The 57671-nt window shown below is 39.2% G+C and carries 52 protein-coding genes, 3 tRNA genes and 1 pseudogene (1 of these 56 running past the window's edge); 26 read left to right on the forward strand and 30 right to left on the reverse strand.

Annotated features, from left to right (window positions below):
- From AC1PJP_RS03925 to AC1PJP_RS03945, 5 genes are all read right to left on the reverse strand, one after another.
- Positions 1-74 (reverse strand) — tRNA-Asp (locus AC1PJP_RS03925).
- 47 nt (positions 75-121) lie between these two features.
- Positions 122-198 (reverse strand) — tRNA-Asp (locus tag AC1PJP_RS03930).
- 24 nt (positions 199-222) lie between these two features.
- Positions 223-298 (reverse strand) — tRNA-Val (locus AC1PJP_RS03935).
- A gap of 206 nt (positions 299-504) precedes the next feature.
- On the reverse strand, positions 505-1008 hold the full coding sequence (gene elsL, locus AC1PJP_RS03940) for a cell wall-recycling L,D-carboxypeptidase ElsL (RefSeq protein WP_111856204.1): 504 nt from the start codon (positions 1006-1008) through the stop codon (positions 505-507).
- Between the two features lie 210 nt (positions 1009-1218).
- Positions 1219-1587, reverse strand: a complete 369-nt coding sequence (locus tag AC1PJP_RS03945) for a YbaN family protein (RefSeq protein WP_192455295.1) — start codon at positions 1585-1587, stop codon at positions 1219-1221.
- Positions 1588-1690: 103 nt separating this feature from the next.
- Here AC1PJP_RS03945 and AC1PJP_RS03950 point away from each other — a divergent pair, with 103 nt between their 5' ends.
- The 3 genes from AC1PJP_RS03950 to dapE all read left to right on the forward strand — a co-directional run bounded on the left by AC1PJP_RS03950 (position 1691) and on the right by dapE (position 4100).
- Entirely contained in the window at positions 1691-2572 is an 882-nt protein-coding gene (locus AC1PJP_RS03950; RefSeq protein ID WP_479766554.1) for a DUF1853 family protein, read from the forward strand.
- 122 nt (positions 2573-2694) lie between these two features.
- Entirely contained in the window at positions 2695-2838 is a 144-nt protein-coding gene (locus AC1PJP_RS03955; RefSeq protein ID WP_003655297.1) for an entericidin A/B family lipoprotein, read from the forward strand.
- Between the two features lie 125 nt (positions 2839-2963).
- The gene (gene dapE / locus AC1PJP_RS03960; protein ID WP_005309814.1) at positions 2964-4100 is read left to right on the forward strand and encodes a succinyl-diaminopimelate desuccinylase; all 1137 of its coding nucleotides are present in this window, start codon (positions 2964-2966) and stop codon (positions 4098-4100) included.
- 34 nt (positions 4101-4134) lie between these two features.
- Here dapE and AC1PJP_RS03965 read toward each other — a convergent pair whose 3' ends face one another.
- The 6 genes from AC1PJP_RS03965 to pilG form a co-directional block, all read right to left on the reverse strand.
- Positions 4135-4602: a hypothetical protein gene (locus AC1PJP_RS03965; protein WP_479766555.1), complete on the reverse strand. Its 468-nt coding sequence runs from the start codon at positions 4600-4602 to the stop codon at positions 4135-4137.
- Complete coding sequence (locus tag AC1PJP_RS03970) at positions 4602-9104, reverse strand: Hpt domain-containing protein (RefSeq protein WP_479766556.1); 4503 nt, start codon at positions 9102-9104, stop codon at positions 4602-4604. Before AC1PJP_RS03970 ends, AC1PJP_RS03965 begins: the two co-directional genes overlap by 1 nt.
- Positions 9105-9252: 148 nt before the next feature.
- Positions 9253-11334, reverse strand: a complete 2082-nt coding sequence (locus AC1PJP_RS03975) for a methyl-accepting chemotaxis protein (RefSeq protein WP_479766557.1) — start codon at positions 11332-11334, stop codon at positions 9253-9255.
- Positions 11335-11377: 43 nt separating this feature from the next.
- Positions 11378-11914, reverse strand: a complete 537-nt coding sequence (locus tag AC1PJP_RS03980) for a chemotaxis protein CheW (RefSeq protein WP_003655289.1) — start codon at positions 11912-11914, stop codon at positions 11378-11380.
- Between the two features lie 59 nt (positions 11915-11973).
- Positions 11974-12336 carry a response regulator gene (locus AC1PJP_RS03985; RefSeq protein ID WP_004789266.1) on the reverse strand — a complete coding sequence of 121 codons (363 nt, stop codon included), beginning with the start codon at positions 12334-12336 and terminating at the stop codon, positions 11974-11976.
- Between the two features lie 23 nt (positions 12337-12359).
- Positions 12360-12743, reverse strand: coding sequence for a twitching motility response regulator PilG (gene pilG / locus AC1PJP_RS03990; RefSeq protein WP_000389061.1), 384 nt, complete (start codon positions 12741-12743; stop codon positions 12360-12362).
- 285 nt (positions 12744-13028) lie between these two features.
- Between pilG and AC1PJP_RS03995 the strand changes: the two genes are divergently transcribed.
- The 4 genes from AC1PJP_RS03995 to AC1PJP_RS04010 all read left to right on the forward strand — a co-directional run bounded on the left by AC1PJP_RS03995 (position 13029) and on the right by AC1PJP_RS04010 (position 19731).
- Positions 13029-13664 (forward strand): hypothetical protein, encoded by a 636-nt coding sequence (locus AC1PJP_RS03995; protein ID WP_479766558.1) that lies wholly within the window; start codon positions 13029-13031, stop codon positions 13662-13664.
- Positions 13665-13732: 68 nt separating this feature from the next.
- Positions 13733-14839 (forward strand): efflux RND transporter periplasmic adaptor subunit, encoded by a 1107-nt coding sequence (locus AC1PJP_RS04000; RefSeq protein WP_479766584.1) that lies wholly within the window; start codon positions 13733-13735, stop codon positions 14837-14839.
- A gap of 19 nt (positions 14840-14858) precedes the next feature.
- Positions 14859-17957: an efflux RND transporter permease subunit gene (locus tag AC1PJP_RS04005; RefSeq protein ID WP_479766559.1), complete on the forward strand. Its 3099-nt coding sequence runs from the start codon at positions 14859-14861 to the stop codon at positions 17955-17957.
- Between the two features lie 58 nt (positions 17958-18015).
- Complete coding sequence (locus tag AC1PJP_RS04010) at positions 18016-19731, forward strand: proline--tRNA ligase (protein ID WP_479766560.1); 1716 nt, start codon at positions 18016-18018, stop codon at positions 19729-19731.
- 54 nt (positions 19732-19785) lie between these two features.
- On the opposite strand, the gene AC1PJP_RS04015 is transcribed toward AC1PJP_RS04010, so the two are convergent.
- From AC1PJP_RS04015 to AC1PJP_RS04030, 4 genes are all read right to left on the reverse strand, one after another.
- Positions 19786-20127 (reverse strand): YegP family protein, encoded by a 342-nt coding sequence (locus AC1PJP_RS04015; RefSeq protein ID WP_005309794.1) that lies wholly within the window; start codon positions 20125-20127, stop codon positions 19786-19788.
- 211 nt (positions 20128-20338) lie between these two features.
- Positions 20339-20683 (reverse strand): zinc ribbon domain-containing protein YjdM, encoded by a 345-nt coding sequence (locus AC1PJP_RS04020; RefSeq protein ID WP_250375191.1) that lies wholly within the window; start codon positions 20681-20683, stop codon positions 20339-20341.
- A gap of 91 nt (positions 20684-20774) precedes the next feature.
- Positions 20775-21131, reverse strand: coding sequence for a DUF488 domain-containing protein (locus tag AC1PJP_RS04025; RefSeq protein WP_031949228.1), 357 nt, complete (start codon positions 21129-21131; stop codon positions 20775-20777).
- Positions 21132-21238: 107 nt separating this feature from the next.
- Entirely contained in the window at positions 21239-21691 is a 453-nt protein-coding gene (locus AC1PJP_RS04030; RefSeq protein ID WP_111856196.1) for an SRPBCC family protein, read from the reverse strand.
- A 38-nt stretch (positions 21692-21729) separates the two neighbouring features.
- Between AC1PJP_RS04030 and AC1PJP_RS04035 the strand changes: the two are divergent.
- The 4 genes and pseudogenes from AC1PJP_RS04035 (at position 21730) to AC1PJP_RS04050 (ending at position 24490) form a co-directional block, all read left to right on the forward strand.
- A pseudogene (locus tag AC1PJP_RS04035) lies at positions 21730-21844 on the forward strand (hypothetical protein).
- A gap of 59 nt (positions 21845-21903) precedes the next feature.
- Entirely contained in the window at positions 21904-22626 is a 723-nt protein-coding gene (ygfZ, locus tag AC1PJP_RS04040) for a CAF17-like 4Fe-4S cluster assembly/insertion protein YgfZ (RefSeq protein ID WP_479766561.1), read from the forward strand.
- A gap of 145 nt (positions 22627-22771) precedes the next feature.
- A complete protein-coding gene (locus AC1PJP_RS04045; RefSeq protein ID WP_005309781.1) occupies positions 22772-23482 on the forward strand; it encodes a DsbC family protein in 711 nt (236 codons plus the stop codon).
- A gap of 183 nt (positions 23483-23665) precedes the next feature.
- Positions 23666-24490: a tetratricopeptide repeat protein gene (locus tag AC1PJP_RS04050; RefSeq protein WP_107881240.1), complete on the forward strand. Its 825-nt coding sequence runs from the start codon at positions 23666-23668 to the stop codon at positions 24488-24490.
- Between the two features lie 31 nt (positions 24491-24521).
- Here the strand turns inward: AC1PJP_RS04050 and AC1PJP_RS04055 are convergent, their stop codons facing one another.
- The 4 genes from AC1PJP_RS04055 to AC1PJP_RS04070 form a co-directional block, all read right to left on the reverse strand.
- Positions 24522-25445, reverse strand: a complete 924-nt coding sequence (locus tag AC1PJP_RS04055) for an AEC family transporter (protein ID WP_111856193.1) — start codon at positions 25443-25445, stop codon at positions 24522-24524.
- Positions 25446-25500: 55 nt separating this feature from the next.
- Complete coding sequence (locus AC1PJP_RS04060) at positions 25501-26610, reverse strand: NADH:flavin oxidoreductase/NADH oxidase (RefSeq protein ID WP_479766562.1); 1110 nt, start codon at positions 26608-26610, stop codon at positions 25501-25503.
- 9 nt (positions 26611-26619) lie between these two features.
- Positions 26620-28749, reverse strand: a complete 2130-nt coding sequence (locus AC1PJP_RS04065) for a TonB-dependent receptor family protein (RefSeq protein ID WP_479766563.1) — start codon at positions 28747-28749, stop codon at positions 26620-26622.
- Between the two features lie 134 nt (positions 28750-28883).
- The gene (locus tag AC1PJP_RS04070; protein WP_479766564.1) at positions 28884-29450 is read right to left on the reverse strand and encodes a DNA-3-methyladenine glycosylase; all 567 of its coding nucleotides are present in this window, start codon (positions 29448-29450) and stop codon (positions 28884-28886) included.
- Positions 29451-29525: 75 nt separating this feature from the next.
- Here AC1PJP_RS04070 and mutM point away from each other — a divergent pair, with 75 nt between their 5' ends.
- Together mutM and AC1PJP_RS04080 are read left to right on the forward strand one after the other, a co-directional pair.
- Positions 29526-30350: a bifunctional DNA-formamidopyrimidine glycosylase/DNA-(apurinic or apyrimidinic site) lyase gene (gene mutM, locus AC1PJP_RS04075; RefSeq protein ID WP_479766565.1), complete on the forward strand. Its 825-nt coding sequence runs from the start codon at positions 29526-29528 to the stop codon at positions 30348-30350.
- A gap of 19 nt (positions 30351-30369) precedes the next feature.
- On the forward strand, positions 30370-30660 hold the full coding sequence (locus AC1PJP_RS04080) for a peptidylprolyl isomerase (protein WP_005309756.1): 291 nt from the start codon (positions 30370-30372) through the stop codon (positions 30658-30660).
- Between the two features lie 10 nt (positions 30661-30670).
- Here the strand turns inward: AC1PJP_RS04080 and AC1PJP_RS04085 are convergent, their stop codons facing one another.
- The 3 genes from AC1PJP_RS04085 to typA form a co-directional block, all read right to left on the reverse strand.
- Positions 30671-31024, reverse strand: coding sequence for a gamma-glutamylcyclotransferase family protein (locus AC1PJP_RS04085; protein WP_192455263.1), 354 nt, complete (start codon positions 31022-31024; stop codon positions 30671-30673).
- Positions 31025-31165: 141 nt separating this feature from the next.
- The gene (gene mscL, locus AC1PJP_RS04090; protein ID WP_013196893.1) at positions 31166-31597 is read right to left on the reverse strand and encodes a large conductance mechanosensitive channel protein MscL; all 432 of its coding nucleotides are present in this window, start codon (positions 31595-31597) and stop codon (positions 31166-31168) included.
- Positions 31598-31855: 258 nt separating this feature from the next.
- Positions 31856-33685, reverse strand: a complete 1830-nt coding sequence (typA, locus tag AC1PJP_RS04095; protein WP_004789229.1) for a translational GTPase TypA — start codon at positions 33683-33685, stop codon at positions 31856-31858.
- A gap of 177 nt (positions 33686-33862) precedes the next feature.
- Between typA and AC1PJP_RS04100 the strand changes: the two genes are divergently transcribed.
- The 5 genes from AC1PJP_RS04100 (at position 33863) to AC1PJP_RS04120 (ending at position 39414) form a co-directional block, all read left to right on the forward strand.
- Positions 33863-35221: a uracil-xanthine permease family protein gene (locus AC1PJP_RS04100; RefSeq protein WP_049838089.1), complete on the forward strand. Its 1359-nt coding sequence runs from the start codon at positions 33863-33865 to the stop codon at positions 35219-35221.
- Between the two features lie 63 nt (positions 35222-35284).
- Positions 35285-36298: a methyltransferase gene (locus AC1PJP_RS04105; RefSeq protein WP_479766566.1), complete on the forward strand. Its 1014-nt coding sequence runs from the start codon at positions 35285-35287 to the stop codon at positions 36296-36298.
- 21 nt (positions 36299-36319) lie between these two features.
- Positions 36320-37780, forward strand: a complete 1461-nt coding sequence (locus AC1PJP_RS04110; protein WP_151821356.1) for an amino acid permease — start codon at positions 36320-36322, stop codon at positions 37778-37780.
- A 266-nt stretch (positions 37781-38046) separates the two neighbouring features.
- Positions 38047-39252 carry an RtcB family protein gene (locus AC1PJP_RS04115; RefSeq protein ID WP_479766567.1) on the forward strand — a complete coding sequence of 402 codons (1206 nt, stop codon included), beginning with the start codon at positions 38047-38049 and terminating at the stop codon, positions 39250-39252.
- A 3-nt stretch (positions 39253-39255) separates the two neighbouring features.
- The gene (locus tag AC1PJP_RS04120; protein WP_479766568.1) at positions 39256-39414 is read left to right on the forward strand and encodes a hypothetical protein; all 159 of its coding nucleotides are present in this window, start codon (positions 39256-39258) and stop codon (positions 39412-39414) included.
- A 127-nt stretch (positions 39415-39541) separates the two neighbouring features.
- Here the strand turns inward: AC1PJP_RS04120 and omp38 are convergent, their stop codons facing one another.
- Positions 39542-40600 carry an outer membrane protein Omp38 gene (gene omp38 / locus AC1PJP_RS04125; RefSeq protein ID WP_472893736.1) on the reverse strand — a complete coding sequence of 353 codons (1059 nt, stop codon included), beginning with the start codon at positions 40598-40600 and terminating at the stop codon, positions 39542-39544.
- 379 nt (positions 40601-40979) lie between these two features.
- Between omp38 and AC1PJP_RS04130 the strand changes: the two genes are divergently transcribed.
- The 3 genes from AC1PJP_RS04130 (at position 40980) to AC1PJP_RS04140 (ending at position 43353) form a co-directional block, all read left to right on the forward strand.
- On the forward strand, positions 40980-41495 hold the full coding sequence (locus AC1PJP_RS04130) for a GspH/FimT family pseudopilin (RefSeq protein WP_479766569.1): 516 nt from the start codon (positions 40980-40982) through the stop codon (positions 41493-41495).
- A 108-nt stretch (positions 41496-41603) separates the two neighbouring features.
- On the forward strand, positions 41604-42779 hold the full coding sequence (locus AC1PJP_RS04135) for a thiolase family protein (RefSeq protein WP_005309724.1): 1176 nt from the start codon (positions 41604-41606) through the stop codon (positions 42777-42779).
- Positions 42780-42909: 130 nt separating this feature from the next.
- Positions 42910-43353, forward strand: coding sequence for a VOC family protein (locus AC1PJP_RS04140; protein ID WP_009389331.1), 444 nt, complete (start codon positions 42910-42912; stop codon positions 43351-43353).
- Between the two features lie 49 nt (positions 43354-43402).
- On the opposite strand, the gene AC1PJP_RS04145 is transcribed toward AC1PJP_RS04140, so the two are convergent.
- From AC1PJP_RS04145 to AC1PJP_RS04165, 5 genes are all read right to left on the reverse strand, one after another.
- Positions 43403-43891 carry a DUF934 domain-containing protein gene (locus AC1PJP_RS04145; protein ID WP_416703463.1) on the reverse strand — a complete coding sequence of 163 codons (489 nt, stop codon included), beginning with the start codon at positions 43889-43891 and terminating at the stop codon, positions 43403-43405.
- Positions 43884-45527: a nitrite/sulfite reductase gene (locus AC1PJP_RS04150; RefSeq protein ID WP_151988985.1), complete on the reverse strand. Its 1644-nt coding sequence runs from the start codon at positions 45525-45527 to the stop codon at positions 43884-43886. The genes AC1PJP_RS04145 and AC1PJP_RS04150 overlap by 8 nt, the downstream gene beginning before the upstream one ends.
- Before the next feature lie 165 nt (positions 45528-45692).
- Positions 45693-48098: a glucose/quinate/shikimate family membrane-bound PQQ-dependent dehydrogenase gene (locus AC1PJP_RS04155; protein WP_107881251.1), complete on the reverse strand. Its 2406-nt coding sequence runs from the start codon at positions 48096-48098 to the stop codon at positions 45693-45695.
- Positions 48099-48271: 173 nt separating this feature from the next.
- Positions 48272-49504 (reverse strand): carbohydrate porin, encoded by a 1233-nt coding sequence (locus AC1PJP_RS04160; protein ID WP_081399253.1) that lies wholly within the window; start codon positions 49502-49504, stop codon positions 48272-48274.
- Positions 49505-49659: 155 nt separating this feature from the next.
- The gene (locus tag AC1PJP_RS04165; RefSeq protein WP_440206427.1) at positions 49660-50778 is read right to left on the reverse strand and encodes a CaiB/BaiF CoA transferase family protein; all 1119 of its coding nucleotides are present in this window, start codon (positions 50776-50778) and stop codon (positions 49660-49662) included.
- Between the two features lie 210 nt (positions 50779-50988).
- Here AC1PJP_RS04165 and AC1PJP_RS04170 point away from each other — a divergent pair, with 210 nt between their 5' ends.
- From AC1PJP_RS04170 to AC1PJP_RS04190, 5 genes are all read left to right on the forward strand, one after another.
- Positions 50989-51999 (forward strand): AraC family transcriptional regulator, encoded by a 1011-nt coding sequence (locus tag AC1PJP_RS04170; protein WP_004789200.1) that lies wholly within the window; start codon positions 50989-50991, stop codon positions 51997-51999.
- A gap of 171 nt (positions 52000-52170) precedes the next feature.
- Entirely contained in the window at positions 52171-53376 is a 1206-nt protein-coding gene (locus AC1PJP_RS04175; protein ID WP_416716646.1) for an acetyl-CoA C-acetyltransferase, read from the forward strand.
- A gap of 18 nt (positions 53377-53394) precedes the next feature.
- Positions 53395-55530, forward strand: a complete 2136-nt coding sequence (locus tag AC1PJP_RS04180) for a 3-hydroxyacyl-CoA dehydrogenase NAD-binding domain-containing protein (RefSeq protein WP_479766570.1) — start codon at positions 53395-53397, stop codon at positions 55528-55530.
- 164 nt (positions 55531-55694) lie between these two features.
- Positions 55695-55949: a hypothetical protein gene (locus AC1PJP_RS04185; RefSeq protein WP_086399651.1), complete on the forward strand. Its 255-nt coding sequence runs from the start codon at positions 55695-55697 to the stop codon at positions 55947-55949.
- A gap of 15 nt (positions 55950-55964) precedes the next feature.
- Positions 55965-56825 (forward strand): patatin-like phospholipase family protein, encoded by an 861-nt coding sequence (locus tag AC1PJP_RS04190; protein WP_107881254.1) that lies wholly within the window; start codon positions 55965-55967, stop codon positions 56823-56825.
- Positions 56826-56854: 29 nt separating this feature from the next.
- On the opposite strand, the gene AC1PJP_RS04195 is transcribed toward AC1PJP_RS04190, so the two are convergent.
- Together AC1PJP_RS04195 and AC1PJP_RS04200 are read right to left on the reverse strand one after the other, a co-directional pair.
- Complete coding sequence (locus AC1PJP_RS04195) at positions 56855-57274, reverse strand: GNAT family N-acetyltransferase (RefSeq protein ID WP_199987474.1); 420 nt, start codon at positions 57272-57274, stop codon at positions 56855-56857.
- A gap of 12 nt (positions 57275-57286) precedes the next feature.
- On the reverse strand, positions 57287-57671 hold the final stretch of the coding sequence (locus tag AC1PJP_RS04200) for a class I SAM-dependent methyltransferase (protein ID WP_199987473.1). The gene runs 827 nt beyond the window's last position; the window shows 385 of its 1212 coding nt (coding positions 828-1212); the start codon falls outside the window, past its right edge; it ends in the stop codon at positions 57287-57289.

Raw genomic sequence — 57671 nt, forward strand, 5'->3', positions numbered from 1 at the left:
CGCAGCGGACGGGGCTCGAACCCGCGACCCCCGGCGTGACAGGCCGGTATTCTAACCAACTGAACTACCGCTGCACTTTCACAATATCGAAATTGTGGGGTAAACGATGTTAAGTCTTAAGTGGCGCAGCGGACGGGGCTCGAACCCGCGACCCCCGGCGTGACAGGCCGGTATTCTAACCAACTGAACTACCGCTGCACTTGAGAGCTTAACGTAAAGGCTTGGTGGGCGCTGACGGGATCGAACCGCCGACATTCTGCTTGTAAGGCAGACGCTCTACCAACTGAGCTAAGCGCCCTTAACGTCTTCATCGTTTGTGAGGTGCATTATAGAGAATCTTTAACAGGTGTCAAACGCTTTTCGACTTCTTTTTAAAAAAATGCGAATGAATGATTAAAAATAAGTCATTATTAAGTAAAAAACAATTTTTTGTATTTTATTTAAACACTTATTTCAATATTTACCACATTTACACAGCTCATCAAGATTAGATAAAACTTGCTCTCAGGTTAAAGATTGTTCAGACAAATAAACTAATGCATCTTCAGCAACTAAATCAAATAGCTCAATGATTTCTTCATTACGCATTCGAACGCAGCCATGTGACATTGGCACCCCCATTGGTTGCGTGTCTGGCGTTCCATGAATGTAAATGTAACGCTGCATGGTATCGTGGCCCTCGCCTTTATTAAAACCTTCTTCTAGGCCATCTAACCAAAGAATACGAGAAAGTATCCAGTCTCGTTCAGGATATTGGGTAGCTAACTCAGTGCTATAAACCTCCCCTGTTGGCTTCCTTGCAATAAAAACTGCATTTTGTGGGGACTCGGCACCAATTTTCTTTGCCACTCTATGCCATCCACGTGGTGTTCTACCTGTATTTTCCTGCTCACCGATTCCATTCTTTCCTGTAGAAATGACATAAAACTTATTATGTTTAGGTAAAGTTAATGTTTGGTTTGCTAAATCGATAAGAACATCAGCATCTTCGAGCTTAAATTGAGACATTGAACTTATTCTCTTATATCAACTCAAATACATTGAGTTTAATTAAAAAATTGTTGTAAGGGCTGTCTTGTACTAGAAATAAAAGATTATCAATCTTCTTTTACCTACGCGCAGTTTCACCACTTGTCTTGCGCCAAAATAAAAGATTATCAATCTTCTTTTATCTACGCGCAGTTTCACCGCTTGTCTTGCGCCAAAAATAAAAGATTATCAATCTTTTATTTTTGGCTCAGGCCGTAGCCATAACCAAACTGCAACGATGAACATAGTAAGATCAGTAAAAACCTTGACTAAAAGTGGTGCTGAAGTGAATAGCATGATAATTCCGCTAATCGCCATCATTATGCTTGCAATCCACTTCGCTTTACGAGGCACTGTGCCATTGGCTCGCCAATCACGTAGCGTTGGACCATATTTAGGATGATTTAACAACCAATTATCCATTTGTGGCCAGCCTTTTGACGCAGCCCAAGCAGCCAGAATCAAAAACACTGTTGTTGGCATACCTGGTAAAATTGCTCCAATAATGCCTAGCGTGATAAAAATCACGACTAAAGAGCGCCAGAACAATGTTCGCATATATAAACCTTAACCTGCTGTTAGCGTTAGTATAAAGTGTTTTTCTAATATTTTTTGTTGATCCGTTATGAAATTAGGATGAATTACTTCGAGTATTAAATGTATGAATATTGCCTCAGTTAAAACGTCCTATTTCGAGCCTTGGCTTCAATTTCAACACCCTATAGTTAGACAACTCGCTTTTTGTATTGCTAGTCCAAATTTACTTTGTCAAATACCAAAAAGCTTAGATATACAACATCATTTCAAGTTACATACAAGTGAGTTTTGGGAGGTTCATTTTCAAAACTATTTGCCGCGTTTGAAAGAGCTTGATCAAACTCCAGAGCCTTTAATTCGGTTTTTATCTCAGCTTAAAAGTACACGCTTAGGTTTACGCTTTGAGCATCTACTCTGGTTTTGGTTGCAAGAGGATCAGTATCATCCCTATCAATTATTAGGACATAGTATTCAAAAAATTGAGGGGCCAAAGACATTAGGCGAACTGGATTTTTTAATTTTAAATAAAGAAACTCAAAAAATTGAACACTGGGAGGTAGCCTTAAAATATTATCTCGGTGAGGCAGATTTACATTTAGAACAATGGATTGGCTTAAATCGTCAGGATACTTTAAGCAAAAAGCTTTATCACTTCACAGACAAACAATTTCAGTTTCCTGAAGCCTTAAACTTCGAAATTCAACAACGCTTTGCGGTTTTAAAAGGACAACTTTATCTTCCTTTAGGTTTAAATTTGCAGCAGCCACTACCTGACTGGGTAAATTTACAGCGTCGTTTAGGGTATTGGGGCACCACAATTCCTCATTCTTCTTTTTATCGATTAGAAAGACACGAATGGCTGTGTCCAAATAAACAACCTAGTTCCGCCCCAGCACATTGGTGGACAGACGGTTTATATTGTAAAAATGGTCAGGAGGTTCTGTTTTATATGTTTAGACACCCTTCATATTTAAAATTTCAGTCCAACTTCCAGAAATTTAAATAATTAACAATAAATTTAAGATTCTAGAAACATTTTATAACGTTTTTACTATTAAACAGTCATGTTTCTTTTTCCGTTTGTTTTTTAATCTAAATTTACTTCATTATTAAATTTAAACGGAGAAAATGATGAAAAAAGTTTTAGCTGCTTCTGTCATGATTGCTGTTGTTTTAACAGGCTGTAATACGTTTAAGGGTTTTGGTAAAGATGTTTCTAAAGCAGGTGATGCTGTAACGAATACTGCTGAAAAAACACAAGATAAAATGTAAGTTAGAGTTATCACTAAAAAACCTTATCGTTCCGATAAGGTTTTTTCATTTTTACGTACCCATCACGTAGAGATTCGCCTATTATATCGGACTATATTTCACCTGATCAGCACGCAATTTCCGGTATGAACCATTCAGATACTCTCTCGCTTAGCCTAGAACTTTTACAACAACCTTCTGTTACTCCAGTTGATCATACTTGTCAGACCATCATGGCAGACCGCTTACGCCAAGTTGGTTTTCATATTGAACCAATGCGTTTTGGTGATGTAGATAATCTCTGGGCACGCCGCGGAACTGAAGAACCTGTATTTTGTTTTGCAGGTCATACTGATGTCGTTCCGACAGGTAAATTAGAAGCATGGAATTCAGATCCATTTGCACCTGAAATCCGCGATGGAAAATTATATGGTCGCGGTTCGGCAGATATGAAAACAGCTTTGGCAGCTATGGTTGTCGCATCTGAGCGTTTTGTAGCAAAACATCCAAATCATAAAGGTTCTATCGCATTTCTGATTACTTCAGATGAGGAAGGCCCTGCTGTTAACGGTACGGTCAAAGTTATTGAGACTCTTGAAGAACGTAACGAAAAAATTAAATGGTGTTTGGTAGGTGAACCCTCAAGTACTCATAAACTAGGTGATATTGTTAAAAATGGGCGTCGTGGTTCGCTTAATGCAGTATTAAAGGTCCAAGGTAAACAAGGTCATGTTGCTTATCCACATTTAGCACTTAACCCAATTCATGAGGCATCACCCGCTTTAACAGAGCTATGCCAAACCGTTTGGGATAATGGAAATGAATATTTCCCAGCAACATCATTTCAGATTTCAAATATTCATGCTGGAACTGGTGCAACCAACGTAATTCCGGGTACTTTAGAAGTTACTTTTAACTTCCGTTATTCAACAGAAGTGACAGCTGAACAGCTTAAACAACGTGTTCATGAGATTTTAGATAAACACGGTTTAAAATATGAAATCGTTTGGAATTTGTCTGGTTTACCTTTCCTAACCCCAATCGGTGAACTCGTTAATGCCGCTCAAACTGCTATTTTAAATGTAACTGGTACTGAAACTGAGCTTTCAACAAGTGGTGGTACTTCGGACGGACGTTTTATTGCTCCGACAGGTGCACAGGTATTGGAGTTAGGAGTTCTTAACGCAACAATTCATCAAATTAATGAACATGTTGACGTGCATGACCTCGATCCCCTGACTGATATTTATGAGCAAATTTTAGAAAATTTATTAGCTAAATAAAAATTAAAAAGGAACTCAAATGAGTTCCTTTTTTTTATAGATGAAGCGAGTTTTGGATATATTGCAAATTAGGAACGTGGTAGCGTTGACTCTCCATACGCACATATTTAAATACACTTGGATTCTGCAAAGTATCTTGTATATCTTCATTTTCATCTACGACTTCAGAAATACGTAAACGAACTGAAGCTGGCATCGATTTGCAGATGAGTGCAAAACGTTGGCTGATATCTTCACTTTCAATAACCAATGCCACCGCTCGCGAATCAATTTCATTATTCAATGAATAGACCGGAAGCTTTACGTCATGCCATTCAATATGCTTAATGCCATTTTTGACATCCATCGCTGATAACACGATGTTTTGTGGCAATAGCATCGGCACTTGCTGATCACATTCAATAATATATGCATCAATAAAACCAGTTGAAACAGTAATTAAATGTTGAAGTTCTTGCTGATCCATTTCATTAATTAATGATGTACTTATCTGACTTTTCATTAGGCAAGTTCCTCTTCACGTGTCGTGAAAAAAGCATCAATATTGTGAAGTAAGTCTTCTTCTTGGAAAGGTTTACCCATGTATTGGCTAACCCCTAAAGCAAATGCTCGTTCACGGTGTTTTTCGCCAGTTCTTGATGTAATCATAATGACTGGCATATGTTGATGTAGATCATGATGTCGTACGAGGTTAAGTACCTCAAAACCATCCATTCGTGGCATTTCAATATCAAGCAACATCAGATCTGGTTTAATATTTTCCAACTGCTCAATTGCATCAATACCATCTTTAGCTGTAACTACGTCATAGCCCTGACGTTCGAGTAAACGAGTCGTTACCTTACGAACTGTAACAGAGTCATCTACAATCATAATGAGACGGCGTTCGTCAGACTCGCGTTGTCTATAGATAGTCTCATTGAGCGACTTATGTCGACGAGTAGACTGAATTTGGCGAGCAATATTTTGTCCATCTAAAATTAGACAAACTTGACCATCACCTAAAATAGTTGCACCTGCAATCGCACCAATACTAGAGAACTGCTGTCCGATTGGCTTAACTACAATCTGCGCTCGTGAACCAATAAGTTGATCGACCAATAGTGCAATAGTTTGTCCATTATTGGCCTTAATCATTAATACTGGTAGCGAATACATCATCCCACTTAAACGTGGAATCGGTTGATTACCAACAAACTCAGATAAATAGCGTAATGGATAGCGTTTATTTTCAAATTCAAAGAATTCTTGTGCACTTCCAAAATACTGTTCTAATGAGGTTGGTGAAACTCGAACAATTCGATCGATTTGAGCTAACGGAATTGCAAATTGTTGATCAGCAACTTTAACCATCAAGGCATCACTAACCGCTACTGTGGTTGGAACACGTATGGTAAAGATTGTTCCTTGCCCATAAACAGAGTCAACACTCACATGTCCACCCAAAGCTTTAATATCACTTTGTACAACATCAAGCCCTACACCACGACCTGAAATCTGAGTGACTTGATCGGCTGTACTTAACCCTGGATGGAAAATCAACTGCAAAATATCTTGATGTTCTAATACTTGTTCAGAATTAATCAAACCAGATAAGAGGGCCTTTTGACGAACCTTCTCGATATCAATACCTCGACCATCATCTTTAAACGTAACAACAACATCCGTACCTTGACGGTGAATATTCAGTTCAATACGTCCAGTTTCTGGTTTTTGTGCTTGTTCACGTTGCACACGATCTTCTAGACCGTGGTCAATTGCATTTCGAAGCATGTGCTCAAGCGGTGTAACCAAACGCTCTAGCATTGTCCGGTCTAGCTCACCTTCGGTATTATTAACAAAAAGCTCTGCTGGTCGATCCAATGCAGTAGAAGTTTGTCTCACAATTCGTTGTAAACGAGGTAGCAATCGAGAGAATGGTACTAGTCGTGTTCGCATTAGCCCTTCTTGAATTTCGGCCTGAATACGTGATTGCTGTACCAATAAACTTTCGGTATCTCTGATTTTTTCGGATAATGTATTTTTGAAATCCACTAAGTCCGATGCAGATTCGGCAAGTGATTTCGATAATTGATTCAATGAAGAGTATTGATCCATCTCTAGAGGATCAAATTCTGTATAACGAGAATGCTCAATACCGTGTTTTGCAATAATCTGAGTTTCTAATTCGCCTTCCATTCGACGCAACTGGTCTGCAAGTCGTTGAATGGCTAATTCCATTTCCACGAGCGTATGACCAAATTGACTGAGATCCATTTCAATTCGTGAACGGTTAATCGAATTTTCACCAGATAAATCAATCATTTTCTCGATTAAATCTGCTGAAACACGAATCATCTCATTGTTTTGTTCAAGATGCTGCGTTTGTTCCCATGCACCCATCATTGGCGGTGGTTCTGTACCATCACCTTGCACAAAACTCATTACAGGTTCCGTGCCAAATAGATCAGTTCTAGTCAATTTACTCGGAATTTGAATTGCCGTTTCAATAAACTGAATATTTTCTAGACTATGCTGCAAGCCATCGAAGTGTTGATAATTTTGCTTAAAAATTGCCTCTTTTAGCCAGACAATTGCACTCTCTAATAAGTTGTCATAAATATTTGAGCTAAAATGATAAAGCGCAAATTTTTCAAAAGCATTCTCAAGTTGATAAGCAATTGCTTGCACAGTTTCTAGTCCCAACATACGGGAACCACCCTTCAAACTGTGCACTGCTCTTTGTAGCTGAAGCAAGATACTACGATTGGTACGCTGCTCAAACCACTGCTTTAATAGATGATCGGCCATCTCTAACAGCTCGGCCGCCTCCTCCATAAATGTCTGCTCGACTACAGAATCAATATCCTGATCTTGGATACTGTCTGTATAGCCTTCTGCATCAAAAACTTGTAATTCTATGTGCTCAACAAGTCGAGTATTAGACTCAACAATCTGCTCAAAATTAGAAGTTAACTCATCGAGATTTAAAGAAGTATCGTGTATAGCTTCTTGCTGTAATACTTCAACATTTAATTCTGGTATAACATCTGTTTCAGACTCTACTTGCATCTCTTTAACAACAGAGCCAAGTGACTCATATACCTTACCGGCATTCTTAAGCGCTTGAATAGTATGAGAAGCCGCATAATCTAGATGCTGCTCACGTACTATTTGTAGACGGTCAGCTAAATCATCTTGAACCAGACGGATAAAATCAATAAGAGCATATGAAGCAACCAACTGTCTTTGAATTATGCGCTCATAAATACTTTCTAATTCATGTGCAATTAAACCAATATAATTTGCCTGAATCATATTTGCCCCACCTTTTAAAGTATGCAAATAACGCATCAGATTATTAAGAGCAGCAAAGTTCTCTTGATCATCAACCCAAATATTAAGATCTGTATCCATTCCTTCAAGCAACTCATCGGCTTCTTCAAGAAAAATATCTAACAGTTCTGGATCAAAATAACGATTTACGTGCTCAGTAGTCATGAACTGACGATCTAAAAGCATACTCTGATTCATTGTTAGATGATCAGTTAATACACTTTCGATAGATACCGGAGATTCATGTGATGTTTGTTCTACATCAACACTAAATAATGACTCAACAACATCCTGATTATCTAATGGTTCAGAATTAAGACTTGGAATATGCTGGGTATATAGTTTTAGCTCTTCCAAAACATTTTGGTGTTGCTCAATAATACTAACTCGTTGACCCGCAGCTAATGCGTCAAATAACTGAATTAATTGTTGATGGGCTTTCTGATAAATTTCAAAAACATAATCTGAGTGCAATAAATCAGGTCGATCAAGCAATACATCATAGCTATCTTTCAGTTGGTTCGTATATTCATATAAACCAACCATGGCCTGAGACTGAGTATGTTGCAGTAACAAGTCAGCCTGTTCACTTAATCGTTCAAGATAGTGAGGAAACTCAGAACGAATTCCCTTCTCAAAATCTAACTCTGCATCAAGTAATTCTGAAACATCGAGCTGTAACAGCTGAGATACCAGACCATGTGGAGGCATGAGTGGGCTTGAATGCTCCCCATGCTGCTCCATATACGCATCCCAAACCTGATTGAATTGTCTCAGGTCAGAATCTAATTGGTCATTAGAGCAGTGTGCAGCTAATAGATCTAAACAATTTCGAATAAACTGTCTGTAATCACGGAGTAGTAATATCTCTTCTGAATAAGAAGAAAGTTCTTCTTGTAATAAGATTTTGAATAAATGCTCAACCTTCGTACTAGCATCAAAAATTGCTTCTACCTGAGCCATTGCCGAGCTACCGCGCAATGTATGTAATGCACGGATGAGCGCATTATAACTTTCGTGCTGATGTATTTCTTGTTCTAAAAATTGATCAATGGTCGCTAAGTGCTCTTCCGCTTCTTCCATAAATAAAACTAAGGTTTCAGCAAGATTATGTTCACTTTCTATCGTGGTTTCTACGGTTAAATTATCTGACACCGGCTCTAAATCATTCACCTCTAAACCAGTCTTAGTTTCCGCAGTGAGAGTATCAGACAATAATAAAAGTTCTTCTAAAGCTGGCTCTAAACTTTGCTGTTGTTGTAATTGTTGTCCCAATAAAATAAGAGGTCTAAAATCTACTGCATGTTCCTTTTTAGATTTAAAGTCATCTACTAATTTAAAGAAATAGAACTTAAATACCAACTGAACATATTGTTGGATGTTAGGAGTTAATGTGAGACTCTCATTGATGATCCGATTAAGCGTATCTTCTACAGTCCAAGCAAGCTCAGCAGAGGATTTCGCTGCAATCATTCGCCCTGAACCTTTCAAGGTATGAAAATGGCGACGGATCTCAGTCAGCGTAGCAACATTTTTAGATTGCATCCATTCATGAATCAGAGATTGCAATTCAACAAAAATTTCTTCAATTTCTTCAACGAAGATATCAAGAAATTCAGCATCTTGTTGAGAATAGCTATCTTCCGGTAGCATCATTGCTTCAGTTAAAGTTTTTAATATTTCTTTCATAGCAAAGGCTTCTTTTGCTTGTCTCCTAAATGGAGAAAAACGACAGAGTCAACACCAGATAAATAGCTGTGTCCCCAATATTTACCTAGCGTTGTTAATACTTTTAAAAGGATAGCTATTATAGAAACAGCTATCCTCATCCCCCAATTTAATCAGGTAATTTAAAGTCCGTTACCGATTCACGTAATGACTCTGCCATATTTGCTAATTCAGAAACCGAACGTGCTGTATCGAATGTTGCAGTTGTGGTCTGCGAAGTAATTTCTTGTACGACGGTCATGGTTGTCGCAATATGACTCGCAGATGCAGACTGAAGTTTTGCAGCATCAGAAATGCTGGCCATTAAGTTTGCCAAGTCACCCGATACTTTTTGAATCTCGCCCAAGGCAATACCCGCATCTTTTGCCAAGTTCGCTCCGCGTACAACCTCAGTTGTTGTCTGTTCCATTGAAATAACAGCTTCGTTAGTATCGGTCTGAATTGTTTTAACCAGAGTTTCGATCTGTTTAGTTGCCGATGCTGAACGTTCTGCAAGACGCTGTACTTCATCTGCAACCACGGCAAAACCACGTCCTGCCTCACCTGCCATAGATGCTTGAATTGCTGCATTTAATGCAAGAATGTTTGTTTGGTCCGCAATGTCGTTAATTAACGATACGATGTTACCAATTTCTTGTGAAGACTCACCCAAACGTTTAATACGTTTAGAAGTTTCCTGAATCTGCTCACGAATCGTGTCCATACCTTCAATTGAACGGTTTACCACTTGTGCGCCATTAGAAGCAATTTGTACCGAACGTTCTGCTACTTCGGTAGATTCCGATGCATTTGAAGATACTTGGTCAATTGACTGCGCCATTTCATTCATTGCAGTTGATGCGCCGGCAATCTCTTGTGCCTGATGCTCTGATGCTTCTGCCAACTGGTTAGTAATATTCTGTGTATCATGCGTATAGCGGGCAACTTCCTGAGAAGTTTCATGAATTCGGGATACAAGATCACGTAATTGGTCAATCGCAAAGTTAATCGAGTCGGCAATCGCTCCTGTAAAATCTTCAGATACCGTTGCATATGAACGCAAGTCACCGTCTGCCAAGTCGGCGATTTCATCTAGTAAACGTAAAATCGCGTTTTGGTTACGGTCATATTCTTCTTGCAAGGTAGCTACACGTTGTTTATCTGCTTTACTACGAAGTGATAAAAGCTTTAAGACTGAACTAATTAAACCAAGCAGTGATAATGTAAGAAGTGCAACTAAAGCAAATGCTTTCCAACCATATTGTGTTTGCTCAGAAAGATCACCCAATACAGATAACATTTCATCAGATTCCGATAAAATCTCGCCTGATGACTGACGTACGTTTACAATCTGATCTGTATGTTTAAGAACTGATGCCGCTGCAGATTTTAAAACTTTATCATATTCAGATTTAATACCTTCCAAAGACTCACGTACTTCCGGAGACTCAACTCTAGCCACACCCAATTCAGCATTTCCGTTTAGCTGTGCATTTAAATACACACCAAACGTCTCAATATCCACACCAAAGTCATGTGCTGAGGTCTGAGAATTTTCTGTACCAACCAAAACAGTGTTAATAGAGCGCAAAATACGTTCTGCAATAAATACTTGGTTCTTAGCAATAATCACCTGACTACTGGGTGCTTTTTCGCGAACCATCTTATCAACCATCAAGTTATATTCAGCCTGAATTTCTGGAATAGAATCACTAATCGAGATATTCATGTTATATAACTGATTAATTACGTCTTGATGTGACGAGATCAAGTTAATGTCATACGACAAAGCTTTCCACAGAACTGCAACTTTTTTGTATTCTTTTGAAGATTTACCATGAATATTTTCAACATCTTTGATATTTTCTGCAAAAAGTTTATTTGATTCAGCTAACTCTTTCATAGCTTTAGGTGAACCAGAAGCCGTTGCTTCAGTAGCCTGTCTAGAAATCGTTTGTGACAATAAACGCAACTCACCCAAACTACGTGTTAATTCGTTATGTCGAGGTACGCTATAAAATAAATAAACGAGCGAAGTTAAAGCAAATACCAAACATAACAACGCTACATAAAGGATAGGCTTGGACTTTTCACTTTCCCCAAATAAACTGGCGTATTGCTCAATTCCTGACTGGATTTTTGCAATAAAATTGAGACCCGATTTTTCGGACGCAACACGATTGCCGCCTTTCTTTTTAAGCTTAAAGCCCATAGCTTCTCCCCAGAAAATACTCTGTTTTTCACAGCGTAAAAAATTAGTTTATAAATTTTGTCGATGCATTCATGTAATGTGGGTTTTGCAATAAACGACTAAATAAAAAGACATGCCAATGCTGGTTATGTTGGTGAAAATAACCTTGGCAATACTCTTTTAGGTTTTCCTCTAAGTCTAAGCTTTGAGAAAAAAAACTTTTTTTATTAAAGTGCTGAATCCCCAAGACCTGATCCACAACCAACCCCACATACTGGTCGTGATGACTAATACATAACACTTTTTGGGCAGACGAAAATGTACTTCGTTGCCCTGAAATAAAATGAGCCAAATCAGAAACTGAAAGCAACCTTCCCCGAATGTTCGCTAAACCTTTTACCCAACTTTGAGCATTTGGAACTGGCGTATATTTCGGTGGATAGATAACTTCTGACACTTCCCCAAGTGGTGCGACGAAGTATTGCCCTCTCATTTCAAAAGCAATCCCTGACCATCGCTGTGCTTCATTTTGAACTGAAGCGTAATTCTTATTACCCCGTTTAGACAAACGAAGTAACTCGATAAATCCATTCGCTGCCATACTCGATCCTATAAAACGGGCAGATAATCCCGTTATTTATGTTTTTATGGATGGATGAGTTAATTTAGAAATTGTTTAATTACATCAATCAATTGCTTTTCTTCGATAGGTTTAATCAGATAATCGATTGCACCTTGACGCTTGCCCCATACTCGGTCAGTTGCCTGATCTTTAGTACTCACAATTACTACAGGAATATGCTTAGTGTCTTCATCGCGGGTAATCTGACGTGTTGCCTGAAAACCATTTACACCAGGCATAACAACATCCATTAACACTAAGTCAGGCTGTTCAGCTTTTGCTAAAGTTACACCATCTGCACCATTAGATGCTTCAAGTACGTCATAGCCGTGCTTAGTTAGAATTTCTCTAAAACGATAAGTTTCTGTTGGTGAATCATCAACAATAAGAATACGTGCCATTTCTTTGCCCTTAAATTACTTAATTATGAACTTACATGATTACGAATCGCGTTTAACAATTCGTCTTTGCTAAAAGGTTTCGTCAAGTATTCATCTGAACCTACCACACGCCCTTTTGCCTGATCAAATAAACCATCTTTACTAGAGAGCATGATAACGGGAATGTTCTGATAATTTTGAGAGTTTTTAATCAAAGCGCAAGTTTGATAACCGTCTAAACGAGGCATCATGATATCGACAAAAACAATATCTGGATTTGCCTCTGCAATTTTGGACAAAGCTTCAAATCCATCCACCGCAGTAATCACTTCACAGCCTTCTCGCTGTAATAAAGTTTCGGCTGTTCGGCGAATGGTTTTTGAGTCATCAATTACCATTACTTTCAGATTTTGGAATGCATCTTCCATTTAATCTTCCATCCCCATAAATATAAAATATAAATGCAATTTAACTTAAATTTGTTTTTACGCATTTATACGCATTTTTAACATATCTCACAGTCTATTTTCAATGAGGCATTTTTGTCTACTTTCTCATTTATAAACAATAACTTTTAACCTCATCACACTTTAATTAAAATTATCATTTTTTTTATAATGACTATATTTTTATTCAGCTAAATAATAACTAATATATTAAAGATTAATTATTTAAAAATAAGTAATTTAGCTTTCTTTTTTTGGGGATATTCAATGAATAATCGGATGAAATATGCCTTTTATAGGAACTGCTTGTCTGTATCTATAGGCATTATTTCCTTCGGTTGGCTCTGTTTTTCAACAACCTTGGCTCTAGCGGATACTTCTAAAGTGGTCTGGTATCGTTATTATGATCAACACGGTACGGCCAATATCAGTACATCAGTCACTCCTGCTCACATTCGTTACGGTTATGAAGTTCTAGATCAAAATATGCAAGTGATTAAAAGAAATCACTCTTATAGTGCCGAGGCTGATTTAAATCAATCAGGACAACGAGCATTATCGGCACGGCATAGAGAACTAGATATCAAATTAAAAAATGCTTATAGCAATAGTAAGACAGCCATGCTTAAAAGAGATCAAGCATTACTTGCTATAAAGAAGCAAATTAACTATCAAGAGGAACAACTCGACCAGTTACAACAAGACAAAATTTTATTTAAGCGTCAAGAAATGGAATATTTCAGAAAGCGAGAAGTCATTCCTGAGCGACATAAGACTTTGATTGAAAACAATCTAAATAATATTTACAGAGTCAAACAGACACTTGAAACACTTTCCAAGACTTACAAACGTACCAATAGCGAGTATGAAAACATTATCGAACGTTTAAAAAAGCTTGAATAACTGTAAAGGTTTATCAAGAATAGGGGCAAAATAAAATTTGAATTATAGGATGATGCTGTATGCACAAGATGCATCTCACCCCTTCCACTATTTTTAAACTGAGTATTATTAGTTTATGTTTGATTTTAGCTGCATGTAATCAGCAAGAAACGACTAAAACAACGGCATCAGCTCCAGCAAAAATTGAACTCATTCCTCAAGACCTGATTGCAGTTAAAGAAGGAGCACTTGACTCTCAAACTGCATTTACAGGAACCATTCGTGCGGTTCAGCAAAGTTCAATTCAGGCTCAAGTGAGTGCTACGGCGACTACTGTAACTACAAATGTTGGTCAACAGGTGCAAAAAGGCCAAGTTTTAGTAAGATTGAATAATCAAGATAATGTTGCACGATTAGCACAAGCGCGCGCCAACCTCGCATCAGCTCAGTCACAAGCTGAACTTACACGCAATTTAATGAACCGAAAGCAACGACTTTTTAATCAAGGATTTATTGCTCGTGTCGAGTTTGAACAGAGTCAGGTTGACTATAAAGGACAACTTGAAAGTGTAAAGGCTCAACAAGCGAATGTTGATATTGCTCGTAAGGCTGATCAAGACGGTATTATTACCAGCCCAATTTCAGGCGTCATTACTAAACGACAAGTCGAACCTGGTCAGACAGTATCAGTTGGTCAAACATTATTTGAAATCGTAAATCCTGACCAACTTGAAATACAAGCCAAGCTACCAATTGAACAGCAGTCTGCTCTTAAAGTCGGTAGCAGCATTCAATATCAGATTCAAGGAAATTCTAAACAGTTAAATGCGACGCTTACACGTATTTCACCTGTTGCAGATCAAGACAGCCGACAAATCGAATTTTTTGCCGTTCCTAAAGAAAAAATTGATTCGTTAAGCATTGGCGCTTTCATTAATGGAAATATTCTCCACAATGACACTCAGCAAGGCCAAACGATTCCTTTAGACAGCATTCAAAATATGCAAAATGATCCTTTTGTATGGGTGGTACGTAATCAAACCATTCAAAAAGTTAAAATTCGTGTGATTGAACAGCGCTATAACGACAATATTGCTTTAGTTGATGGCCTACAACGCACAGATCTAGTGAGCCGTATTCAATTTGAAGATTCCGACATTAATAAAAAAGTGACGGTTACAACCGAAAAAAAATAAATAAGGTAGCAAATAGCATATGTGGTTTACTCGAATCAGTGTGAAATACCCCGTTTTTACTATTATGATGATGCTCTGCTTAATGGTACTCGGGTTAGCTTCTTGGAAACGTATGACGGTTGAAGAGTTTCCGAACGTCGATTTCCCATTCGTAGTAGTGACTACGCAATATGCTGGTGCTTCACCTGAAGCTGTCGAATCAGATATTACAAAAAAACTCGAAGATCAGATCAATACAATTTCTGGGATTAAACAAATCACTTCACGCTCAAGTGAAGGCTTTTCAATGATTGTGGCTGAGTTCAATCTCGACACTTCATCGGCCCTTGCAGCACAAGATGTTCGTGACAAAATTGCTCCTGTCACAGCCCAATTTCGTGATGAAATTGATACACCGATTGTACAACGCTACGATCCCTCTTCTAGCCCGATCATGTCAGTTGTATTTGAATCAAATAGCATGAGTTTGGCTCAACTAAGTTCATATGTAGATAAACGTATCGTGCCGCAGCTTAAAACCGTGTCTGGTGTCGGTAATGTGAATTTATTGGGGGATGCCAAACGGCAAATACGAATAAAAATTCTTCCTGAGCAATTGCAAAGTTATGGCATTGGCATTGATCAGGTCATTAATACGCTAAAAAATGAAAATATTGAAGTTCCCGCAGGAACCTTACAACAAAAGAATTCTGAACTGGTTGTACAGATTCAATCAAAGGTCATTCATCCACTTGCTTTTGGTGACTTGGTGATTGCCAATAAAAATGGTTCACCAATTTTTCTAAAGCAAGTTGCAACGATTGAAGATACACAAGCCGAACTACAATCAAGCGCATTTTATAATGGAAGAACAGCAGTCTCTGTCGATATTTTAAAGAGTTCTGATGCTAATGTAATTCAGGTTGTCGATAAAACCTACCAAACTTTAGAGAAATTAAAAACACAAATGCCTGCGGGTTTAAACTATAAAGTTGTGGCCGATAGCTCCAAAGGAATTCGTGCTTCAATTAAAGATGTGACTCGTACCATAATTGAAGGTGCTGCCTTAGCAGTTTTAATTGTTCTATTATTTTTAGGCTCTTTCCGCTCTACCGTTATTACAGGCTTAACCTTACCGATTACTTTGCTAGGAACCTTAACTTTCATTTGGGCTTTTGGTTTCAGCATTAATATGATGACGTTATTAGCCCTATCGCTCAGTATTGGTCTCTTAATTGATGATGCAATTGTGGTTCGGGAAAACATCGTAAGACATACTGAACTTGGCAAAGATCATGTGACTGCTGCCCTAGAAGGCACAAAAGAAATTGGTTTAGCCGTACTCGCAACTACGCTTACCATTGTAGCCGTATTTTTACCAGTTGCCTTCATGGGCGGGTTGATTGGACGTTTCTTTTATCAGTTTGGCGTAACGGTGAGTACAGCCGTTTTAATTTCAATGTTTATTAGTTTTACGCTCGATCCAATGCTTTCTGCTCACTGGAAAGATCCAGTCAAGAAAAAAGATAATTGGCTACAACGATTTTTTAACCATATTTCTAATGTGTTAGATCGACTGACTCATGTGTATGAAAAGCTCTTAAAGCTGGCTTTACGTTTCCGTTTCATCACAGTCATTATTGCAATTGTTTCACTATTTGCTGCACTAGGACTGTCTAAACTGATTGGGACCGAATTTGTACCTACCCCAGATAAAGGTGAAGTTCGTATTCAGTTTGAAACCCCTGTAGATGCTTCTTTGGAATATACCCAAGCGAAATTACATCAAGTCGATAAAATTATTAGGCAGTTCCCCGATGTGGTTTCCACTTATGGCGTGGTCAACAGTGAGGTAGACTCTGGTAAAAACCATGCAGGTTTAGGTGTCACCTTAAAGCCCAAACAAGAACGTAGCTCAGATTTAAATACACTCAACAATGAGTTCCGTGATCGTTTGCAAAGTGTAGCGGGTATTCGAGTGACTTCTGTTGCCGCAGCACAAGATTCTGTCTCTGGCGGGCAAAAGCCAATCATGATCTCTATTAAAGGATCTGACCTAAATGAGCTACAGAAAATTTCAGATCGTTTTATTGCTGAAATGGAAAAAATTAAAGGTGTAGTTGATTTAGAAAGCTCATTGAAAGAACCTAAACCGACTCTGGGTGTCCACATTAATCGTGTACTGGCAAGTGACTTAGGTTTATCAGTTTCTCAGATTGCCAATGCGATTCGCCCATTAATTGCGGGTGATAATGTCACAACTTGGGAAAATCGCGATGGCGAAAATTATGATGTGAATGTACGTTTAAATGAAAATAAACGTATGCTTCCGCAAGATGTGCAGAACCTATATCTCAACTCCAATAAGACCAATGCGACTGGGCAAAATATATTAGTTCCACTTAGCGCAGTTGCAACAACCGAAGAAAAACTCGGTGCTTCACAAATTAACCGACGTGATCTTGAGCGTGAAGTATTGATTGAGGCAAATACATCAGGACGACCTAGCGGCGACATTGGTCAAGACATCGATAAAATGCAAAAGGCATTTAAACTACCTGCTGGATATACATTTGATACCCAAGGGGCAAATGCTGACATGGCTGAATCTGCTGGATATGCATTAACAGCTATCACCCTTTCAATTGTGTTTATCTATATCGTGCTAGGTTCTCAGTTTAATAGCTTTATTCATCCTGCTGCAATTATGACCTCTTTACCATTGTCACTCATTGGTGTTTTTCTTGCCCTATTCTTATTCAAAAGTACCCTAAATCTATTTTCGATTATCGGCATTATTATGTTGATGGGGCTTGTCACTAAAAATGCGATTTTGCTTATCGACTTTATTAAGAAAGCAATGGATCAGGGGACAAGCCGTTATGATGCTATTTTACAAGCGGGCAAAACTCGTTTACGTCCAATTTTAATGACGACAAGTGCTATGGTGATGGGGATGGTTCCTTTAGCTTTAGGTCTTGGCGAAGGCGGTGAGCAAAGCGCACCAATGGCTCACGCTGTGATTGGGGGAGTAATTACCTCTACCCTATTGACTCTTGTAGTTGTACCCGTCATTTTCACTTATCTAGATGACTTGAAAAACTTTATGCTGCGTCAAACTCGACGATTCATGTCATAATGCAGCGATTATCGTATAATCTGCGTTTTTATAACGCTTAACTTTTAGGACTTTTTCCATGCGCGCAAGCCGCTTTTTATTTGCAACGTTGAGAGAAACCCCAAATGATGCTGAAGTGATTTCACACCAGCTCATGTTACGTGCGGGGATGATTCGTAAATTGGCATCTGGTTTATATACATGGCTGCCGATGGGAACACGTGTGCTTAAAAAAGTAGATGCGATTGTTCGTGAAGAAATGAACCGCTCAGGCGCAATGGAAGTATTCATGCCCGTGACTCAACCCGCAAGTCTTTGGGAAGAATCGGGTCGATATGAACAATATGGTCCTGAATTGTTACGCTTTAAAGATCGTCATACGAACCCATTCGTACTTGGACCAACACATGAAGAAGTTATTACAGACATGGCGCGTAACGAACTTAAAAGTTATAAGCAGCTTCCTGTAAATTTCTATCAAATTCAAACCAAATTCCGTGATGAAATTCGTCCACGTTTTGGTGTAATGCGTTCACGTGAGTTCATCATGAAAGATGCTTATTCTTTCCATGCAACTCAAGAGTCGTTACAAGAAACTTATGACGTGATGTACGACACCTATAGCCGTATTTTCACCCGCTTAGGTCTAGACTTCCGCCCAGTACAAGCCGACACAGGTTCTATTGGTGGTTCAGCTTCACACGAATTCCACGTATTGGCTGCTAGTGGTGAAGATGACATCGCATTTTCAACTGAATCTGATTATGCAGCAAACGTTGAAATGGCTGAGGCTGTTTTAGTGGGTGAACGTGCAGCACCGACACAAGAATTTAAATTGGTTGAAACACCAAATCAAAAAACAATTGATGATGTATGTCAGTTCTTAAATGCAGACCCTAAGCAATCTGTTAAAGCTTTATTGGTTCAAGGTGTTGCTGACGAAAAAGGTAATGTTCCTGTTGTTGCTCTATTTGTACGTGGTGACCACGAACTTAATGAGATTAAAGCTGAGAAGCATCCTTTAGTTGCTGCGCCTCTTACTTTTGCAACTGAAGAACAACTTCAAGCATTTGGTTTAACTGCTGGCTTTACGGGTCCACAAGGTTTAGTTGAAAAAGGCTTAACTGTAATTGTTGACCGCGCTGCATCTGTTCTTTCAGACTTCGTTGCTGGTGCAAATGAAGCTGACAAACATGCGGTTGGCGTAAACTGGGAGCGTGACGCGCAAATTAGCGAAGTTTTTGATTTACGTAATGTGGTTGAAGGCGATCCATCTCCAGATGGCAAAGGCACACTACAAATTAAACGCGGTATTGAAGTAGGTCATATTTTCCAACTTGGTACTAAATACTCTGAAGCTTTAGGCTGTAAAGTTCTAGGTGAAGATGGCAAACCATTTACAGTAACCATGGGATGCTACGGTATTGGTGTAACACGTGTTGTTGCAGCTGCAATTGAACAAAACTACGATGACAAAGGAATTATGTGGCCACAAGCCATTGCACCTTTTGAAATTGCAATTGTTCCAATGAATGCGCACAAATCACCACGCACTCTTGAAGCAGCAGAAGCACTTTATGCAGAACTTCAAGCTCAAGGTTTTGATGTTTTGCTTGATGATCGTAACGAACGTCCGGGCGTTAAGTTCTCTGACCTTGAATTGATGGGTATTCCACACCGTATTGTGATTGGTGAAAAAGGTCTTGATGCTGGTACTTTTGAATATAAAGGCCGTCGCGATGCTGAAGCGAGCAATTTAACGAAAGAAGAACTTTTAGCTAAGTTAGCGCGTTAATAAATAGACAAATAAAAAAGCAGCTTCTTAAAGCTGCTTTTTTTAACTCAATTTTTATGCCTGAACCGTTAAGTCTTTAATAGTTGTCGATGAACCATTGGTTTTAACAGACTCAATTCCTTTATCACGTGAAGCTTCGCTCGCATAGAATTGACTTGTGCCAATAATTTGATGATTTGCAGCTTTTAAATTGAAATAAGGTTTCCCATTCTTTGCAGTTAAACGCTCATATCGTGCGTCATCACCACTATTTTTCTGAATTGATTCAATACCATTTACCGCAGAAGCTTTAGCCTTATATAGCTCACTATTTAGAATAGGTTCACCATTTCCTGCCTTTAAAATAAAGCGGTATTGTCCATCACTTGCTAGTGAAATTTCGTACCATCCTGCCATAAAAACCTCATTTTTTTGTTGGTGTGGGTATGACTTTCGTTATTATTCTGGACGAAAGTTATTTGTTATTTATGACAATATAAATGGGCTATCATTCTTTGAATAGCCCATTTTTTATACTTTTTCGTAATAAAATTATAATGATGTTAGAAATTTAAAAAGTAGAGATATAAGTGAATATCTCTACTGAAATGTAATTAAAATTAACAATTTAAGCTTTTTTTACAAATTCAGATTTTAACTTCATCTGACCAATACCATCAATTTTGCAATCGATATTGTGGCCATCACTTGCATCTGGAACTAAACGAATCGTTTTTACTTTCGTGCCTACTTTTACGACTGAAGATGAACCTTTAATTTTTAAGTCTTTAATGACAGTTACGCTGTCGCCATCAGCTAATACATTTCCATTAGCATCTTTAATAATTTCTTGTTCTTCAGTAAGCGATGTATCCCCTTCTTTCCACTCATTTGAGCATTCAGGACAAATCAATAAGTCGCCATCTTGGTAAGTATATTCTGATTGGCATTTTGGGCAGTTTGGCAAAGACATGAAAAAAATCTCAAAAAGTATATTATGCGAGATATGACTCATTTTTTAAAGTTTTAAATAAAAGACTTTTACCAAAAAAAAATTTATACATTCATTTTGAGTTTTTACTTAATAAATATTCTTTCAAAATAATTGCATGGTTATTTTCAACATCTTTTGCTGAATATAAAAGCGTAACTGTATGTTCTACTGCGATGTGTTGTAGCTCTTCAACTGCGGAGTTGGTTTCAAGCTCTTTTAAATAACGCTGCTTAAATTCTTCCCAATGATCTGGCGTTGCTGCATGAAACCACTTGCGCAGTTCTGTTGAAGGTGCCACTTCTTTTAACCACAAATCTAAATGAGCATTTTCCTTACTAATCCCCCTACTCCATAGGCGGTCAACCAAAATTCGCTTTCCATCACTAGGCTCAGCATTTTCATAAATTCTTTTAATGTGTATATCCATAATCTTTCTCTGCGTAAGTTTTACATTTTAGATAAATCTTATAAAAGAAAAGTGAGCAGATTTAACTCCACTCACTTTTTAAATATTTCATCAAAATTTTAGAAGGTTTATTGATCTGGAATTTCAGCTTCAATCAATAAAGTAAGCAAAGATAAGGATTCTTGCCATCCCAAATAACACGCCTCCTCGGGAATAACTTCTGGTATACCTTCTTGCGTAATATGTACTTCTGTACCTACCAATACGCTTTTTAATGTAATAGTAACCTGCATAGTCCCAGGTAAATTTGGGTCATCGAATTGATCGTTATATCGAATTAATTCATTTGGAACTAATTCAACATATGTTCCACCAAAAGCGTGTGTTGAACCTGTCGAAAAATTGGTAAAACTCATTTTGTATGAGCCACCCACACTTGCATCAAAACTATGAACCTTGGCAGTAAAACCGTGCGGTGGTAACCACTTTACTAAAGCATCTGGATCTAAAAATGCACGGTAAACTCGCTCGGCTGGAGCCTTAAATACGCGATGAAATTTTACTGTTCCTGTTGCCATCATATTCTCCTTATTTTAATTTCTTTTAAATTATCGAAATTATGCTTATTAGCTTAAACCTTCCGATTTATCCGAACGTATATTTTTGGTGTTTTTTCAAACAAAATACTTTTTTCAGGCGAAATCAAATTACGAAAACTATGGCTGATTTTTTAGTAAAAATGGAGCAAAATAGTCAGCAATCATAAAGAAACATATTGAATTTGAGATTAATCATGAGTCTGCTCGCTTTCTCCTCATATGCTTTAAACGGTGTAGATGCACAGAAGTTTTTACAAGGCCAAGTTACTGTAGATACTGAACGTTTAGCTGAAAATGAAACTCGTTATACAGCCATCTGTGATCTTAAAGGTCGTATTCACTTTGGCTTGTGGCTAAAAAAGATTAATCCTGAAAGTTTTGAAATTGTAGTTGCTCAAGATCAAGCTGAAGAGTTTGCCAAACATATTAAAAAATTTGGTGCTTTTTCGAAAATGACTTTGAGTGAACAAGGTGCTGTGTTTCCAAAAGTTGTGAATCATCAAACTGAGTTCAGTACAACTGAAACTGATATTTCTGAATGGCAAAAACAAGCCATTATGACTGGTCAAGCATGGATTACACAGGCAACTGAACATGATTTCCAACCACAAGAATTGCGTTTACATCAACGTGAAGGTGTCAATTACGATAAGGGCTGTTACTTAGGTCAGGAAATTGTGGCGCGTCTTTGGTTTAAAGCAAAACCAAAACACTGGTTACATCTGGTTCAGGGTACAGGTGAAGCACCTGCTTCAGCAACTCAACTAAATAACGATATTGAAGTCGTTAATAGTATTGCAAATGATCAAGGTTATCTTGCTTTAGTTGTTGCTAAACCTGCTGCTCTACAAGAGTTGGGGCTTCAAGTTCTTGAGTTACCTGAAGCTTTAAGTGGCGATGTTGCAAGACCACAATAATAATTTTATTAGCTCGAATTGCCCACTTCTAAGTTAGTGGGCTTTTTTATAGATACAAAACACTAATGATTTCATTAGATTAGAACGTCAATTTTTTAAGTTTTATATGCCATCATTAGCCCTGTTGAAATTAAAGAGAAAAAAGATGAAAACTAAACTTGCTACACTCATGTTGAGTCTGGCTATTTTCGGTTCTGCTCATGCTGACGTTAAAGCCCTTGAACAAAATCTTAAGACGAATTATCCAGATTTGCCTGTAAAAGGTGTTTATCAATCTCCTGTTCAAGGCATCTATGAAGTGTATACAAGCGGCCGCATTGTCTATACAAACCAAGATGCCAAGTACTTTTTTGTCGGTAACCTAGTCGACATCAAACAACAAAAAAATATGACTGAAGAACGTATTGCCGAACTGGGTAAAATTGACGTTAAAAGTTTGCCATTAAATCAGGCCATTAAATATGTAAAAGGTAAAGGCGAACGTACGATCTATGTCTTTAGTGACCCCGATTGCCCATATTGCCAGCGCTTAGAGCAAAATATGGTTGGTGTTGATAACGTAACGGTATATGTGTTCCTTTATCCTCTTACTAGTTTGCATCCAAACGCTGAAAAAGTTTCAAATCAAATCTGGTGTTCAAAAAATCCAGCAGAAGCGTGGACAAATTACATGCTTAACCGCAAATTGCCGACTAATAGCAAAAGTTGCTCGAGTCCAATTCAGAAAAATATCGCTTTAGGTCAAAAATTAAATATTGATGGAACACCTACCCTGTTCTTGCAAGATGGCCAAAGACTCTCTGGTGTACCAAGTGATGCCAAGCAAATTGAAGCATTACTTCAGTCAGCAAAATAATAATATTACCCACTCCGTTATATTAATGTGAGTGGGTCTTTTTTCTCCACAATTTGCCCAAAGTGCAGCGCTTTATATACAAATCGGCTGTTTACTTTCAGCAATCAATATTTATGATGAGAAATGAAACTATTTAATGCATCAATGGAATGATGTAGCTACGAAGTAAAAGGTTAAAAAGAAATGAAGAAATTACTAATCGCAAGCCTAATCACCCTTTCAAGTGCATCAATTTTTGCAGCTGATAACACGGCGACTGCTGCTAAAACCGATGTTTTCAAACAAGCTGAACAACTCTACGCAGCAAAAAATTACTCTGCCGCATTTCAAGAAATGCAACGCCTAGCCCAAACAGGGAATGCCCAAGCCATCTATAACTTAGGCTATATGACTCAAATGGGCCAAGGTACAGCAAAAGACTCTTCTAAAGCCCTCAAATATTATGAAGATGCTTCAAATAAAGGTTACGCCCAAGCGAGTTACACGCTTGCACAAATTTATGAGACTGGTGAATTAGGGGTTGCCAAAGACAGCAACAAATTCAGTCAATATATTCAAAAGGCATCGGCTCAAGGTTCTGATGATGCAACTGTGAAAATCGCGACGATTTTATTTGCTCAGAAAAAACCGCAGTCACATCAAATTGCCCTTCAAAAGTTAGCGCCTTTAATTAGAAAGGGTAATTATCCAGCGACTCAGGTGAAAGCACTTTATGATATTAGCCAAGGTGTGGAAAATAAAAATCCGTTAATGAAACGCCAAGGTATCGAAGCTTTGCAATCGATTGCTCAAAAAGGCTACGCTCCTGCATCTATGGCTTTAGCGACCATGATGGCGAATGGCAATATCATTCCGCAAAATTTACCTGAGGCCAAAAAGATCTTTACTGAACTTGCCAATCAAAATGTTCCTAACGCTAAAGAGTCTTTAGCCTCGGTTGATAAGATTATTGCAGAAAAAAGTAAACAGGCTGCAAATGCTCCCGCACAGCCAGCACCCAAAAAATAGTCAATGAAAAGCCCCGTAAGGGGCTTTTCTTTTACCACCACAAAGCAATAAGCCCGCTAACGCCAATAAAACCAACAACTGTACTAATCATAAGCGGTGTTAATGCTTTTTCATTTAATCCATAAGCTTGTCCAAAAATTCCGAAAGCAATCGGCATTGGTAAAGCAGCAATTAATGTTCCTGCATAAAGCATCTCACGACTTACATTTGGAGTGATCAAAAAGAGAGAAAAAATCACGGATGGCATGAGGATAACTTTAAATATCGCCAACAAAATACTTTCTGTATTTACTGTTGTGATTCCAATACCCACTAAACTCCCGCCAATAGCAAACAAAGCCAAGGGCGAAGCTGTACGTCCAAGTAACTCTAGAGACTGATCAAGTGTCGTAGGAAGATTAACATCGAAAAGAATGCATCCCATTCCAACCAAAATCGCGATAATGACAGGATTCTTGAGTAAGTTTAAAAAAGTCTGTTTTAAAAGCGGTAAAAGATTTTGTTGTTGATGTAAACCAGCTTCGGCCAGAATGAGCATCAGCGCCACAATCAATAAATTTTCAATGATGAGTGTTAAAGAAATATAAATCGCAGCGTGATTACCTATCAACATGGTTAAAATAGCTGTTCCCATAAATCCAGTATTGGACATAGATGCACCCATCGAAATCACGGCGCTATGAGTTAAACTATTTTTAAAATATTTTCGATAGAGAATAAAAGCCAAGAAAAATAAAATTAAAGACCCACCACCATAAGCAAGAAAATAAGCAGGGTGCCAAATGTCTTGTAAGCTTTTATTTGCCAATGAATGGATTAAAAAAGCAGGTAAGGAAATTTTAATTACAAATGCGCTAAGAGCCCTGATCTGTTCAGGTGTTACCAATTTGATGAGGACACAAATATAGCCCATCAATAGCAATATCAAGATAGGTAAAATAACCTGAAAAACCACTGACCATCCTCACTTAGCGAAAGAAAATGGGCAAAGATGACTTTGCCCAATACAATTAAAAAGAGTTAAAAAGCTGCTTTAATCCATGAGGTTGGCAACGTAAATATTGAGGCGCAATTTTAACTTCTGCCCCTAAAGCCGCTGCTGCATGCCAAGGCCATCTTGGGTCATACAACATTGCACGAGCAAGACCAATAGCATCAGCTTGCTGGTTTTCCAAAATTTGTTCGGCATGTTCTGGCTCAGTAATTAACCCTACAGCAATGACTGGAATGGACACATGCTTTTTGACTTGTTCAGCAAATGGAACTTGGTAACCTGCCCCAATCGTAATAGATTGATGCTCGTGCAAACCACCACTAGACACATGCACATAGGCTGCACCCAATTGCTCTAAAGCTTTTGATAAACCCACTGTAGATTCAACATCCCAGTGCTCGATACTCTCTAACCAATCGGTTGCAGACAGTCTAACACCAACAGGATAACCTTCTGGTACAGCGAGTTTAATTGCCTGAAGAACCTCAAGAGTCATACGCATACGGTTTTCTAAAGAACCGCCATATTCATCAGTACGCTGATTGGCAATTGGCGATAAGAATTGATGAAGTAAATAACCATGTGCAGCATGAACTTCAATCAACTCAAATCCAGCTTCTACAGCACGTTTTGCAGCTGCTGCAAAGTCTTGTTGAACCTGTTTAATCTCAGCAATGGTCAAAGCATGGGGCGCTGCATCATGGACAGAAAAAGTACTTTCACTTGGTGCAACCGTTTGCCAACCATGAGGCTGATCTTTTGCAATTTGACCTTTGCCTAACCATGGCTTTTCAGTAGACGCTTTACGCCCTGCATGTGCTAACTGAATTCCAAATGGCATTGGTGAAAGTGTATGAACCTTAGCTAACAACGCTTTGATTTGATCACGTTGCAGATCATTCCAGAGCCCAAGGTCAGCATAGCTAATCCGACCTTCAGGTTGTACAGCAGTCGCCTCTACAATACAAAGTCCTGCACCAGATAATGCATAATTTGCCCATTGCTGTTCATGCCAATAGGTAATTTCACCATCATCTGTTGCCGAATATTGGCACATTGGAGCAATTACAATTCTATTGACCAGTTGTAGTGAACCAAAGTTAACCGTTTCAAATAATTTTGCCATTTTTAATTCCTAGAATTGCTTAATTACACGTAAACCTGCACTCCAGTTACGTCCATCCGCTGGTTCAAAATAACGTCCATTACCATCATTTACGATCACTGAACCTGCATAGTTTTTATCAAATAGGTTATCAACACGGGCAAAGCTATTCACTTTCCAGTCGCCCATTACCCATGCATAACCCACATTAGCTGAGGTTACACTGTAGCTTGGTGCCGCGTCACTGTTGGTATCATTCACGTATACTTTATCCATATACTGTACATCTACACCGCCATATAGACCGTGCGATGGCTGCCAAGCTAAAGAGGCATAAGCTTGGTTTTTAGCAATTCCAGGAATGGCATTACCCGATGGAATTTGAGCAATACTTCCTAAAGCTGGAATATCAGCATCAAAAGTTGCATCTAAATATGTATAGCTAGCAGTCGCTGTTAAATCTCGCCACAACTTTTTATTCCATGCAAACTCTACGCCTTCACGTAAGGTTTTATCGGCATTACGGAATGTTGATCGACCATTTGAGTTGCCGGCAGAAACGATGTCATCTTTGGTTTTAGTTTGAAAAACCGCCAAAGTAAAATCGCCTAATTGGTTTTGTGATTTCAAGCCTGTTTCATAGGTATCACTCGTTGATGCTGTTAAATCAAAATTAAAACCACTTTCTCCATCTGGACGATATGCCATTTCAGTAAAAGTTGGCGTTTCAAATCCTTTGGCATAACTCACATAAGCCATGAGTTCAGGTAAAATTTGCCAGCTTAAAGCAGCCGAAGGTAAAACTTTATCGTAATCAGTCTTACCACTATCGTCGCCATTACTTAAATAGTTATCTTTAGATTTGTAATGGACATTGCTATAACGAACACCCGTATCTAAACGCCAAGTTGGTAAGAACTGCCATGACGCTTGTAAATAGGGGTCGATATTCCACAAAGTATTATCTTCATCACGACGCAAATTACCTTTGACGCCATAAGAAGGCTGCCCGTTTACTAAATTAAAGTTTTCAAAACCTTTACGATCTTCATCCATTGCATCGAGTGCAACACCAACACTTAGAGTAGTATTAGGAAGTAACTCTTTGCCCGTCCAACGGAAATCAGCACCATAATAATCACGCTCAAAATCAATTACCCCGCCTGCATGATTGATGCTGGCATCTTGTGTTGATTTAGGTATAGATTGATATTGAGTGACTTGGCGATTACCTAAATATGCCATGGCATAGAGTTCATTTTTATCATTAATCGGTTTAGACCAAGTCACACCCGTTTGAGTTTGTTCAATATCTTTACGGACATTAAATTGCTTTAAGAATGGAACTTGTTGCTTTGGATTAGCATTCCACTGGTCATGTGTTAAACCCTGCGGGTCATCTGCATGAATTTTGACATAGTTGGTTATCCAGTTGATTTTGCTACCATCATTAAGATTCCAACTGAGCTTTGCATTATTTAATACTTTTTCTGCACCACTATGTTCTCGGTAACCATCAGTATCGAAGTATGATGAACTAATAACATAGCTTGGTTCATTCGCACCCTTTGCCCCACCTTGTAGCACGAGTCCCGCTCGGCTTTTATCGTGACTGCCTCCCGAATAACTCAGCTCAATTGAATCTTTTCCTTGTCCTTCTTTAGTAGAAGTTAAAATTGTCCCGCCAGATGAGTTTCCATATAGTGATGAAAAAGGTCCCGTTAGAACTTCAACATGATCCAAACTACTTAAATCGATATTAGACGTTTGACCCTGTCCATCTGGCATCGTAGCAGGAATACCGTCCACATACAGGCGAATGCCTCGAACACCAAAAGTTGAACGCGCACCAAAACCACGCATAGAGAGCTGTAAATCTTGTGCATAATTTTCACGATTGCGAAGCTGTAAGCTCGGTATACCCTTTACAACTTCGGTTAAATTTACTTGTGAAGAAGTATCGACTGGAGGTGCATCTATTCGAAAAACCGAAGCCGGCGTCTGCAAATAGGTGGTATCGGTACGGGTTGCTTCCACATGTAACGTTGGCAATACAGTCACGTCTTGGGTTAAGTCTTCTGCCCAAACAAGTGGGCTAGAAATGCAGCCCATACTCATCAAAATACAGTAATGAAGTCGGTCTAAGCGTAATAAGGACATGCTTATTTCCTTTATTTATATTGTAGTTATCATAACAAAAAGCGGTGTCTTGTCTGGATATTGAATTCGATCTGCATTGTTGTAAATCTAGAACACTCTTCATCGATATCTAAAAACTGATTTCCAGATTAAAATTATCGACTCAAAGATGGATGGTCTTTCCAGCAATATCGTTCAGGCCAATCTTTTGCTTCTTCGGCATAATCAATTCCAATCCGTGGCGTCAATATCACTTCTGGCTGCGTTGAAGCTGCTTCAATCCATAATCCAGACTCCTCTCCCAAGGTTTGACCTTTTAAAGTCCGATCAATACCCAAATAGCGTGTTAATTTTCCGGGTCCAGCTAGAAGCTTATATTCTTTTTTTGTTGAAGCACCATTTAAAAATGCAGAACGAATCATGACCCCTTCAGGGATGCCTTCTGTCTGAGTAATCAGATTGAGCATTTCATACATGCCATAAATTAAGTAGACATAAATCGTACCGCCAGAGCGATACATTACATCTGTTCGTGCTGTGCGCTTGTCATTGTAGCTGTGGCAAGCTTTATCACGAACACCCAAATAAGCTTCTGTTTCACTAATTGTGCAACGGATGACTTGACCATCAGGTTGTCGTTTACATAATACGCAGCCAATTAAGTCATAAGCCACTTCTGAGGTTTCACGTTGAAACCAGCTTAATGGTAAAATATCTGACATAGTATTCTCTGAAATATTACATACCACACGTTATACTTGATTAATCCAGTATATCTGTTAATTCTGCGAGTTGGCATGCCTGAGTTACCCGAAGTCGAAACAACCAAAACCAGTTTATTTCCTCTATTGAATCAAAAAGTTCTAAGTGTTGAAGTACGTAATCCGAGCTTACGTTGGCCTATCCCCGATGATGTTCAAAAACTCGTTGGGCAACGTCTCATTGGGTTAAATCGACGTTCAAAATATATTTTGGCAGAGTTTGAACAAGATCAAATGCTCTGGCATTTAGGCATGTCAGGTAGCTTTCGCCTATGCCAAACAAATGATGAGCTGAGAAAACATGATCATTTAATTATTCAATTTGAAGATCAGCAATTACGCTACCATGATCCGCGTCGTTTCGGTTGTATTCTTTGGCTTAATACGGAAACTCAAGGCAAACTCATTGATACTTTGGGACCTGAGCCTTTAAGTGCTGACTTTCATGCAGAATATTTAGCTTCCAAACTCAAAAATAAAGCTGTCGGCATAAAAATTGCACTCATGGATAATCATGTAGTGGTTGGTGTAGGCAATATCTATGCAACTGAAAGCTTATTTAATGTTGGCATTCACCCAGCACAACCTGCTGGTGATTTAAGCATGCAACAGATTGAAAAGTTGGTGGTTGAGATTAAACGAATTCTAAAGTCAGCAATTGATTTAGGTGGTTCGACTTTACGCGACTACAGCAATGCCATGGGTGAAAATGGTTATTTCCAGCAAACTCTACTTGCTTATGGTCGTGCTGGAGAAATGTGTGTTAACTGTGAAACCACATTAGAAAACTTAAAACTTGGTCAACGTGCCAGCGTATTTTGTCCCCAGTGCCAACCACTTAAAAAGCTGAGAAAGCCTTAATTTTTTGGAGAAAGACAACATGCAAACAGCAATTGTCCGTCATATTTTAGTCAAAGATAAAGACTTAGCTGAGCAGCTAAAAAAGAAGTTACAAAATGGTGCCGACTTCGCAAAAATTGCCAAGCAATACTCCACCTGTAATTCGGCAAAACGTGGCGGTGAACTTGGCGAAGTCAAAAAAGGACAACTTGTGCCAGTCATCGACAAAGTTGTTTTTACAGCTGCTGAACGTGTGTTACAAGGTCCAATCAAAAGCCAGTTTGGCTATCATCTTTTAGAAGTTAAATTCCGAATGGGCAGCTTACGTTAATTCCATTAATTTAATTATTTTTTTCAGAAGCTTGAGCCTGTGCATTCAGTTGATATGTCCAGGCTTTAACACACTCACCCGACTCTAATTTCACATCTGCAATGACACGCTGGTATTGAAAACCTTCAAAGTCATCAAGCATTTGCCAGTTTTCAGCAAGTTTTTCTGTACTAAACAAATAACCCTCTACCCAATCCGCTTGCGAATCTAACTCAAGCGCTTTTAAGCCTTTGTCAGGTCCCCAATCTAAAATATGAATCACACCGCGTACACTAGCTTTTTCCCAGCTTCCGCCAATCTGCTCTAAAATATGAGCATTGGCTTTATTCGGACATAAAGTGCCATACACAAAAAGCTGATTCATTTATTTATATCCTTTTTACAATGTACGTAGTTGAGCCTATCGGTAGCCTGTCTATTTTATCAATATCTTTAGTCCAACATGAAATACTAAGTAATAAAAAACGGCACTCTCGGTACCGTTTCCTATTAATTCAGAATATTGTTAAGCTTGCTTTTTCAATTCATCGCGAATTTCACGCAATAACTGAATGTCTTCAGGAGTTGCAGCTGGAGCTTCTGGCTCTTCTTTATTACGACGAAGTTTATTTAATAATTTCACCATTAAGAACACTACCCAAGCCAAAATTAGGAAGTTAATTAAAATGGTGAGGAAATTACCATAAGTTAAAACATTGATACCTGCTTTTTGCAAAGCATCTAAAGATTGCAGATTGGTCGGGTTGGATCCTAGAACAATAAATTTCTGCGAAAAATCAACACCACCACCAGTAATCACACTGATAATTGGCATGATAATATCTTTTACTAAAGAGTCCACGATTTTGCCAAAAGCACCACCAATAATCACACCAATGGCTAAATCCATCATATTGCCTTTAATGGCAAATTCTTTAAATTCTTGAATAATACTCATCTAAACATCTCCAGATGTCGGGGGCCGAAACAGGTCATATTTTTCTTTTTCATTGGCATCTTATCGAATTAGATAGTACTCGCCATGATATTGATAATTTAATATTTTTATCAAAAAAAAGAAAACTATCTCACACTTTAACAACATATTCTCTGATAAGAAAAATATGATTTTAAGCTTAGTTTAATTTTAAATAGAACGATTAAAAAAACCGCTGATCGAAATCAGCGGTTTTTATCATCCGAAGATAAGAATAACTTATTTGTTACGCTTACGTTCGTTTTCAGTCAACCAGCGCTTACGGATACGGATTGACTTAGGTGTTACTTCAACTAATTCATCATCTTCAATGAACTCAAGCGCTTGTTCAAGCGTATATTCAATTGCAGGTACTAAAGTTAAAGCATCATCTGTACCAGAAGCACGTACGTTAGTTAACTGTTTAGCTTTAGTTGGGTTAACCACCATATCGTCTGAACGTGAGTTAATCCCTACGATCATACCTTCGTAAACTTCTAACTGTGGTTTAGCGAATAGACGACCACGGTCTTGCAAGCTGAACAATGCATAGCCAAGGCAAGTACCTTGAACCATAGAAATCAACACACCGTTTTGACGCTTCGCAACAGTACCTTGTTTCATCGGACCGTAGTGAGAGAAGCTTGAAGTCATGATTCCTGTACCAGAAGTCATAGTCAAGAATTCTGAACGGAAACCAATTAAGCCACGTGAAGGTACAGTTGCTTCAATACGGATACGGCCTTTACCGTCAACTTCCATATTTGTCATTTCACCTTTACGGTTACCCATTTGTTCCATTACAGAACCTTGGTGCTGTTCTTCAACGTCAAATGTAACGTTTTCGTAAGGTTCTTGTTTTTCACCGTCAACTTCTTTCAAGATTACTTGTGGACGAGATACGCCCATTTCGAAACCTTCGCGACGCATGTTTTCAATTAAAACTGAAAGGTGAAGTTCACCACGACCAGATACTTTAAAACGGTCTGGACTGTCAGTGTCTTCTACACGTAATGCTACGTTGTGAATTAATTCGCGATCAAGACGTTCACGGATGTTACGTGAAGTAACGAATTTACCTTCTTTTCCTGCAAACGGCGAGTTGTTTACTTGGAAAGTCATTGTTACTGTAGGTTCATCTACAGACAATGGTGGTAAAGCTTCAACATTTTTCGGATCACAAATCGTGTCAGAAATATGAAGTTCATCAATACCTGTAATACATACGATATCGCCTGCTTGAGCAGAATCAACATCAACACGCTCTAGACCGTGGTAACCCATAATTTTTAAGATACGGCCGTTACGTGTCTTACCGTCTTTATCAATAACAGTTACAGGTGTATTTAAACCAATTGAACCACGTTGAATACGACCAACACCGATAACACCTACGAAGCTGTTATAGTCAAGTGAAGAGATCTGCATTTGGAATGGACCATCTGCATCAACTGCTGGTGGTTCAACAATGTCAACGATTGTTTGGAATAATGGCGTCATGTCATCAGCCAATTCTTCTGGAGAAGGACCAGCAACACCACGTAAGCCAGATGCATAAACAACTGGGAAGTCTAGCTGTTCGTCAGAACCGCCAAGGTTGTCGAACAAGTCAAATACTTGGTCAATAACCCAGTCTGGACGCGCGCTTGGCTTGTCAACTTTGTTGATAATTACGATTGGTTTTAAACCACGAGCAAACGCTTTTTGAGTTACAAAGCGAGTTTGTGGCATTGGACCTTCTTGAGAGTCAACCAATAACAATACACAGTCAACCATCGACATTACACGTTCAACTTCACCACCGAAGTCGGCGTGTCCCGGGGTGTCGACGATATTAATACGGTATTCTGTATTCGTACGAGCATCGGTCCATTTAATTGCAGTGTTCTTTGCAAGAATGGTAATACCACGTTCACTTTCAATAGCGCCCGAATCCATGACACGCTCAATCTCACCAGCGCGATCACCAAGAGCACCTGATTGTTGAAGTAATTTATCGACAAGTGTGGTTTTCCCGTGGTCGACGTGGGCAATAATTGCAATATTGCGGAGATTTTTGATATCTGACATAGAATTCGATAAGCCTGAAACTTGAGGGCAAATTATACAGAAAAATTATAGATTTTAGTAGTGACAGTTTATTGACATTGACAAAAAAAATTTCCAATAGCCTGTATTTCGTTTTGTAAAGATAGTTATCTCGATTAGAATAGCGCCAATTTGCAAAATTGCGGCAGACCTACACCCATGTCCAATCAACACTCTCAAGACCATTTAGACCTTGTTTATGGTTTAAATGATCGACCAAAACCTTTGATCGCTTTTTTAGCAGCTTTCCAGCATTTGCTTGCGATTATTGTACCAATTGTTACACCTGGCCTTTTAATTTGCTTAGCTTTAGGCGTTTCACGCACCGAAACTAACATGATTTTATCCATGTCTTTGGTGATTTCGGGTATTGCTACATTTCTACAATGTAAAAAAGTTGGTCCGTTTGGTGCAGGTCTTCTGATTGTTCAAGGCACAAGTTTTAACTTTATTGGTCCTATTATTGGTATTGGTAGTGCAATGGTGGCTGCTGGAACACCAGTCAACCAAGTCATGGCTGCAATTTTCGGTGTAGTAATTGCTGGCTCCTTTATTGAAATGGGTGTTTCGCAAATTCTTCCATGGGTAAAAAGACTAATTACCCCTTTGGTGACAGGTATTGTTGTTTTATTAATTGGCTTAACGCTTATTAAAGAAGGCTTGATTAGTATGGGTGGTGGCTACCAAGCCATGCAAGACCATACTTTTGCAAGTGCAGACAACCTTATTATGTCATGTACCGTACTTGCGATTATTATTGTACTCAATCGTATTCGAGTGGTTTGGATTAAAAGCTCGGCTATTTTAATCGCGCTAGTGATTGGCTACATTCTTGCTGGATTTATGGGACATCTAGATTTCTCTAGTATTAAAGATGCGCCCCTCGTACAAATTCCAACACCAATGCACTTTGGTTTGAGCTTCTCATGGGGCTTATTTATTCCAATGGCATTCATTTATTTAGTAACCTCTTTAGAAGCCATTGGTGATGTGACAGCAACCAGTAAACTTTCTAACCAACCCGTTAATGGTCCTGAATGGATGAAACGCATTAAAGGTGGTGTATTAGTAAATGGTGCAAACTCTTTACTCGCTGGATTATTTAATACTTTCCCAAGTTCTGTTTTCGCTCAAAATAATGGTGTAATCCAACTCACTGGTGTGGCTAGCCGCTATGTAGGGATCTGGATTGCCGGATTACTTATTTTATTAGGTCTATTTCCTGCGGTAGCTGGTGTTATACAAGCAGTTCCTCAAGCAGTTTTAGGCGGCGCTGTTATGGTGATGTTTGGTGCCGTGGCTGCATCAGGCATTAATATTCTTTCATCTATTCACCTTGATCGCCGAGCATTATTAATTATTGCCATCTCACTTGCATTAGGTTTGGGTGTTGCTCAAGTCCCTCAAATTTTAGAGCATCTTCCAGAATTATTTAAAAATATTTTTAGCTCTGGCGTGGCAACAGGTGGTATAGCAGCATTAATTTTAAATGTTGTGCTTCCTGAAACACATAAATAACTAACTTTTAATTTTGATTACTGCCCAGCTCCCACTGGGCATTCTTCTTCATGAGAGATGTACATGGATCCTAGAAGTGAAGTGGTATTAAGACAGCAAGACTATTTGAAAGGTAGTATCTTGTTAATTAATGCACCGAATGATGCCTTAGTCAGTCAATTACCAGCTGGAACTGATGCGTCAGTCTGGACATGGAACCATGCCGACTATCAAGGATTTATAAATAGTGGAACAAAAGCTCACTTCTCAGTTGAATTTCCCTCACAAGAATTCGACCAAGCAATTATTTTTGTTCCAAAATCAAAAGAACTCTTAAATTACATATTACATGTAGTGATGAGCCACCTAAAAACAAACCAATCTGTTTTTTTAGTCGGTGAAAAAAAAGGTGGAGTAGAAAGAGCGGCCAAACAATTACAAAGCTTTGGCAAAGTACTAAAACTTGATAGTGCACGTCACTGTCAACTATGGCACTTAAAGATTGAGAAAACAGAACAAATTAAACCTCTAGAAAAATGGCTTAAAATCTATACTGTTCAGGTTAATGAACAAGAGCTTACGATTTGTGCCCTTCCCGGTGTTTTTAGCCAAAATCATCTAGATGTCGGAACTGCTGTTTTACTCCCTTATCTTAATCAGGTGAAATCAGGTAGAATTGCCGACTTCGGGTGTGGTGCTGGAATTATCAGTTGCTATTTGGCAAAAATAAATTCAAGTAATATTATTCATGCCCTAGATATTGATGCTTTCGCTTTACGGTCAACGGAAATGACTTTTAGTCGAAATGGAATAGGTTCAGACCAGTTGAGATTGCAGCCTGTGATAGGTATTGCAGACGCTCCAACAGAACTCGATGCCATTGTCAGTAATCCTCCTTTCCATCAAGGTATTCATACCAACTATGATGCAAGTGAAGGACTCTGCCAAAACGCTAAAAAACATTTAAAGGCATCAGGTGAGCTATGGATTGTAGCAAACCGTTTTTTAAATTATCCGATCTTAATTGAGAAGCACTTTGGTCAGTGCCAGATTAAAACTGATCTTCAAGGCTTTAAGGTGTTATATGCCTGTGCATAACAAACTATGTAAGGAATCTCCATGAGCGAAACACATGCTCCTGAAAAACTCCAGCGTAAGCTCGGGGCTCGTCATCTGAATATGATCGCCATTGGTGGTTCCATTGGTACAGGCCTCTTCCTTGCTTCTGGATCGACCATTGCAAATGCTGGCCCAGGTGGAGCACTACTCGCCTATTCTCTTATTGGTATTATGATTTACTTCTTAATGACCAGTTTAGGTGAGCTTGCAACCCATAATCCAACTTCTGGGGCTTTTTTTACATATGGTAGTCGTTATGTCGAAGAAGGCTTTGGCTTCGCTTTAGGTTGGAACTATTGGTATAACTGGGCAATTACAGTTGCATTCGAACTTGTAGCGGTTCAGTTTATTATGAAGTTCTGGTTCCCTGATATTCCAGGGTTTTACTGGAGTGCGCTGTTCCTCATCGTAATTTTTGCAATCAATGCCATGACAGTAAAAGGATTCGGCGAAAGCGAATTCTGGTTCTCAATGGTAAAAGTGATTGCGATTGTAGCGTTCATTATCATTGGCTTAGCCATGATCATTAAGATTATGCTAACTCCAGGTGTCGCAGCTTTTGGAAACTGGACCTATAAAGAAGCACCTTTTGTTGGTGGTTTACAGGCCATGATCGGCGTAGCAATGATTGCCGGATTCTCTTTCCAAGGGACTGAAATGGTGGGGGTTGCTGCTGGTGAATCTAAAGATCCAAAGAAGACGATTCCACTTGCAATCAAACAGATTTTCTGGCGAATCTTATTATTTTATATCTTATGTATCTTCATTATCGGCACGCTAATTGCCTATGATGACCCAAATTTACTACAAGCTGCTGCCACTGAAAATGTTGCACTTTCTCCGTTTACATTGCTCTATGAAAGAGTTGGCTTTGCTTTTGCAGCTGGTTTAATGAATGCTGTCATTCTTACTGCTATTTTGTCAGCAGGTAACTCAGGCATGTATTCATCAACTCGTATGTTATTTAAAATGGCTCAGGAAGGTCGTGCACCAAAGTGGTTTGCAAAACTTGATGGTCGTGGCGTTCCAATGAATGCACTATATGCCACCACTTTTATTGCCGCTTTTTGTTTCTTGACAACGTTTATTGGCGAAAAACAAGTCTTTAACTGGCTACTGAATATGTCTGGGATGTGTGGTTTCATTGTCTGGCTGGGCATTGCGATTTCTCACTATCGTTTCCGTAAAGGTTATATTGCTCAAGGATATAAATTAGAAGATTTAGCTTACCGTGCCAAATTTTTCCCATTTGCCCCTTGGTTTGCCTTTATTCTCTGTTCAATCATCATCTTAGGGCAGAACTATCAAGCCATTTTAGGTGGAAAAATTGACTGGTTAGGCCTACTTTCAACTTATATTAGTTTGCCATTATTCTTAATTATTTGGTTAGGCTATAAGTGGAAAAATAAAACTAAACTGATCGCTTATGATCAAATGAATGTGAAGCCAGAGCAAGACTAAGAATCGGTAATTAAAAGTAAATCAAAGATCAAAAGCTTGATCTTTGATTAAAAAAGCGTAAAATGCCGTTCAGATTTTCAACGGCGCTTTTAAATAAGGAGGACATCATGCCAACACTACAAGGTAAAACAGATTAAATAATTTGGCACGATGTCAGCTCACGGACAAGTGTACAAATTCACTTCACTTGTCCGAATGCTCAAATTTAAGACCTAGCATTCGCTAGGTTTTTTTATGCCTGCTCGGACAAAAATAAGAGAAAAATTATGGGCATACAAAAAATATTAAATCAGGAAGCACTTTACGGTGTTCCCGTTAAAATTTTCACTCAAGATATAGATAGTGAAAGTATCCAACAACTCAAGAAAATGGCTCAACTGCAATTTATCTACTCACATATTGCTGTTATGCCAGATGTTCACGTAGGAAAAGGCGCGACTGTAGGCAGTGTTATTCCAACTAAACATGCCATTATCCCAGCTGCTGTAAGTGTAGATATTGGCTGTGGAATGAATGCAATTCGCTTAAGTCTAAAGGCCTCGCAATTGCCTGATAACTTAAGTCGTTTACGCGATGCAATCGAACGTAAAGTACCAGTCGGATTTGCTTTGCATAAACAAGTTAAAGCAAAAGCTTCTAGCATTATTCCACTTGAAAAACGCTTAGAGCCTATTATCAAAAAGCATCCTGGACTTGTTCGAATGCTTCGACAATTTGATGCAACATGGCAAAAGCAACTTGGTACTTTAGGTGGTGGCAACCACTTTATCGAGCTATGTATTGATGAAAATCAAGACATATGGGTAATGCTACATTCAGGTAGCCGAGGACTGGGTAACGTTATTGGCACTTATTTTATTGAATTAGCCAAGAAAGAAGCTCAGCATCGCTTTGGCCACGTACCAGATAAAGACTTAAGTTATTTTGCCGAAGGCTCAACTAGTTTTGATGATTATGTAGAAGCTGTAGAGTGGGCTCAAGAATATGCTTTTGAAAATCGCAAAGAAATGATGCGTTTAATTTTAGAAGCGATTCGCCCACTTCTACCCTCTTTTCAAATGACCAAAGAGGCTATTAATTGTCATCATAATTATGTAAGCCGTGAAACACATTTCGGTGAAAGTTTACTAATTACCCGAAAAGGTGCAATTCGAGCAGGCTTAGATGAATTAGGCATTATTCCAGGTTCAATGGGAGCACGCTCTTATATCGTCAGAGGTAAAGCAAACCCTGAGTCATTTTGTTCTTGTTCTCATGGAGCAGGTCGCAAGATGAGTCGAAGCAAAGCAAAAACTCTTTTTAACCAGCAAGATCTTATTGAACAAACCCAAGGTATTGAATGCCGTAAAGACAGTGGCATTGTTGATGAAATCCCAAGTGCTTATAAAGATATTGATGAAGTCATGGCAAATCAGGCCGACCTCATTGAAGTTGTTCACACACTTAAACAAGTTTTATGTATTAAAGGTTAAAACATGAAAATTAAAGAAATGCCAAAAATCAAAGTCCGTAATCAAGTGGCTCTTTCCCCTTTACTTCACAAAGGTGGAATGCATGAAACAGAGAAACCTCGTACTCAACATCGTAGAGATAGACAAGATGCTAAACAGCAATTAAGAAAAGGTGATTGGTAAATAATTTAGACCAAGACCGAAAGTAATTATTATTATTAAGGAGATATAGAAATGACTAAATATTTTAAAAATCGCAATAAAAAAAGCGACTCTAACGAGTCGCTTTTTTACTGTTCAAGAACTCAAATTATTGAGCTGCTGCAGGAGCTGCCGCTTCTTGACCAGGTTGAACAACTACAGTACGGCTACCAGTGATTGTCGCGAATACACGACGGTTCATAGCACGACCTTCTTTAGTTTTGTTGTCAGCAATCGGTTGATCCCAAGCGAAACCTTGAGTAGACAAACGAGATGCATCAACGTTGTATTCGTTTACAAGAGCTGATTTAACAGAGTTAGCACGAGCTAAAGATAAACGTTCGTTTAACTTACGTGGACCAGTGTTATCTGTGTGACCTTCGATACGTGCAGTAGCGTTAGGGTATTCAGTTAACTTCTCAGCAACTTTAGCGATTTCTGGCTTGTATTGGTCTTTGATGTTTGATTTGTTAGTATCAAAGAACACACGAAGTTCCATGTTAAGGTCTTCAGTTAACTCTTGTGGTTGTGGAGCAACTGGAGTTGGTTCAACTGGAGCAACTTCTACTACAGGAGCAGCAGGCTTCAGGTGACCACCAAGAACTACGTTTAAACCAGCAAGAGCTGTATAGTTCCAGAATTTTTCGTCAAAGTTATAAGTACCACGAGCTTCTGTACGAAGAGATAAAGCATCGTTTAAGCGCCAGAAAGCACCAAAACCAGCATTACCTAAAGTACCTTCTTCATCAGTATGGTAGCCAAGATCAGGAATCTCGTATTTGTAGTGACCAGCACCTAACAATACGTATGGCTTGATTTTGCTGTCATAGTTTTTAGTGATTAAATCAGAAGTAACATAGAAGTTACCATTGATTTGTTTTTGTTTGTATTCAGAACCAGCTGCAAGGCCGTCTACATCACCTTTAACTTGGTTATATTCAGCTTCAAAACCTAACCATGGTGTTAACTCAATACCAAGAGCTGCACCAACGAATAAATCGTCTTGTAGTTCAGGTCCGTTAGTTAACTCGCCATCTTTACCGCCATTGTTGTGTTGAGTGTCTTGGAAAGTGTAACCAAGCAATAATGGTGTAACAGTTACGCCAGCATTAGCAGCAGCTAATGGAGCAGCAACAAGCATAGCAAGTGCAATACGACTCAATTTCATGGATATCCTCCAGAGATAACAATTGTTGTTCAAGCTCAGCCTAAATTTATTGGCCCCTGAGATATTTTCACCCCAGTATTATTTTTAAGCTATTCACATTTGAATCATACAAACACTTGATAGACTTTCCAAGTGCTTGATAATTTTAATCAAGTAAATTATTGACAAAATTACTTACAATTTCCGTTGTAATTCGGTAATTTTTTACTCAACTAGCAAATATGAACAACTTCTTTCTTTCGCTTAGGGGGATTTTACCAGTATTCTAGCGTCCTGATAACCTTTATTTAATTTTGTGTTTCCTCATTATAAAAAGTCATATAAATCATTGATAGAACGCATAAAATCAAAATATTTCTTTATATATTAAGGAATTTTAATGTTTAAATCTCCCGGTTTCACATTGATGGAACTCACTGTAACGCTCGCAATTCTTATGATTATGTTCACCCTAGCCCTTCCTTTATACCACCAATTTATGGCTTCAATGGAATTAAAAAACACGCCTCAACTACTCACAATTCATATACAAAAAGCCAAATACGACGCAATTCTACGACATAAGAGTGTCGTACTTTGCCCAAGTGTTGATTTGTCTATATGTAATAGTAATTGGGATACAAGGCTTATAAGCTTTGTAGACACAAATCATAATCTACAAAGAGAAAGCGGCGAAGAAATATTAACCAATATTGAACTTAATCATCGTTATGGCTCTTTGAAATTTCAAAAATTCGGCAAAAAATTAAATAGTATCGTATTTCAGGGAGATACCGGACTTCCACGTGAGTCTAACGGCAGTTTTACTTATTGTTCTGATAACCAGCTTAAAAACTTTAAATTAGTCCTCAGCAAAATGGGGCATGTCCGCTTAGAAGAACTTCAAAATTGTTAGAACTCTACAGTCTAATACAGAATCCAAGCCATCCCCCATTTTGCAATATACTGCTTAAGTTTTAATGTTTTCTTAATTTGAGATAAAGAACAATCGGAGATTACAACAATGACTGATATCGTAATTGTTAATGGTGCTCGTACTGCTATGGGTGGTTTTCAAGGATCACTATCAGGACTTACAGCGCCTGAACTAGGTGCTGTAACGATCAAAGAAGCAATCGCACGAGCAGGTTTACAACCTACTGATGTCGAAGAAGTCATTATGGGTTGTGTTCTTCCTGCAGGCTTAAAACAAGGCCCTGCTCGTCAAGCAATGCGCAAAGCTGGCTTACCTGATTCTACAGGTGCTGTGACGATTAATAAGCTTTGTGGCTCTGGCATGAAAGCCGTGATGCAAGCAACCGACATGATTAAAGCAGGCAGTGCTGAAATTGTTGTTGCCGGCGGCATGGAGTCTATGACAAATGCACCTTATGTTTTACCAAAAGCACGTGCCGGCTATCGTATGGGCCATGGTGAAATTAAGGATCATATGTTTCTTGATGGACTTGAAGATGCTGAAACTGGTCGTCTAATGGGTTCTTTTGCTCAAGATATGGCAAATACTCGTGGCTATACACGCGAGCAAATGGATGACTTTGCGATTCGCTCTTTAAAACGAGCTCAAACAGCAATTACCGAAGGTTATTTCAAAGATGAAATCGTTTCGGTTACCGTGCCTAGTCGCAAAGGCGATGTCGTTGTTGATCAAGATGAACAACCTTTAAATGCAAAGATCGACAAAATTCCTTCACTTAAACCAGCTTTTGCAAAAGACGGTACAATTACCGCAGCAAACGCAAGCTCTATTTCAGATGGTGCATCTGCATTAGTATTAACTTCAAGTGAGGTTGCTACTCAACGTGGTTTACAGCCACTGGCAAAAATTATTGCAACAGCTTCAAACTCTCAACATCCTTCAGAATTTACAATTGCTCCTGTTGGCGCTATTGAAAAAGTTCTAAAAAAAGCGGGTTGGAATGCTCAAGAAGTTGACCTGTGGGAAATTAACGAAGCTTTTGCCATGGTTACTATGTGTCCAATTGATGATTTCAAACTTGATGCTGAAAAAGTCAATATCAATGGTGGTGCTTGTGCCCTAGGTCATCCAGTAGGGTCTACAGGTTCTCGTATTATTCTCACGCTGATTCATGCACTGAAACGTACTGGTGGAAAAAAAGGTATTGCAGCACTTTGTATTGGCGGTGGTGAAGCAACAGCCGTTGCGATTGAACTTATTTAATTAAAATTAACTATTTTAAAATCCCACTTCGGTGGGATTTTTTTATGAAAAAACTACAAAAAATGACCCACAAAATCACTTTTAAGTTTTAACTTATTCTTTTAAACGAAAACAACAATGGACAATAACAATGCAACTCAATCACTACCTCAATTTCCAAGGTCAGGCAGAGCAAGCCTTTAATTTTTATAAATCAGTTTTTGGTGGCGAGTTCGCCATGTTAAGTCGCTATGGTGATATGCCACCGTCAGAAGGTGTGACATTATCTGAAGCGAACAAAAATCTGGTTCTTCACGTTTCTCTACCCATTAATGAATACACTGTACTTATGGCATCAGATACAAATGATCAGTTCTGTGCGCCTAACAGTGTTTTTACCCAAGGCAATAATCACTACATCGCAATTAATCTTGAAAAGGACGAGCAAGAAAAAGCTAAACAACTTTTTGATGCGTTGTCTGTTAACGGTCAAATTGAAATGCCTTTAGAAAAAACGTTCTGGGGTGCATTATACGGAGCGTTTACCGATCAATTTGGTATAAAGTGGATGGTTAACTGCCAACTTGATACATAATTTTCAATATAAAAAATCCCGCAAATTGCGGGATTTTTTATTTCAGGATTTATTGAGCTCCTGTTTGATAACTCGCTTCTGGCACACCAGTTGAAGCTTGATACGGATTGGTAAAGTCTTGCAAACCTGCCACCGCTTCTTGTACGTCTTTGCCTTCTTTTACGACAAAGCTATCAAAACCAGAACGCTTTAAGTAGTTTAAAACATCCTTAAACACATCACCTATTGCTCGCAGTTCACCTTGGAAACCTTGGCGACGTAACAATGCTGCAAATGAGTAACCTCGGCCATCACCAAAACCCGCAAACTCAATGAAAATTGCATCAAGTTCATTTAATGGAAATGTATGATCTTCAGGTGAATCATTCACAGTTACATACAAAGCTTTTTTGCCTTGAACGTTAGCTAATTGGTCTAGTTGAGCTGTTGTTACCACAACATCACCTTGAGGAACTACACCATCTTCAGCAATGATTTGATAAGTATTATCTGCAATCGTGCCATCTTTATAAAGCACTGGTAGAGCTGTATTAAGCATATGCACGCTCCTTAAATGGTTGAATTCCTACACGGCGATATGTATCAACAAAACGCTCACCTTCAGTACGCAAATCAAGATAAGTATTTAATACTTCCTCAATTACATCAGGCACAGCATCTGCTGCAAATGATGGTCCTAAGATGTCACCGATTGATGCATCATGGTCAGAATTACCACCTAATGTAATTTGGTAGAATTCAGCACCTTTCTTATCTACACCTAAAATACCGATGTTACCTACATGGTGATGACCACAAGCATTCATACAACCAGAAATATTTAGATCTAAATGACCAAGATCATATACTTTATCTAAGTCATCGAAACGACGTGTAATTGCTTCAGCAATTGGAATTGATTTCGCATTTGCAAGTGAACAGAAATCACCGCCCGGGCAACTAATAATATCGGTAATAAAACCAATATGTGCACGTGCCATATTTTGTTGCTCAAGCGCTTGCCATACATCGAACAAATCTTTTTGAGGCACATCTGCCAAAGCAATGTTTTGTTCATGAGTTGTGCGAAGTTCACCGAAAGTATATTTATCAGCAAGATCTGCAATAAAGTTCATTTCTTCAGTGGTCATATCGCCCGGTGCGATACCTGCACGTTTTAGAGAAATCGTAACAATACGATAGCCCTTTACTTTATGCGCGTGCGTGTTGATATTGAACCATTGCTTGAATTTTGGATGCTCAGCAAATAAAGCTGTAAAGTCTTCATCTGCCAAATCTTGATAATCAAAAGGAGTGAATTCTTCATCCAGTTTTTTCAAGATTTCTGGCTGAATTCTTAATGATTCACGTGTATGTTCAAACTCAGCTTCAACTTTTTGAGCAAACACTTCAGGCGTTAATGCTTTAACTAGAATTTTAATACGCGCTTTGTATTTATTATCACGACGGCCATGCAAGTTATAAACACGTAGAACCGCTTCTAAATAAGCAATTAAATCTTCACGCGGTAAAAACTCACGAATAACGCTACCAATGATTGGAGTACGGCCTAAACCACCACCAGCCATAATTTTATAGCCGATTTCACCCGCTTCATTACGCACGATATAAACACCAATATCGTGGAATGCAGTTGCCGCACGATCTTTTTCTTCAAGTGCAGAAACAGCAATTTTGAACTTACGTGGCAAGAATGCAAATTCTGGGTGGAATGTACTCCACTGACGAATCAATTCACATGTTGGACGTGGGTCTGCAATTTCACCAGCAACTACACCTGCATATTGGTCAGTTGTTGTGTTACGAATACAGTTACCACTTGTTTGAATGGCATGCATTTGTACAGTTGCAAGTTCAGCCAAAATATCTGGCACATCTTCAAGTGCAGGCCAGTTCAACTGGATGTTTTGACGGGTAGATACGTGAGCATAACCACGGTCATAAGCAGTTGAAACTTCAGCAACTTTACGTAATTGCTTAGAATTCATTAAGCCATACGGCACAGCAATACGCAGCATAGGCGCATAGCGTTGCACATATAAACCATTTTGCAAACGTAACGGACGATATTCATCTTCAGAAAGTTTGCCAGCTAAATAGCGTTCAGTCTGATCACGGAACTGAGCAACTCGTTCATTAACCAGCTGCTGGTCGAAATCGGTATATAAATACATGGCGTATGGCTAGTAGATTCATTATTAAGGCGGATAGCATAACGAGCTTTCATTCATCAATAAAATGCTTTTTTTGCATATTTAATAACGGTTTTATTGATAAGCTTTAATATAAATCGACATAAAAAAGCCCGGATAAATCCAGGCCCTTTCTATGAAAGCTTTTTATTTGTTATCTGGTAAGGCATAGGCCACTAAATAGTCGCCCATTTTTGTACCAAATGAACCATGACCACCAGCCATGATCACAACATATTGCTTACCATTGATTTCATAAGTCATTGGTGTTGCTTGTCCACCCGCTGGCAAACGCGCTTCCCAAAGTTTCTTACCGTTAGTAACGTTAAATGCACGTAAGTAGTTATCTTGAGTTGCACCAACAAACATAACATTACCGGCAGTAGAAATTGAACCACCTAAACCAGGTACACCAATTTTCACAGCTGGTAACTGGAACAAGTTCGGTAAGCTGTCACGAATTGTACCAATACGTTTTTTCCATACCACTTCATGAGTTTTCAAATCAACGCCAGCTACATATCCCCAAGCTGGTTGTTTACAAGGTAAACCAAGCGGAGATAAGAATGCGCTAATTTCAACACCATAAGGTACGCCGTACATCGGTTGTACGCCCTGCTCAGTTCCCGCACCTTTTGCAGTTTGTGCACGGTTTGGATCGGCAGGAATTAAACGACTTACGAATGGCAAACCAATCGGGTTCATCACAGCAACTTGACGGTCAGGGTTAACTGACATGCCGCCCCATTCAAACACACCTAAGTTACCAGGGAAAACTAAAGTACCGTTTTCAGATGGTGGAGTATAAATACCATCGTAATTTAGACGTTTGAAAGATACACGACACATGAGCTGATCAAGCATAGTGGCACCCCACATATCTTTATCAGTCAATTTATCTTGTGGAGCTAAGTTCAAGTCAGAGAATGGCTGAGTTTTTGAATAATGCTCGCCTTTAGTTTGTGGTCCACGTTTAACTGTTTGTGGAACTGGTTTCTCAGTTACAGGAACAATTGGTTGACCATTACGACGATCAAGAACAAAGGCATTACCTGTTTTAGTCAATACATAGATTGCAGGAACAGTTTGGCCAGCTTTGTTTTTGATATCAGCTAAAGATGGTTGTGATGGTACGTCCATATCCCATAAGTCATGGTGGGTTGTCTGGAAGTTCCACACTAATTTACCAGTTGAAGCATTAATCGCTAACATCGAGTTTGCATAACGCTCTTTCAACTCGGTACGGTCGCCCCCCCAGATATCTGGAGTACCTACACCTGTTGGAACATAAACGATATCAAGTTTGGCATCGTATGCTAAAGGAGCCCATGCATTTGGTGAGTTATGAACGAAATTCGTACCTTCGCCTGGCATTGCATTTGGATCTGCTGCGCCAGTATCAAATACCCAAAGGAGTTTACCAGTGTTAACGTCGTATCCACGAATTACACCAGATGGTTCTTTATTTGAGTAGTTATCGGTTACCGAACCAGCAATAACAACTGTTGACCCAGTCACGATACCAGGAGATGTTGGGTTGTAACCACCTGGGTAAGCATATGGCATAAACTCTTGCAAGTTCACTTCACCATTTTTACCAAAGTCGGTACATGCTTTACCAGTGTCAGCATTCACCGCAACTAAACGACCATCATTTACAGGAACAAAGACTTTACGCGGACATTGTGTAGAGTCAGATTTCTTGCTTTGAAGACTCGTTGCAAACTCAGTTGTGTTATTTGCATCGTAGTACATCACACCACGGCAAGTTAAATGTTGGAACGATTTATCCGTTTTAAGCTTCGGATCAAAACGCCATTTTTCTTTACCTGTCGCAGGATCAATTGAAATTAATTGCTGGTGAGCAGTACAGATAAACATGTTATTACCGATTTTAATCGGTGTAACCTGATTGGTCGTTTCGCCAGAATCATTACCCGTTTTAAGATCGCCAGTACGTAAAGTCCAAGCAACTTTCAAATCTTTTACGTTTTGATCATTAATCTGCTTTAACGGAGAATAACGTACACCTGCCTGAGTACGACCATACGCTGGCCAGTCACTCTCTGCTACACCTGGAACTGCTTGAGCAGTTTCTGGTTGAGGTGTCTTGATTTCACCATTAATTTCTTGCGGATCGTTGAAAATCGAATAGACCATCAACAAAATTGCAATTGCTAGAGTTGAAGATAAGGCAACTTTACTTGATCCAAGGTTGCTGATTCCACGAGTTACGGCTGGAACCAATAACCATAAACCAAGAATACCTAAAATATCTAAACGAGGTGCAAGCGCCCAGAAGTCTGTTCCAACTTCCCAGACACCCCAAATAATGGTACCTAGCATTAAAGCAGCGTACACCCACAATGCTGTAGATGCGCGCTTATAGAGTTGCCATGCAACAATCAGGAGTAATACACCAGTAATAATATAGTAAATTGAACCGCCTAATGTAGCGAGCCAAATACCTCCAATTAACAGGAATAACGCTAATAACCCAATAATAATTACGGTAAAAGTCGTTAAACCTGATCTTGAAGTAGGTTGAGTCATAAACCACCTCTTATCAATCATCATTTTTATCGGAAAGATAGGCCAAGCTTTTCATCAAAAATCGGCCTATCGATACATCTAAAACAAAACTCAGGCATAAAGAAAAAACGGAAGGTCAGGATTATTCAATCAATGATTTAGCCCTCGACAATCCGTTTTCAGAGTAATTACGCTTAGAATGCAGTTGAAAATTTAATACCGCCTACCCAAGTGTTATCACCATTTTTTAATGCACCAACATGACGGACATATTGCACATTTGGACGGATAGTTAGCCAGTTTGTCGCATGAATACCGTAGTAAAGCTCGGTATTGTATTCAGTGTCGTATTCTTTATTTTGGACATCATTCCAATCATCGTTGATATGGATACGTGCAACACCTAATGCCAACTCATCTTGAGGACGTTGATTGAGCAAACCTTTATAGACTAAGCCTACATTTTGCATGTTATCAATTTTGTTGGTATCAGAGTCGTGGAACGTCAGATTCACAAATCCAGTCAAACCACGGTCTGTTTGATCAGCAGGCTGGAATAATTTTTGTTTTGCAGTTACCCATACACCTTGCTTATGAGATGTTTGAGCCTTATTTGTAATTTCTTCGGCATCAGCAGTGCTGTAGTAATATCCTAAACGGTATTCACCAGCCATACTTTGAGCGCCTAATTTAGGTGACCAAACTACTTCAGCAGGAATAATTGCCCCATGTGAACCATCAGTGCTTAGGTTAAAACCTTTGCCTCGGTCCAAATTTTCTGGGTTATATTCATATACACCAACTTGGGTATATAGATCGGGTTGCAAGTTATATTTAACACGCATTGCCCATTGGCTGACTGGCCAGTTATACCACTGATCACCAACCCAGTTACCAACCTGCGAACCACAAAGCGCCAAGTTCTGGAAATCACAGTCAAAACTATTAAAGTCTTCACCTTCACCAAAACGACCGACTTTCACATCTAACTTCTGATCAAGAAATTTTTTCTTAATCCACAAATCGGTTAAACGCCAAGTTTGCTCACGCCCCCACACTTCTTGTACCGAGCTTAAGTGCCCCGCTAAAGCTGGTGAATGTTCAGAAAGTGATTGCCCATCACGATAAGTTAATGTGATTTGAGCTTCTGTATCTTGCCACCCTAAAATTTTGTTTAAATCAAAATGAGTTCCTAAAGCAAGTTGCCCCGTATAAGCACTACCATGCGTTGATGTATTTTTTGAATCTAAAATACCGGCGTATTCGCCGGTATATCCAAAAGAAAAATCATAACCTTGTGCTTGTAACGCGGTGCGTTGACCGTTCCAATCACCCAACATCCACGGACTATTTGGGTCGAATGCAGCAGCAGCTTGTGCGTGCTGTATGAAAAGAGTAATTGATAAAACGGATAAACAGGAAGCCATCAAGGATTTATGTGTTTTCATGTTTACATACCTTTTATGTCTTTGTTTATAAAGGGTACGCTAATTTTATGTAAAGAAATTATTCAAAATGTTAATCAATTGATTAATCTAATAATAATCTTAATACACTGTGTCTAAGAAATGGCCTCACCTCTTTACCATTGCCCTTCACCAAGTTTTTGACCTATAAAGGAATATCTCATTTTTGATCTTGAAAACTTAATTGGGCAAGCCAACTGTGGTTCTGTATCTGCCGTATTATTCTGCAAAGGAACATCCACAATCCATCCACGTTGTTGTGCTAAGGGCGAGTTTAATGACTCAGTGAGACTTAAAACAGGTTCTACACATACATCAAGGTTTGCAAAAATTTCATGCCACTCTTTAAATGTTTTGCTTTTAATTTTTTCTTGAATGGCTTGTTTAACTTCTTTCCGATCTTCGGCATCTAATGAAGCGCCCTTTTGTAATAATAGGGGCAGATCAAGCGCTATGGATAACCCTGACATAAATTGTGGTTCAAGACTACCAATTGAAAGATAACGATCATCTTGGGTCATATAATAGTCATAGAAAATCCCACCATTGAGCATTCCATGCTCTGGAGCCTGCTCGACTTGTGCAGCGAGTGTGGCTGATGCAGCCATACTATTTAAGCTAGCAACACAATCGGTCATGGAAATATCAATATATTGCCCCATACCACTACGCCCGCGTTCAACCACCGCCGCTAAAATAGCAATAACGGCATGAAGTGAACCACCTGCAATATCTGCAACTTGAATACCGAGTGGCGGTGGACCACTGTCTTGTCGGCCGCTATACCCAGCAATACCGGCTAAAGCTAAATAGTTAATGTCATGCCCTGCTCTATCTTTATAGCTTCCTGTTTGTCCATAACCTGTAATTGAGCAGTAAATTAAGCGCGGATTAATTTCGGCAAGTGTTGAATAATCTAATCCTAGACGGCGCATGACGTCAGGTCGAAACTGCTCTATGACAATATCAAACTCGGAAATTTTGGCTTTAATTAATTCAATACTCACTGGATCTTTTAAATCAAGAACAATTGACTGTTTATTTCGGTTTAAATAACTATGTGCCGTTGCTTGCCCATTTGCATAGGGCGGCATGATCCGAATTAAATCTGGACGCGATGGAGATTCGATATGGATGACTTCTGCCCCCATATCGGCTAAATACATTGTGGCAAAAGGTCCTGGTAAGAGTGTCGAGAAATCGAGAACTTTAAGTCCATTTAATGCTGTCGTCATCGTTTTTTTAACCACTATTATTCATATTTTCTTTTATATTAGTTAAGCAAATATTCTAAAACAATGTCATGTTCAGCCATTTACCTTGATCATTTCGGCAATTTAACATGTAAAAAGTGCTTTTACTCTGTTGTAAATCGCCAATTTATTTTTTTAGACGGTCATTTAGGTCAATTTAAAGTGAACATCAAAGAGACTGAAGGATTCAATATGAGTCGCGATACGATTAGCATCCACTTCGTGAATGCGGCTTTGACAGGCGTAAAGCGCCTTGGCATGGATGTTGAAATGCTCCTTTCACATGTGGGCATTGAAGCGGAATTATTACGTCAACCTAAAGCTCGAATCTCACCAGAACAATACACTCGTTTTATAAAAATGTTGTGGATGGTCACACAGGATGAACACGTTGGATTTGACGTACAACCACGTCGTCTGGGCACTTTTGCCATTATGTGTCAGTTGATTATTCACGCAAAAACATTGGGCCAAGCCCTTGAACTTTCATCTCAATTTTACAAATTATTTGGTGATGAATGGTCTGTCAGCCTAGAGCGTGACAAGCATGAAGCACGTCTAGTCCCACTCATCCCAAAAACTTTAGATCCAGATCATTTCATTACCGAAAGTATGCTTATGATTTGGCACGGTCTAGCATCATGGCTCATTGAACGCCGTTTGCCATTAGAGCGTGTTCATTTTAGCTACCCACGTCCTGCACATGCAGATGAATATGATGCATTATTTTTTGCACCAGTCATGCAGTTTGATGCACCGCGTACTGAGATTACCTTTGCGGCGGATTATCTTGATTTGCCAATCCGCCAAGATGAAAAAACGCTAGAAGAATTCTTAAAAGCGGCACCTGCTCAGCTTTTAGTAAAATTCAAAAATACCAACTCGCTAACTTCTCGTATTCGTGAAGTACTCAAAAGCCAGATTGGTGAAGAAATGCCAACGCTTAATGACGTTGCATCAATGTTGTATTTATCTCCGCAAACCTTACGTCGTCGCTTAGCTGCCGAAGGTAAAAGCTATCAAGGCGTAAAAGATGCCTTACGCCGAGATGCTGCAATTCACTTATTACTCAATCCCGAATTAACACTTGAAGACGTTGCTCAACAAGTTGGTTTTAGTGAAACCAGTACGTTCCACCGCGCATTTAAAAAGTGGACGGGTGTAACCCCGGGCCTATATCGCCAGCTACACGGTTACCACTAATTCTTTAATCTATTTAAGTTTCACATTTAGCCCAAGTTCAACTTGGGCTTTTTTGTATTTCTATTGGCAAAAATCATCACCTGACTGGTGCGCTTATCGTCATTGCACTCGCTATTAAAACCAGTACACTCAAAACACAAATAAATTTTAAGCAATAAAAAAGGAACTGTTATGAGCGAGGCTTATATTATTGATGCCATTCGCACCCCACGCGGAAAAGGAAAAAAAGACGGCTCTCTTTATGAAGTAAAACCAATTACCTTACTCACCACTTTATTAAATGAATTACAGCAGCGCCATCAACTCGATACATCTAAAGTCGACGACATTGTTTTGGGCTGTGTAACTCCTATTGGTGATCAAGGCGGTGACATTGCCAAAACTGCAGCCATTGCAGCTGGGTGGAATGATGATGTTGCTGGAGTTCAAATCAATCGTTTTTGTGCTTCAGGCTTAGAAGCAGTCAACATGGCAGCCATGAAAGTCCGTTCTGGTTGGGAGGATTTAGTGGTTGCTGGTGGCGTTGAATCAATGTCGCGCATTCCAATGGGTTCCGATGGTGGACCATGGGCGCTAGACCCTGAAACAAATCTTAAGGCATCATTTGTTCCACAAGGCATTGGCGCCGACCTCATTGCAACCCTAGATGGCTATAGCCGAGAAGATGTAGATAATTTCGCTGTAAAGTCACAACAAAAAGCGGCAGCGGCTCAATCAAATGGTTATTTCAATCACTCAGTCGTACCAGTAAAAGATCACGCAGGCGTGGTGATTTTAGATAAAGATGAGTTTATTAAAGGCAATACCACACTCGAAGGACTAACGAAGCTCAACCCAAGTTTTGAAATGATGGGGCAAATGGGTTTTGATGCAGTTGCTTTACAAAAATATCCAGAAGCACAAAAAATAAATCATGTTCATCACGCAGGTAATTCATCAGGTATTGTCGATGGAGCAGCTGTAGTTTTATTAGCTTCTGAAAAGGCCGTCAAAGAACAAAATTTAAAACCACGCGCTAAAGTTTTGGCGACTGCATTAGTCGGTACTGACCCAACCATCATGCTGACTGGCCCTGCTCCTGCTGCACGTAAAGCTTTAGAAAAAGCTGGCCTCACGATTGATGATATTGACCTATTTGAAGTCAATGAAGCATTCGCGGCAGTTGTAATGCGTTTTATTAATGAGCTCAACGTCCCTGCTGAAAAAGTCAACGTAAATGGCGGTGCGATTGCTTTAGGCCATCCGTTAGGAGCAACAGGTGCCATGATTTTAGGCACACTACTTGATGAGCTTGAACGACAAGATAAAAAGCGCGGTTTAGCGACGCTCTGTGTTGGCGGTGGGATGGGTATTGCCACCATTATTGAACGCGTATAAAAATTAGGGATATAAAAGATGAGTGCAATTCAATACGAAAAAAATGCCGACAATATTGTCATTTTAACGCTTGATTCAACAGGTCAATCTGCGAACACCATGAATGCCGAGTTTCGTGACTCGCTTGATGAGGCGACTCAGAAACTTAAATCAGAAACAGAACTTTCAGGTGTTATTTTCCGCTCAGCTAAGAAAACTTTCTTTGCAGGCGGTGACCTAGATGAGCTAATTCAAGTTCAACCTGAACATGCGACTGACTTTTTTAATATGGTTGAAAAGCTAAAAGGTCATTTACGTACAATTGAAACCCTAGGAATTCCAGTTGTTGCTGCATTAAATGGCACTGCACTTGGCGGTGGTTGGGAAATCGCATTAAGTTGCCATCACCGTATTGCAATCAATGACGCGAAAAGTAAATTTGGCCTACCAGAAGTCACTTTAGGTTTGTTACCGGGTGGCGGCGGTATTGTGCGCATGGTACGTCTGCTTGGGCTTCAAAATGCATTTCCTTTCTTAATGGAAGGCAAACAGTTCGGTGTTGATAAAGCAAAATCTTTAGGTTTAATTCACGATACTGCTGAAAATGAACAAGAGCTTTTAGATAAAGCAATTGCTTGGATCAAAGCAAATCCAAAATCTCAGCAGCCTTTTGATGTAAAAGGCTACAAAATCCCGGGTGGTGATCCAAAAACGCCAGCAGTTGCACAAGTTCTTGCAATTGCCCCAGCCATGTTAAGAGACAAAACTAAAGGCTGTTACCCTGCCCCTGAAGCGATTATGGCTGCCGCAGTTGAAGGTGCTCAAGTCGATGTAGATACTGCACTGCGTATTGAGTCTCGCTACTTTACTCAGCTTACAACAGGCCAAATCTCTAAAAATATGATCGGCACTTTCTGGCACGGTCTAAATGCAATTAAGTCTGGTGCGAGCCGCCCTGCCGACGTTGCAAAATGGCAAGCCACTAAAGTTGGTGTGTTGGGTGCTGGCATGATGGGTGCTGGCATTGCTTATTCAACTGCAATTAAAGGCATTCCTGTTGTACTTAAAGATGTATCTGTTGAAAATGCGGAGAAAGGCAAAGCATATTCACAAAAGCTTCTTGATAAACGTGTTTCACAAGGCCGTATGACTGCAGAAAAACGTGATCATGTTTTATCGCTCATTACGGCTACAGCGTCAGCTCAAGATCTTCAAGGCTGTGACTTAATTATTGAAGCGGTATTTGAAAATCAAGAACTCAAAGCCAAAGTCACTCAAGAAGCTGAACAATATTTAGCGCCTAATGGCGTAATGGCATCCAACACCTCAACCCTGCCAATTACAGGTTTAGCTCAAGCAAGTAAGGATGATAAAGCTTTTATCGGTCTGCACTTCTTTAGCCCTGTCGACAAAATGCAGTTAGTCGAGATTATTAAAGGTAAAAACACCTCCGCAGAGACTCTTGCTAAAGCCTACGACTTTGTACAACAAATTGGAAAAACACCGATTGTTGTCAATGATAGCCGTGGTTTCTTTACCAGTCGCGTGTTTGGTACATTCATTCAAGAAGGTATGCGTTTGCTTGCAGAAGGCGTCCACCCAGCACGTATTGAAATGGCTGCCCTTAAAGCTGGTATGCCAGTTGGCCCACTCGCTATTCAAGATGAAGTGTCTTTAACCTTAACTGAACATGTTGCAAGTGAAGCACGTAAAGCCCTGCAAGCTGAAGGAAAAGATTTACCTAAAACTTCTGTAGATGAAGTGGTTCACACCATGATTCATGAGTTAAACCGTAAAGGTAAAGCAGCTGGAGCTGGTTTCTATGACTATCCGGAAAATGGCAAAAAGCATCTCTGGGAAGGCTTGAACCGTTGGCAAAAAGATCATGATATTTCTGAACAAGACATGATTGATCGCATTCTGTTTGTACAGGCACTAGATACCTTACGTTGTTATGAAGAAGGTGTGTTGGAGTCTGTAATTGATGCCAATGTCGGTTCTATCTTTGGGATTGGTTATGCACCTTGGACGGGTGGAGCAATTCAATTCCTGAATCAATACGGCACTGATAAAGCACAAAAACGAGCTGAAGAGTTAGCTGCTAAATATGGTGAACGCTTCACACCGCCAGCATTACTAAAAACCAAAGCTGAGCAGAAACAAAATATTCAATAACTTAGACTTATTAAATATTTAAAAACTGCATAAACCTTGCCCATATAAATATATTTTATTTATATGGGTTTTTCTTTATGACCTTTAAGATTTCAGCCTCACACCTAAATATGCTATAAATAGACTTCATTTTTGTGCTTCTACAGCACATTCGAGAAATCCTTATGTCCGATAAAAATTCTTCCGAGTCAGCAGTTCTAGGCTGGAAATTTGTTCTGATCGTTGGTGTTTTAAGTGCGATTTTCCTTGGCTTTTTCTATTTAGCAATGAGTAATGAACCTGACTACATGCCAGGAGCACAGCGCAAAGCACAACAAGAGCAAATGCAACAAAAAGCTGAACATTCTACAGAGCAACACGCGCAACATGACGATATGCCTGGAATGGATATGCAAGAACATAAGCACTCAACTCAGTAATCAGATATTTTTCAAATGACAGATCTTTCCCGCAACGCATTGGTTGTAGAGGGTGGAGGCATGCGTGGTGCCTTTACCAGTGGTGTACTTGACTCATTTTTACAACAGCAGTTCAATCCTTTTGACTTATACGTTGGTGTATCGTCTGGTTCAACCAATGTGGCTAACTACTTGGCAGGCCAGCAAGGCCGCACTCTAACGTTTTATGTTGATCACTCACTTCGTCCTGAATTCATCGATTACAAACGCTTTTTCAAAGGCGGTGATTTACTTGATTTAAAATGGATGTGGGAAATTGGTGAGCAAGAGCACCCGCTTGACCAACAGAGTCTTTTTGCCAAAAATCCTGATTTTTATATGGTGTTGACGCATGCCAAAACAGGTCATGCGGAATATCTCCGTGCTGGTAAAGATAATTTGCTAAATGCACTTCGTGCTTCTAGCTCAATTCCAGTTTTAACGCGTCATCCCGTCGACATTATGGGGGAACCTTATTTTGATGGTGGTGTTGCAGATGCTCTACCCGTTCGCTGGACGGCGCAGCAAAGTGATGTAAAAAAACTATTGGTTTTACGCACACGTCCGAAAAATTACTTTAAGGCGAGTAGTCGAGGCGATCAATTCCTCGCGAAATATGCATTTAAACATCATTATGGTTTTGCAAACAGCTTACGTAGCCGTTGTGCTCGTTATAACGCTTCGGTCGATTTTGTTCGTGGTGAAAATCCAGAACAGCAAATTTTAGAAGTTTGTCCACCCCCTCTTAAAAATATGGCTGGTCGTTTAACTACTAACCCGAAAAAGCTTCGTTATAGCTATGAAGTCGGCTTAGAAACAGGGCTACAAGCAATTGAAAGCTGGAATGCAATGAAATAAATCCAACTTGAGATTTCTAAAAAGAAGTCTCAAGTTAATTCTAAAATCATATCAATATGTGGAATACCACAATCTTGGTAAATCTCACCTTGCACCTGAAAACCTAAAGCTTCGTAAAAAGCTGTCACATAAGTTTGCGCAGAAAGCTTTAAATAAGGCAGTTTATGATGGTGCGCATAGTCAATAATATGCTGCATTAAAATTTTACCGATACCCTGCTTTCGATAAGGCACTAAAACAGCAACACGCCCTACGCTATGCTGTGGTAACAGACGTGCTGTAGCGATAGGCTGCTCTTTGTCATAAACAATAAAATGTAAAACTGTGGCATCCAAGTCATCCCACTCATCTTCAGGCGCAATTCCCTGTTCTTGAATAAAGACTTGTTCACGGATGTATTTCGCATCTTTCTCGAGCTGTTCCCAACCACCCGCTATAATTTTATACATCCGCTCACCGTCCTAGCACTTGCAGCCAATATTTTCGATCGGCAACTGATCTTGTAACAACAATTCCAAAGTCTGTTTTTTAATACCGTACATTTCTTTCAATGCTTGGATTTGAGCCATAATCTTGGCATCAGGTTCAGAAACGTTTTTGCGTTTCGTCGCCAAAATCATTTTGTTTTTGCTGGTATGTTCAAGCGATACAAACTCAAAAACTTTAGTTTCATAGCCATACGCTTTTAAAAGTAACGCACGTAACGTATCGGTTAGCATCTCGGCTTGTTGCCCCGCATGAATACCAAACTGTAGCATTGGTTGTAAAACTTCAGGACTATGTAATTGTGGGCGTAACTCTTTGTGACAACACGGCGCGCACATAATCATCGAAGCGTTTAAACGA

This window comes from Acinetobacter sp. V116_7 (assembly GCF_056735735.1).

Excerpts from the sequence above, each read along its gene's own strand:
- AC1PJP_RS04150 (WP_151988985.1), bottom strand. The coding sequence starts at position 45,527 with ATGTATTTATATACCGATTTCGACCAGCAGCTGGTTAATGAACGAGTT.
- elsL (WP_111856204.1), bottom strand. The coding sequence starts at position 1,008 with ATGTCTCAATTTAAGCTCGAAGATGCTGATGTTCTTATCGATTTAGCA.
- AC1PJP_RS04000 (WP_479766584.1), top strand. The coding sequence starts at position 13,733 with ATGCATCTCACCCCTTCCACTATTTTTAAACTGAGTATTATTAGTTTA.
- AC1PJP_RS04085 (WP_192455263.1), bottom strand. The coding sequence starts at position 31,024 with ATGAATCAGCTTTTTGTGTATGGCACTTTATGTCCGAATAAAGCCAAT.
- AC1PJP_RS03955 (WP_003655297.1), top strand. The coding sequence starts at position 2,695 with ATGATGAAAAAAGTTTTAGCTGCTTCTGTCATGATTGCTGTTGTTTTA.
- pilG (WP_000389061.1), bottom strand. The coding sequence starts at position 12,743 with ATGGAAGATGCATTCCAAAATCTGAAAGTAATGGTAATTGATGACTCA.
- AC1PJP_RS04100 (WP_049838089.1), top strand. The coding sequence starts at position 33,863 with ATGTCCAATCAACACTCTCAAGACCATTTAGACCTTGTTTATGGTTTA.
- AC1PJP_RS04050 (WP_107881240.1), top strand. The coding sequence starts at position 23,666 with ATGAAGAAATTACTAATCGCAAGCCTAATCACCCTTTCAAGTGCATCA.
- AC1PJP_RS04080 (WP_005309756.1), top strand. The coding sequence starts at position 30,370 with ATGCAAACAGCAATTGTCCGTCATATTTTAGTCAAAGATAAAGACTTA.
- AC1PJP_RS04195 (WP_199987474.1), bottom strand. The coding sequence starts at position 57,274 with ATGTATAAAATTATAGCGGGTGGTTGGGAACAGCTCGAGAAAGATGCG.
- ygfZ (WP_479766561.1), top strand. The coding sequence starts at position 21,904 with ATGAGTCTGCTCGCTTTCTCCTCATATGCTTTAAACGGTGTAGATGCA.
- AC1PJP_RS04065 (WP_479766563.1), bottom strand. The coding sequence starts at position 28,749 with ATGTCCTTATTACGCTTAGACCGACTTCATTACTGTATTTTGATGAGT.
- typA (WP_004789229.1), bottom strand. The coding sequence starts at position 33,685 with ATGTCAGATATCAAAAATCTCCGCAATATTGCAATTATTGCCCACGTC.
- dapE (WP_005309814.1), top strand. The coding sequence starts at position 2,964 with ATGAACCATTCAGATACTCTCTCGCTTAGCCTAGAACTTTTACAACAA.
- AC1PJP_RS04010 (WP_479766560.1), top strand. The coding sequence starts at position 18,016 with ATGCGCGCAAGCCGCTTTTTATTTGCAACGTTGAGAGAAACCCCAAAT.
- AC1PJP_RS03985 (WP_004789266.1), bottom strand. The coding sequence starts at position 12,336 with ATGGCACGTATTCTTATTGTTGATGATTCACCAACAGAAACTTATCGT.
- AC1PJP_RS04115 (WP_479766567.1), top strand. The coding sequence starts at position 38,047 with ATGGGCATACAAAAAATATTAAATCAGGAAGCACTTTACGGTGTTCCC.
- AC1PJP_RS03970 (WP_479766556.1), bottom strand. The coding sequence starts at position 9,104 with ATGAAAGAAATATTAAAAACTTTAACTGAAGCAATGATGCTACCGGAA.
- AC1PJP_RS04185 (WP_086399651.1), top strand. The coding sequence starts at position 55,695 with ATGTCCGATAAAAATTCTTCCGAGTCAGCAGTTCTAGGCTGGAAATTT.
- AC1PJP_RS04025 (WP_031949228.1), bottom strand. The coding sequence starts at position 21,131 with ATGGATATACACATTAAAAGAATTTATGAAAATGCTGAGCCTAGTGAT.
- AC1PJP_RS04015 (WP_005309794.1), bottom strand. The coding sequence starts at position 20,127 with ATGGCAGGATGGTACGAAATTTCACTAGCAAGTGATGGACAATACCGC.
- AC1PJP_RS04060 (WP_479766562.1), bottom strand. The coding sequence starts at position 26,610 with ATGGCAAAATTATTTGAAACGGTTAACTTTGGTTCACTACAACTGGTC.
- AC1PJP_RS04030 (WP_111856196.1), bottom strand. The coding sequence starts at position 21,691 with ATGATGGCAACAGGAACAGTAAAATTTCATCGCGTATTTAAGGCTCCA.
- AC1PJP_RS04180 (WP_479766570.1), top strand. The coding sequence starts at position 53,395 with ATGAGTGCAATTCAATACGAAAAAAATGCCGACAATATTGTCATTTTA.
- AC1PJP_RS03945 (WP_192455295.1), bottom strand. The coding sequence starts at position 1,587 with ATGCGAACATTGTTCTGGCGCTCTTTAGTCGTGATTTTTATCACGCTA.
- AC1PJP_RS04105 (WP_479766566.1), top strand. The coding sequence starts at position 35,285 with ATGGATCCTAGAAGTGAAGTGGTATTAAGACAGCAAGACTATTTGAAA.
- AC1PJP_RS04120 (WP_479766568.1), top strand. The coding sequence starts at position 39,256 with ATGAAAATTAAAGAAATGCCAAAAATCAAAGTCCGTAATCAAGTGGCT.
- AC1PJP_RS04170 (WP_004789200.1), top strand. The coding sequence starts at position 50,989 with ATGAGTCGCGATACGATTAGCATCCACTTCGTGAATGCGGCTTTGACA.
- AC1PJP_RS04175 (WP_416716646.1), top strand. The coding sequence starts at position 52,171 with ATGAGCGAGGCTTATATTATTGATGCCATTCGCACCCCACGCGGAAAA.
- AC1PJP_RS04045 (WP_005309781.1), top strand. The coding sequence starts at position 22,772 with ATGAAAACTAAACTTGCTACACTCATGTTGAGTCTGGCTATTTTCGGT.
- AC1PJP_RS03980 (WP_003655289.1), bottom strand. The coding sequence starts at position 11,914 with ATGGCAGCGAATGGATTTATCGAGTTACTTCGTTTGTCTAAACGGGGT.
- AC1PJP_RS04135 (WP_005309724.1), top strand. The coding sequence starts at position 41,604 with ATGACTGATATCGTAATTGTTAATGGTGCTCGTACTGCTATGGGTGGT.
- omp38 (WP_472893736.1), bottom strand. The coding sequence starts at position 40,600 with ATGAAATTGAGTCGTATTGCACTTGCTATGCTTGTTGCTGCTCCATTA.
- AC1PJP_RS04070 (WP_479766564.1), bottom strand. The coding sequence starts at position 29,450 with ATGTCAGATATTTTACCATTAAGCTGGTTTCAACGTGAAACCTCAGAA.
- AC1PJP_RS03975 (WP_479766557.1), bottom strand. The coding sequence starts at position 11,334 with ATGGGCTTTAAGCTTAAAAAGAAAGGCGGCAATCGTGTTGCGTCCGAA.
- AC1PJP_RS04160 (WP_081399253.1), bottom strand. The coding sequence starts at position 49,504 with ATGGCTTCCTGTTTATCCGTTTTATCAATTACTCTTTTCATACAGCAC.
- AC1PJP_RS03950 (WP_479766554.1), top strand. The coding sequence starts at position 1,691 with ATGAATATTGCCTCAGTTAAAACGTCCTATTTCGAGCCTTGGCTTCAA.
- AC1PJP_RS04005 (WP_479766559.1), top strand. The coding sequence starts at position 14,859 with ATGTGGTTTACTCGAATCAGTGTGAAATACCCCGTTTTTACTATTATG.
- AC1PJP_RS04155 (WP_107881251.1), bottom strand. The coding sequence starts at position 48,098 with ATGACTCAACCTACTTCAAGATCAGGTTTAACGACTTTTACCGTAATT.
- AC1PJP_RS04165 (WP_440206427.1), bottom strand. The coding sequence starts at position 50,778 with ATGACGACAGCATTAAATGGACTTAAAGTTCTCGATTTCTCGACACTC.
- mutM (WP_479766565.1), top strand. The coding sequence starts at position 29,526 with ATGCCTGAGTTACCCGAAGTCGAAACAACCAAAACCAGTTTATTTCCT.
- AC1PJP_RS04190 (WP_107881254.1), top strand. The coding sequence starts at position 55,965 with ATGACAGATCTTTCCCGCAACGCATTGGTTGTAGAGGGTGGAGGCATG.
- mscL (WP_013196893.1), bottom strand. The coding sequence starts at position 31,597 with ATGAGTATTATTCAAGAATTTAAAGAATTTGCCATTAAAGGCAATATG.
- AC1PJP_RS04140 (WP_009389331.1), top strand. The coding sequence starts at position 42,910 with ATGCAACTCAATCACTACCTCAATTTCCAAGGTCAGGCAGAGCAAGCC.
- AC1PJP_RS03965 (WP_479766555.1), bottom strand. The coding sequence starts at position 4,602 with ATGAAAAGTCAGATAAGTACATCATTAATTAATGAAATGGATCAGCAA.
- AC1PJP_RS04110 (WP_151821356.1), top strand. The coding sequence starts at position 36,320 with ATGAGCGAAACACATGCTCCTGAAAAACTCCAGCGTAAGCTCGGGGCT.
- AC1PJP_RS03995 (WP_479766558.1), top strand. The coding sequence starts at position 13,029 with ATGAATAATCGGATGAAATATGCCTTTTATAGGAACTGCTTGTCTGTA.
- AC1PJP_RS04130 (WP_479766569.1), top strand. The coding sequence starts at position 40,980 with ATGTTTAAATCTCCCGGTTTCACATTGATGGAACTCACTGTAACGCTC.
- AC1PJP_RS04020 (WP_250375191.1), bottom strand. The coding sequence starts at position 20,683 with ATGTCTTTGCCAAACTGCCCAAAATGCCAATCAGAATATACTTACCAA.
- AC1PJP_RS04145 (WP_416703463.1), bottom strand. The coding sequence starts at position 43,891 with ATGCTTAATACAGCTCTACCAGTGCTTTATAAAGATGGCACGATTGCA.